This is a genomic window from Enterococcus sp. AZ171, assembly GCF_051714005.1.
Lineage (GTDB): Bacteria > Bacillota > Bacilli > Lactobacillales > Enterococcaceae > Enterococcus_B > Enterococcus_B pernyi.
Genome location: NZ_JBIORA010000001.1, coordinates 403,473 through 461,143 on the forward strand (window position 1 = coordinate 403,473; position 57,671 = coordinate 461,143).

Genomic DNA, 57,671 nt, shown 5'->3' on the forward strand with positions numbered 1-57,671 from the left:
TGGTTTTTTAAATGTATTCAATCAATGCTTCCTATTTTTTTTTGATAAATGGTATACTCGTTTTATTGTTTTTAGATATTTTCTAGAAAATTTACAAAAATAACGATAAACGCTCTTTCACGAGCGGAGAGAAAATAGGAGTGGAAAGAATGAAAGCATATATGCAACGAATGGGTCGCTCATTGATGTTGCCAGTAGCAGTCTTACCAGCGGCTTCTTTACTGGTTGGTCTTGCGAATTGGTTCGTAGGAGTAGGCATCAGTAATGCGGGAACGACCTTCTTAATGAATGCGGGGCTAGCGATTCTTAACCATCTTGCCTTATTGTTTGCGGTGGGTTTGGCATTGGGAATGTCAAAAGACAAAGATGGATCAGCTGCTTTGGCAGGATTGGTCGCTTACTTGATCCCTCAAACCGTTTTATCTGCGGATTCAGTACAAGGATTATTGCATCTGGGAGATCTCGCTGAAGTCAATCCGGCTTTCAATACAATGGATAACAATGTATTTGTTGGAATCGTGGCAGGATTAGTCGCTGCTGCGATGTATAATCGGTTTAGCCAAGTGAAATTACCTATGGCCTTATCATTTTTTAGTGGGAAACGCTTAGTTCCGATCATGTCTGCCTTGAGCATGTTGGTTATTTCTTCGATATTATTATTTATTTGGCCAACTGTTTATGATGTACTGGTTTCCTTTGGGAAGGGGATTTCTCAATTAGGGTTTGTCGGTGCAGGACTATACGGTTTCTTAAATCGTTTATTGATTCCAATAGGCTTACATCATGCACTGAATTCTGTTTTTTGGTTCGATGTGGCAGGTATCAATGATATTGGAAACTTTTTAGCTGGACAACAAGCGTTAGATAGTGGAAAAGCAATAATTGGGCAAACCGGTATGTATCAAGCTGGGTTTTTCCCAGTCATGATGTTCGGTTTACCTGCTGGGGCCTTTGCTATTTATCAAAGTGCACGTCCAGAAAAGAAAAAACAAGTCGCTTCTTTGATGCTAGCAGCCGGTTTTGCTGCGTTCTTTACAGGTGTGACTGAACCATTAGAATTTTCATTTATGTTTGTGGCGTGGCCGTTGTATGTTATCCATGCCATTTTTACAGGAATTTCATTAGCAATCAGTGCCTTTTTCCATTGGACAGCTGGTTTTGCTTTTAGCGCTGGTTTTGTGGATTACTTTTTGTCGTTGCAGAATCCAGTCGCCAATCAACCATTGATGTTGCTCGTTCAAGGAGTATTTTTTGCAGCTATCTATTATTTTGGCTTCCGCTTTGCCATCAACAAGTTCAATTTGATGACACCAGGAAGAGAAACAGAAATTGGCGAAGAGACACCTGATATTGCTACGGGAACTAATGAATTTAGCCAACTAGCTGCGGTGATCTATGATGCACTCGGTGGAAAAGAAAATGTAAAAGCAATCGATAATTGTACGACACGCTTGCGTCTACAGGTAAAAGACACAGCAAAAGTAAATCAAGAAGCGATTAAACAAACTGGTGTCCCAGGGGTAAAAGTAATTGATCAAACAAATATTCAAGTCATTGTAGGCACACAGGTCCAATTTGTAGCAGACGAAATGACGAAACTCCAACAAGGTAGTAAGGTAGCGCAAGAGACCGCTCAATCAATTTCTCACCAAGATGTGCCTGTTTCTGCTTCAAAGACAAGTAAGGAAACATTTGAACTCTATGCACCGGCGCTCGGTAAAATCATTCCGATCACTGAAGTCGGCGATCCTGTTTTTGCAGAAAAAATGTTGGGTGATGGCTATGCAGTCCTGCCGGAAGCAAAAGAAATATTTGCACCAATCAGTGGAACGATCACTAGTATATTTCCAACGAAACATGCACTGGGGATCGAAACAGATAATGGGCTTGAAGTGTTGGTGCATATGGGAATCAACACGGTTGATTTACAAGGAGAACCCTTCACACTTTATGTCAAACAAGCACAACGAGTGGAACGAGGTCAATTATTGGCAGTTGTTGACTTAGCGATGCTAGAAAAAGTAGGCAAACAAACAGATATGATCGTTGTATTTACAAATAGTGAGAAAGTTGAAAGTCTAACCATTGAAAAAAGACCGCTGGTTGAGGCGAATGAGGTGATTGGACAAGTCCAGTCATTGTGAAGCGTGTGTGAGTAAAAAACGAGTGGAGGCCCTAGAAATTTGGCGGGTCTTCACTCGTTTATTTGTTTTGATTTTATTAAACCAATCGAACAGCCGTCCCGCTACAAGTGACCATCAACATCCCATTATCTGAACCTAAGACTTCATAATCCATCTTCATCCCGATGATCGCATTTGCGCCAAGTGCTTCTGCGCGTTGCGCCATTTCAGCTAATGCTTCTTCTCTTGCTGTCAATAATTCCCCTTCATAACTTTTTGAGCGTCCGCCAAAAACGTTACGAATCCCTGCACCTAAATCTTTTAAGACGTTGATTCCCGTAATGACTTCACCAAAAACAATTCCCTCATAAGACTCAATGACTTGATGTTCTACGCTATTTGTTGTTGTAATGATCATTTTGATCACTCCTTTCTTTAAGGAAAGTATAGCAAATATCTCTTTTTAGTCCTATCTTTATCTTCACATAAATAAAAAAACTATCGTTCATTATATCGCATTATTTCCATTACCCATAGGAGTTGATATATACTTAATACAGTATAAAGAAAACCTTTACAAAAAGGGTGCTAAACTGAAGGAGGGGAATTCGTTGAAGAAAAGTATCTTATTGCTTTCTCATAGTAAGAAGGTCACAGACGGCATCAAAGAGATGATTGAACAAATGCAACAAACCGATGACGTAGAAGTATTATCACTTGGCGGAATCGAAGAGGGAGAACTCGGTTCTGATCCGATGAAGATCGTTGATGCCGTCAATCAATCAGCCGATTCAGCTGCTTATTTTGTCTTTGCTGATCTTGGTAGCGCAGTGATGAATTCAGAATTGGCAAAAGATTTATTGGAGGAAGCCCAACAAAAAAACTACTACTTGGTGGATGCCCCCTTAGTAGAAGGAGCCTTTGCAGCTGCTATTACAGCAGGGACAACCGACAATATCGAACAAATCATAGAAGAAGCACGACAAGCAGGGAAGAAAGGGTGGATGTAAATTGAAAAAAATCATGAACGAACCTGGGGATATCGTAGAAGAAATGCTAGAAGGGATCGTAAAGAGTTATCCAGAGCTAGTACATCGTGTAGAAGATTCTCGTGTAATTGCGAAAAATCAGTTGAACGAACAAGTCGGGTTAGTTTCTGGAGGTGGTAGTGGACATGAACCAGCTCACGCAGGTTTTGTTGGAGATGGTATGTTAAGTGCAGCAGTTTTGGGGGATGTTTTTACCTCACCGACACCTGATCAAATCCAACTAGCGATCAAAGAAGCGGACCAAGGACAAGGTGTGTTATTGATCATCAAAAACTATACTGGAGATATATTGAATTTTGAAATGGCAAAAGAGTTAGCTGCTATGGATGAAATTGACGTCGAAGAAGTAGTGGTCGATGATGACATCGCGGTAGAAAACAGCACGTATACGGCAGGGAAGCGTGGCGTAGCGGGGACTATTCTTGTCCATAAGATTTTAGGAGATGCTGCCAAAAATGGCGCGAGCTTGACTCGACTGAAGGAATTAGGAGAGCGAGTGGTTGCTGCGACCAAAACAATTGGTGTCGCATTACGGGCTGCGACTGTCCCAGAAGTAGGGAAGCCTGGCTTTGACCTAAATGAAGACGAAATCGAATACGGTGTAGGGATTCATGGCGAACCAGGTTATCGTCGAGAAAAACTGCAACCCTCTAAATTGTTAGCGAAAGAGTTAGTCACGAAAATTTTGAGTGAATATACTGAAAAACCAAAAGAAGTCGGTGTCTTAGTGAATGGGATGGGTGGTACACCATTGATGGAACAATTTGTATTCATGAATGATGTGTTGACGTTGTTGAATGAAGAACAGGTGGATGTTACTTTCCATAAAGTCGGTGATTTGATGACTTCATTGGATATGCAGGGACTATCATTAACAATGGTTGACTTAACAGAAACCACTTGGAAAGAAGCTTTAACAAGTCACGTAGAAACGATTGCATGGTAAAGGATGATGAAAAAATGAAGTTGACGGTAAAAGAGATCCAAGCTTGGCTTAACCGCTTTGCTGAAGAGATCAAAGAGAAAAAAGCGTACCTAAGTGATTTAGATACCCCCATTGGCGATGGGGATCATGGGAATAATATGGGAAGAGGTGTGACAGCCTATGAAGCAGCTTTTCAACAGGAGGCACCTGACACTATCAGTGATACCTTCAAGATGTTTTCTATGGCAATGATTTCCAAAGTAGGAGGCGCCTCGGGTCCTCTTTACGGTTCTGCGTTTATGAATTTGATGAAAGCAACAAAAGGAGTAGAGCAGATCGATTCACAAGAACAATTAGGTGAGTTCATCCGTGAAGGAGCGAACGGCATCCAAGCAAGAGGAAAAGCGGAACAAGAAGATAAAACCATGTTAGATGTTTGGTTCCCTGTAGCTGAAGCACTAACCGCAGGGAATCTTACGAAAGAAGTAATTGAGCAGGCAAAAGAACACACAGCAGGATTAGTCGCGAAAAAAGGACGTGCTTCTTATTTAGGTGAACGTTCAATCGGACATATTGATCCTGGTGCGGCATCTAGTGCCATCTTGTTTACTACGTTATTAGAAATAATCGACGAAATATAAAAAAAGTTGGATAGAAGGATCTAACCTCGATAAATCAGGCGCCATCCACAGTGGTTTTAACCTTATGTGGATGACGCCTTTTTTAAAACCATTATTTTTTGGTCCGTCCTTTATCCTGTTTAAGGTGAGACAAGTGGTTGTTTGTTAGATATTCCCAATGCCACCGCCCAATTCTGGACGATTGATTTCATCAACCACTGAGACTGTTACCGTTTTTTCGACTCTTGGATCTTCTGTTACGCCAAATGTCACGGCAAATTCGCCAGTTTTGTTTGCTTCAATCGAGGAATGCTTCACGTAAACATTTGCCTTTTGCCCAAGGAGAGTCACGGCATTTGCGCCGGTTGCTTGGATCAGTGAGAGGTCATCCGTTTGACCTAACTGGACAGTTGCATCGAATGCTTGCAAAAAGAATCTGGAAGGAACGTAGTTATCCGAAGTGACGGTAAGATTGACAGTTTTAGTAAATAAACTTGAGTCTCCTTTGAGACCGAATGTAACAGTGTAATTTCCTGGCTCAAACTTGATTGTGGAGTGTTTGATTTCTACAGGCAAGGAATGTCCTAAAATATCAGTTGCCTTGGCATCAGTCATGATGATCAACGTTTGTTCGTCCAATTGGTCGATCGAGACAGTAGCATCCGATGCGTCGACAAAGTAAAGATTTTCTTGCTCGTTCCCTGCGTCATTAGTAACTGTGACTTGGACTGTCTTACGGATCTTTGGTTCTTCTTTGATCCCTAAAACGATTTGATACGTACCAGGGGTATCATTCACTACATTTGATTTCTTGATCACAACATCTACTGGAGAGCCGCCAGAAGTCAGCGCTTGCGCATTTGTTGCTTGAAGGATAGCTGCTTCATCTACTTGCCCCACCGGAACCGTTGCATCCTCAGCAGTTAATTTATAAATACCATAAGTCGGACAGTCTTCAAGTTTATCGACGACAGTGACTGTGATCTCTTTTTCTACTGAAGACATGATGGTCGTGCCGATCGTTGCTTGATAGATGCCTGGAGTGTCTTGTACATTGGCTGACTTGATGATCGGAGGGACTTCTACGCCAATTGAATTTGTGATGCGGGCATGAGAGGCTGTTAAAATATTCTCGTTAGACGTTTCGCCAACTTCCAATACAACATTTGACCCACTAATGGCAAAGGCGCCAATGAAGTCAGTTTCGCCAGCTGTTGGATGTATTTCCTCAGCGCCGACAGGTTGAGAGACATTCAAGCATGAGACTGCACATAAAATCGCACTAGCAGATAAAGCAATTTTCAAAATCATCGATTTCATTTTTATTCCTTCTTTCTAAAATAATTTTTAATACCTATAACAATATAACAGCTGTTTGAGTTATTAACGTAACGACAATTATGTAATTAAAGAAAAAATGGTGCGTGCAATAAGAAGAACATTTTTCAACAGATTGAGCAATGGAATCAATAAAGGCTTCTTCAATTCAATCGATTTCCGCTTAGTTCAAGATTAAAAAACGATGTTATTTTTTGTCGTTCGAATGATCAAGAAAAATTTTTTTGTTGACAAAAAAAACAGTGCGTTCTAAGATAGGAGATAGATGAATAAGGAATTAGACGATGAATAAAACGAAGTAGTGGATAAAGCCAATGTTTCAGAAAGCTAGTGGTTGCTGTGAACTAGTACATGCTTTAGCGCGAATTACATTTTAGGAGTCTATGGCATGAAGCCACGCGACAGCGTTAAATGTTAGAGAGATATGTTTGGAAAACAAACATATAATTTGGGTGGTACCGCGAATTTTCGTCCCTTGACTTGATTGTCAAGGGATTTTTTTGTTGTCTGCCCGGTAATAAATGACATGCTGGCAGGGACCTGCTTTCATAAAAAAAGATATGGAGGGAAATGTTATGAATATTATTGATGAATTAACTTGGCGTGATGCCATTAACCAACAAACCAACGAAGAAAGACTTCGCGAGCTTGTTGAAGAAAAGAGTATCTCGCTTTACTGTGGTGTCGATCCAACAGGAGATTCGATGCATATTGGGCATTTGATCCCTTTCATGATGATGAAAAGATTCCAATTAGCAGGGCATCATCCATACATCCTGATTGGTGGAGGAACTGGAACGATCGGTGATCCAAGTGGACGGACAAGCGAACGTGTTTTACAAACGATGGAACAAGTCCAACATAATGTGGATGCATTATCGAACCAAATGCGCAAACTTTTTGGGAAAGATGCCAATATTACATTTGTGAACAACTATGACTGGTTATCAAATATTTCTTTATTAGAATTTTTAAGAGACTACGGAAAAAACTTCAACATCAATACGATGTTAGCGAAAGATATCGTGGCAAGTCGTTTGGAAGTCGGAATTTCATTTACCGAATTTACTTACCAAATCTTGCAATCGATCGACTTCTTGCACTTACACAGAACATACGATGTGCAATTACAGATCGGTGGAGCTGACCAATGGGGAAACATCACTGCTGGTTTAGATCTGATTCGTAAATTGGAGGGACCAGAAGCGGAAGCCTTTGGGTTGACGATCCCATTAATGCTAAAAGCAGATGGAACAAAGTTCGGAAAAACTGCCGGTGGTGCAATCTGGCTAGACCCTGAAAAAACATCCCCTTACGAATTCTACCAATTCTGGTTGAATCAAGATGATCGGGATGTTGTGAAATACTTGAAATTCTTTACTTTCTTATCACAAGAAGAAATCAATGAATTAGCGAAAAAAGTGGAGACAGAACCTGAAAAACGTGAAGCACAACGCCGTTTGGCAGAAGAAGTGACACGTTTTGTCCACAGCGAAGAAGACTTACAAGAAGCGCAAAAAATCACAGCTGCATTGTTCTCTGGAAATATCAAAGAACTAAATGCGTCAGAAATCGAACAAGGCTTTGGAAACATGCCGAATGTAGAGATTTCAAGTACCCCTGAAAATATCGTGGAACTACTTGTTTCCACAAAAATCGAGCCATCAAAACGTCAAGCGCGTGAAGATGTGTCGAACGGAGCTATAAGTATTAACGGTGATCGCGTAACCGATTTAAATTTTGTCATTGATCCAGCTACAGAATTTGATGGTAAATTCGTAGTGATCAGAAAAGGGAAAAAACGCTACTTTTTGGCCAAAGTAGTTGATTAGAATTTAGTAATTTTTTACCTTGTAAAAGGTCTATTCCATTACAAAATTCCAATTTTTGAAACTTATCCTAATAGTTACGCCGGTTGTCGTTAATACAATCATGAGGAGAGAATTTACATTTGTAAATTCCCTCCTTTTTTTAATTTTTATCAATTGTACCAACAATTCAAACAATTAAAAACATTAAAATGAAATGAGAAAAATAGGAAAAGTGATATTTACAGAAATAAAAAACAGGTGTAATCTAAGCCTCGACAAAATTTAAAAAATTATTTTAGGAGGGTTTCTAAATGGAATCAAAGGTAAATGATTTAAATTTGAATGCACTATTCATTGGAGACAAAGCAGAGAATGGCCAAATCTATAAAGCTTTGTTAAATGAATTAGTGGACGAGCACTTAGGATGGCGTCAAAATTATATGCCACAAGATATGCCGATCATTACGCCGGAAGAAAAAAGCAGTGAAAGCTTCGCGCACACGATCAATAAAACAAAAGACGTGTTAGCTGAAATCTCTACGCGGATGCGTACACACTCTGTCCCATGGCATAATGCAGGTCGTTATTGGGGTCATATGAACTCTGAAACATTGATGCCATCATTATTAGCCTATAATTTTGCGATGCTATGGAATGGAAATAACGTCGCATATGAATCTTCTCCAGCAACAAGTCAAATGGAAGAAGAAGTCGGAATGGAATTTGCTACATTGATGGGGTACAAAAATGGCTGGGGCCATATCGTTGCAGATGGCTCATTAGCAAATTTAGAAGGTCTTTGGTATGCGCGCAACATCAAATCATTGCCACTTGCAATGAAAGAAGTGGCACCTGAATTGGTTTCAGGTCAAACAGATTGGGAATTGATGAATCTTTCAACTCGGGAAATCATTGATCTGTTAGATCAAGTGCCAGAAAAAATCGATGAGATCAAAGCACATTCTGCACGCAGTGGAAAACATCTTCAACAATTAGGTAAATGGTTAGTCCCACAAACAAAACACTATTCATGGTTGAAAGCAGCAGACATCATTGGTGTCGGACTAGATCAAGTGATTCCAGTGCCTGTGGATCACAACTACCGCATGGACATCAAGGAACTTGAAACAATCATTCGTGAATTGGCTGCTGAACAAACACCGGTTTTAGGTGTCGTTGGTGTCGTTGGTTCTACTGAAGAAGGGGCAATCGATGAAATCGATAAAATCGTTGAATTACGTCGCAAGCTAGAAAAAGAAGGCATTTATTTCTACCTACACGTAGATGCAGCTTATGGTGGTTACGGACGTGCGATCTTCCTTGATGAGAACAATGAATTCATCCCATTTGATCAATTAAAAGAAGTACACGCAAAACATCATGTCTTCACAGAAAATAAAGATTATCTTTTAGAAGAAGTACACCGTGCATATCAAGCAATTGAAGAAGCAGAATCAGTGACGATTGATCCACATAAAATGGGCTATGTTCCTTACTCTGCTGGAGGTATCGTGATCCAAGACATTCGTATGCGTGATGTGATCTCTTACTTTGCAACCTATGTATTTGAAAAAGGAGCAGATATCCCAGCATTGCTTGGTGCCTATATTTTGGAAGGATCAAAAGCCGGAGCAACTGCCGCAAGTGTTTGGGCAGCGCATCACGTACTACCGCTTAATGTGACTGGTTATGGTAAATTGATGGGAGCATCGATTGAAGGCGCACATCGTTTCTTCCACTTCTTGAACAATTTAACCTTCAAAGTGGGCGATAAAGAAATCGAAGTTCATCCATTGACTTATCCAGATTTCAATATGGTTGATTATGTATTCAAAGAAAAAGGGAATGACGATCTGATAGCGATGAATCAGTTGAACCATGATGTGTATGACTATTCTTCTTATGTCAAAGGAAGCATCTATGGCAATGAATTCTTGACATCTCATACAGACTTTGCAATTCCAGATTATGGCAATAGCCCACTTCAATTTGTAAAACAATTAGGATTTACAGAGGAAGAATGGGAACGTGCTGGAAAAGTCACAGTCTTACGTGCCAGTGTCATGACGCCGTATATGAATAAAGCAGAACATTTTGAAGAATATGCAGAAAAAATCAAAGCAGCGCTTCAAAGTAAATTAGAAAAAATCTATGCAGATCAGTTAGTGGCAAACGAAACAAAATAAACGTAAATATTATGATGAGTGAAGAGAAAGCAAGTAGAATGAGCGCTCATTTCTCGTTCGAAACGAATAAAGAATGAGCCTCCTTTCTCTTATCAAATCTTTCATGTTGGAGTGCCTTTGAAGCTTGATGATCCAAGCAAAAAATACTCAAAGCGCAAGTTGACCATACGTTTGCTTTTATTTGCTGTTAATGAAAAGTTTCAAAGACACGCCTATTTATTTCTTAATAAGGAGAGTGTCAAAATTGAGTAAAGCTCAAGTAAGTAAAATGGGGCTAGGGACATTCATTGGTTTGACCATGGCGCTATGTGCCACTGTTCGTAGTATCCCAACATTGTCAGCTGTTGGTTGGACATTGATTTTTTACACGATTTTTGCCGTCTTGTTTTTTGCTGGACCCATTTCAATGATTTCTGGTGAATTATCAACGATGCTGCCGCAAGAAGGAGGCCCGCAACTTTGGGTCAAAACAGCTCTAGGTAGTAAATGGGGATTTGTCGTTGCATGGTTGCTTTGGGTGCAAATGTTCCCAGGAATGGTCATGGTCGCTTCTACCTTAGGTCCATTGTTAGGGAATACGTTTGGGAACGCCGCTCTTGGCAACAATCACTACTTCGTTTTAGGGTGTATCTTGGTCATTTACTGGATCATCACCTTGCTCAACTTGAAGTTTGACATGGCGAAAGTTGGTGGGAATATTGGTGTTTGGTTGGGTGTTTATATTCCTGTGGTGATCATGTTTGTTTTGGGGATATTAGCGTTTTTCAAAGTGGGACTTGTTTCAAACGGCTATTTGGGGGATTTTTCATGGTCGAAAGCATTGCCTGATCTACAACACAGTGATTCATTGAAATATTTGGCGGGGATCACATTTATTTTTGTGGGAATCGAAATGAGCTCAGTGTATATGCCTCGTTTGAAAGATGCAACGAAGAACTATACTAAAGGGGTCTTTATTGCATTGATCGGACTAGTTTTATTGAATGTCATCAACGCCTTGTTTGTTGCAAATGTCGTACCAGAAGGAAGAATGGAATTGGCAAACATCACACAACCAGTATTGATCTATTGTGATATTTTAGGATTGCCAACGATCATCGGTAATATCTTCAGCTTTATGGTCTTTATTGGTGTGTTATTACAATTGTCTGCTTGGGTAACTGGACCTTCTAAAACGATCATCCAAGTAGCACGTGAAGGATTCTTGCCACCAAAATTTGGCTTCCATAAAGAAAATGAATATGGTGTTTCAAGAAATGTGGTATTGACGCAATCAGTAGTTATTTCCCTCTTTGCGTTACTTTATGGCGTCATGGATGATGTAAGTGCGGTCTTTCTTACATTGACGAATGCAACAACAGTGATTTATTGCATCGTATATCTCTTGATCGCCATATCTTTAGTGAAAATGAGAAATAGCCATCCAGAATTGCCTCGTCCTTATCGAATCGGTAAAAAAGGAAATGGCTTTGCGTGGCTGGTTAGCTGTATGCTGATGTTGGCAATTATCGCCGTTGTTGTTTCAACGTTAGGAACTTCAACATTAGCGGATGCATTGCTTGTTGCGGTCATCGCAATCGTGATGTTCGTTATTCCGCTGATCATCAATCGCGTGAAGAAAGCAACTTGGTTGACTGAAGTTGAAGCAGACTTAAAAGAATAGTGGGGGGACTCCCTCTTAGAGAATATAAAACAACGAGGTTGTGACAGAAGTGTTCAGCTCCGAGAAATAAGCGTGAAGGAGTTACTTCTGGAACACCGTTTATTCGGTTCTAGGGGATGCAAGATAACTCATATCCTGGGCTCGTTGTTTTTCTTAAAAAATCAAGAGCAAAAAATAGAGCCGTCTCAACTTTTGGCGAAGTAGACGTGCTCTAATGCTCTATCGATGCTATCTGCTTTGAACGGACTACATGGGGCATGTTAATGCATGCCTCTTTAACCACATTTTAAGAGATTTTTAGAAAGAATAGAAGAGATTTCTTTTTTTGCTTATTTCTAGTTAAATACAAATGTGGACTTATCGTTAGTGGATCAGTTGATTACTAGTAAAATAAATAGCAAAGTATCTTTTGTCCGAAGACAAGATGCTTTGCTATTTTTGTTTGATTTGCCTAGGAATGGATGCCCTATTCTTCTTTCAATGGAACGACCGTTTCGCGTTTGATCAAACGATGGGGGATCACTAAACGTACACCATTGCTAACTTCTTCATGGATCAGTTCTTGTAATTTTTGCATCGCGACTCGACCTAACTCAGAGATATCGATGTCGATACTTGTTAAGTAAGGATGCATCAATGTAGAAAAAATCGAGTTATTGAAGCTGATCATCGAAAGGGTTTCCGGGATGATATAGCCATACATTTGGGCGAGTTGCATCGTGCGTAAAGCAAAAATATCATCGATAACAACTAGCGCTGTCGCTTTAGCTTTTTTTAAGATCGTGTCAAAATCCAAGTAATCTTCAGCATGTTCCAAGGTCACACTTGGATGGGCGTTCAGTCCTGCTAACATCATCGCTTTTTGATAACCGAAATAGCGTTCAAAGTATAAACTTTCATGTGTTGTATTGGTCACGAAAAGAATATTTTTATGGCCATTATCGATCAAAAATTCGGTGGCTTGCTTTCCTAACAGTTGATTGTCGTTATCAATGTAGATGATTTCGTTCTCATGATGGTATGGTTGTCCGATCAGTGTGAACGGAATCTGTTGTTCATAAAGATAATCGATGACTGGATCGTCACTATCGGAGTAGACTAGGATAAAACCATCAACTTGTTTTTGTAAATGCATCCGCTGAACGTTCTCTAATAAGACGTCGAAACTTTTTGCGGTAGCAATGGCTGTTGTCACACCGTGATGTCGTGCTTCTTCGTTGATTGCTTCCATGATTTCTAAATAAAACGGGTTGCCAAGACGCTCTTTGGAATCGAGTGGTGGAAGAATGACACCTACAGCGCTTGATACACGTTTACCAAGATTTCTCGCTGTGATATTGGGGACATATCCTAGTTCATCCATGATTTTTCGTACTTTCTTTTTCGTTGTTTCGGAAATACTTGGATGGTCGTTGATCACGCGAGAAACAGTAGATGTCGCTACGCCTGCTTTTTTTGCAACATCTTTCACTGTAATTGCCATAAGTTAAATCACCTTTCTTTTTCATCGTCCATCGTCTTGTTGAAACCAAGTTAAATAAAACTGGTTAAGTGAATGTACTAAATTCATAAGTTGTTTGGCTGACACGTTCTTGTCCAGGGCGTAGCGTAATCGAGCCAAACTCCGGGAAATGAACGATATCTGGTATTTCTTGTGGTTCGATCGCTAAGCCAAAATGAGAATGCATGTTTTGACCGTTGATCTGTAAATCTGCATCGAACCCAGTTGTAGAAAATAATACCATACTTTTGTTCGTAGTTGCTATATTCATTTGGCGACTGGAAGCTTCTTCTGATAAAGTTAAGCTATTTTTGGTGAGTTTAGGCGTATTTAATAAAAAAACGTCATCAAGACCTGAAGGATACTTGGATAAAATCTCTGTCAGTGTATTTGGTTCTTGAAAATTGATGGGTAAGTCCGCTTTGTCTAGTGTTTCCCCTGTAGGTAATTTGTCATGATCCAAAAGTAACAAGCTATCTAATTGAATCTGGAGTTGATGGGAATCAATATCACGTTTTCCATTTCCAGATAGATTGAAATAGGCATGGTTTGTCGGGTTGCAAATCGTTTCTACTACACTGTTAGCTTTAGTGATCATCACTAGTCTATTTCCTTCTAATTGATAGGTCACAGTCGCGGTGATTGGTCCAGGATAACCTGAAAATGTATCTTTTAAATAAAAGACGACACCCACTGCTTGAGGTGATTTGAATACTTCTACCTCCCAAAACTGAAAGGACCAGCCGTTTGTTCCGCCGTGGATATGATGGTTGCCATTATTTTTTTCTAGTTGGTGAGGGCCCCATTCACCATTTCTGATCCTACCTGCCACTGGACCAACCGTTGCACCGAAAAAACTATAATCAGATAAAACATCTTGAAGATTGTCGTAAGAGAGTAAGATATTTTCCATTTGTCCAAATCTATCTGCTGTGAATATTTGATGCAAGCGAGCGCCATAATTGAGAAGAACGACTTCTAGCTCGTCGTTCTTCAATGTGATTTTTTTTAGATTTGTTTGTTTGATGGGGAGGACAGAGATGCTTGGTTCAGACATCTTTGCGCCAAACGTGTTGTAGATAGTCGAGTGTTAACGAAGACGTATCAGCGACGATCGGAATGTCCTCCCCAAGATCTTCCTTGCGTCCAACTCCTACAGGATAAGCACCACTTGCGATGATCGCTTGGATGCCTGCTTTTGCATCTTCAATACCTAAACAATCAGTCGCCTCGAATCCGATTTCTTTGGCTGCTAATAAAAAGATATCAGGGGCGGGTTTGCCACTTGCTACTTTGCTAGGATCAGCAATCGCATCAAAGTAATCTGTTAGTTGCATTTTATCTAGTAATAATGGTCCGTTTTTACTAGCAGAAGCCAAGGCGATCTTGATGCCAGCTTTCTTTAATTCTGTTAATAAAGGAACAATACCCGGAAATACGTCTGTTGGCGTGATTTCTTGGATCATTTCTAGATAATACTCATTTTTACGTTTAGCTAAAGCAGCGAATTCTTCGTTTGAAAAGTCATTTTCTTTCTTGCCATAAGCAAGAAGCAATGTTAATGAATCTTCTCGGCTGACTCCTTTTAATTGTTCGTTGAAATTTCGGTCGATTGAAATCCCGATTTCTTCACCAAGTTTTTTCCAGGCGCGATAATGGAATTCTGCTGTGTCGGTGATGACACCGTCTAAATCAAATAGGACACCTTTAAACATGTGCATCGTCCTTTCTTAATGGAATCGTCAATTGATCTGTTAGCTCTTGTGCTTGTCCATACACAGTCAATTCCAGTGCCTCACCATTCAGTAATGTAAAGGTGACTTGTTCATCAGAAACAGCGATGAAAATCAAGCGACCGCGGTAATTGATATGGAAAGAATAGGCATTCCATGTGTTTGGTAAAAATGGTGCAAAAGATAATTCGCCATGGGCGGTTTTCATTTGTGCAAAACCTTGAACGATCGCTAGCCAACTACCTGTCATTGACGTGATGTGCAAACCATCTTCCGTATCATTGTTATAGTTATCCAAATCTAAGCGAGCAGTACGTTGGTACATTTCGACCGCTTTTTCTTCCAAGCCAAGTTCAGCAGCTAAAATCGCGTGGATACTTGGAGAAAGAGAAGATTCGTGAACGGTCATCGGCTCATAGAAATCAAAGTTCCGCTGTTTTTCTTCTTTGGTAAATTCTTCATTGAAAAAATAGATGCCTTGTAACACATCCGCTTGTTTAATGAAGCAAGAACGCAAGATCTTATCCCAAGACCATTTTTGGTTCAATGGCAATTCGCTAAGTGGTAAATCCGAAACTGGCATCAAATCTTTGTCTAGGAATGTATCATGTTGGACAAAAATTCCTTGTTCCTCATCGATCGGGTAGTACATGTTTTCGACAATATCTGCCCATTTTGCTAATTCTTCTTCGCTGATTTCAATTGTTGTTTCTTCTTTGAACGCTAAATAATTTTCACGAGTATAACGAAGGACCCAAGCAGCAATCGTGTTCGTGTACCAATTGTTATTGATATTGTTTTCGTATTCATTTGGACCAGTCACGCCGTGGATCATATACTTGTTTTGACGTTTGGAGTAATGGACACGATCCGCCCAGAAACGAGCAATCTCAGCCAATACTTCAAGTCCTTCATTTTTCAGATAAGAGGTATCGCCGGTATAATTTGTATAATTGTAGATCGCGTAAGCAATCGCACCGTTACGATGGATCTCTTCAAAGGTGATTTCCCACTCATTGTGGCACTCGACACCTGTAAAGGTCACCATTGGATAAAGCGCGCCTTTCAATCCTTGTTGTTGGGCATTGTGGATGGCTTGTGGTAACTGATTGTGACGGTATTTCAATAAATTTTTTGTGACTTCTGGGTCAGCTAATGCTAGATATAATGGCACGGCGTAAGCTTCTGTGTCCCAGTATGTCGCACCACCGTATTTTTCGCCAGTGAAGCCTTTTGGTCCAATGTTCAACCGTTCGTCTTCTCCGTAATAAGTAGAGAACAATTGGAAAAGATTGAAACGGATGCCTTGTTGCGCTTCATCGTCGCCTTCGATCACTACGTCAGCCAATTCCCAACGTTTTGCCCAAGCAGTCGTTTGTTCTTTTTTGGCTTCATCATAATGAGTAGTTAACTGATCAAATTCATCCATAAGTGTTGCCACTTGTTGTGCTTCAGGGATATCACGACTTGTCAAAATCAAGACTTCTTTATCCACGACCACAGGATCATTTGGTGTTAAATCATACGAGAATACACCTTGTAACGCTAATGTTTGTTCTTCAAATATGGGTGTTGTTTCTTTGCCGTTGATAAAATGACGCATGCCTGCAGTGACGGTGAATTGCTCAATGTCAAATGCATTAGGAATGGTTTTCGTTGTCAAATAACCGATTGAGTCTTTTGTGCCACGGTCGGTCTGATTCCAGAAATGCTCATCGTAGTTACTATCTTCATTTTGGACATTTCCATCCAGTTTCGAAACAAATTTTACAGTGGCAGAGCCGGCGATCAATTCAACCTTTACACGAATATAAGCCGCTTCGCTTTTAACAATACTCAAGAAACGTTCAAATGAGAAACGGACTTTATTTGTAGCTGTCGTAATCGTAAACTGACGAGACAAGACCCCGTTTCTCATATCTAATTCCCAAGAGAAATTTTCTGGATCTAGTGAAGCTAAGTCAATCAATTGGTCGTTGATGTAAATATCCATTGCAATAAAGTTGACTGCATTGATGACTTTTCCAAAGTATTCAGGATAGCCGTTTTTCCACCAACCTACACGAGTTTTGTCAGGGTACCAGATACCGGCTAAATAAGTGCCTTGGTGATGATCGCCAGAGTACGTTTCTTCGAAGTTTCCACGCATTCCCATGTAGCCGTTCCCAATACTTGTCAATGACTCTTGTAAACGTAAGTTTTCTTTATCTAATGTTGTCGTGCTGATTTTCCAAGGGTCGATCTGGAATAAGCGTTTGATTTGTTTCATGATTCTCCTCCTAAATGTTTCATTTCTTAGGTTTATAATAAACGCAACCGGTTGCGTCAGTCAATAGTAAACTGATAAATACTCAATCTTTTTTATTGGCGAACACTTCGCAAGAGGATAGAAAGCATCATTGCCCTAATATTTCTTTATAGTTCTTATTATATTAGCTGTATCATACTTTTGGATAAAAAATAAATAAAATAAAAATAAAGCATTTACAAAAAAAGGAATTACCTCTATAATACGGATTAACGAAACCGATTGCGTAAAGGAGAGATAGAAATTGAAGAAAATGTTTAGTTTTGATTTTTGGCAGAAATTTGGAAAGGCTTTAATGGTCGTTGTAGCAGTTATGCCAGCTGCTGGTTTAATGATCAGTATCGGGAAATCGATCCCATTGATCAACCCGAACATGGCAGCACTTGTCACTACGGGTGGCGTTCTTGAAAGTATTGGTTGGGCAATTATTGGGAACTTGCATTTATTATTTGCATTAGCGATAGGTGGTAGTTGGGCAAAAGAACGAGCAGGTGGTGCATTCGCTGCCGGAATCTCGTTTGTTTTGATCAATCGGATCACAGGAGCAATCTTCGGGGTCACAACAGAGATGTTAGCAAACGAAGACGCCTTCACACATACGTTGTTCGGTACACGAATCATGGTGAAAGGATTCTTTACGAGTGTCTTAGAAGCTCCTGCATTGAACATGGGGGTATTCGTAGGGATCATCGCTGGGTTCGTCGGTGCGATGGCTTATAACAAATACTATAACTACCGTAAATTACCAGATGCACTTTCTTTCTTTAATGGGAAACGATTTGTTCCTTTTGTAGTGATTCTTTGGTCAACGATCGTAGCTCTTATTTTGGCAGCAGTTTGGCCAGCTATTCAAGCAGGAATCAACAACTTTGGTTTATGGATTGCACAATCGCAAGATAGCGCACCAATTTTAGCACCATTTTTATATGGAACATTAGAACGGTTATTACTACCTTTTGGTTTACACCACATGTTGACGATTCCAATCAACTATACGCAATTAGGTGGAACATATGAGATTTTATCTGGCGCACAAGCCGGTACACAAGTATTTGGTCAAGATCCACTATGGTTAGCTTGGGCAACTGACTTAGTGAACCTGCGAGGTGCAGGAGACATGGCACAGTATGAATTCGTCTTGAACAATTGGACACCGGCACGTTTCAAAGTCGGTCAAATGATTGGTTCTTCTGGTATTTTGATGGGGATGGCGCTTGCGATGTATCGCAATGTCGATCCAGACAAAAAAGCAAAATACAAATCCATGTATTTCTCAGCTGCTTTAGCTGTCTTTTTAACAGGGGTAACAGAACCACTAGAATTTATGTTTATGTTTGCGGCAGTTCCACTGTATGCAATCTATGCAGTGATCCAAGGAGCAGCTTTTGCGATGGCGGATATCTTACCGTTGCGTGTCCACTCCTTCGGGAATATCGAATTATTGACGCGAACACCATTAGGGATCAAAGCAGGACTTGGCGGCGATTTGATCAACTTCGTCATCTGTGTCATTCTCTTTGGCGTAGTCACTTATTTCTTAGCAAACTTCTTGATCAAGAAATTCAACTTTGCGACACCAGGACGTAACGGGAACTATGATAGTGACAGTGAAGAAACAACCACTGGCACGACAACAGGAGCGGCGGATCAACAAATTATCCAAATCATCCATTTATTAGGTGGAAAAGAAAATATCAAAGACGTGGATGCTTGTATGACGCGTTTACGTGTAACAGTGGCAGATCGAGGTAGAGTTGGTTCAGAAGACGCGTGGAAACGTGCTGGCGCAATGGGCTTGATCGTCAAAGACAATGGTGTCCAAGCAGTTTATGGGCCAAAAGCAGATGTGTTAAAATCAGATATTGAAGATTTGTTGCAATCAGGCGCAGATATTCCTGAACCACAAATCAAAGAAGTCGTGATGGAAAAAGAAACAGCGACAGCAGCATTAGGGATCGAAAAAGAATTGTACGCAGTAGCCAAAGGAGAAGTGATTGCTTTAGCAGCGGTCAATGATCCAGTATTCTCACAAAAAATGATGGGTGACGGTTTTGCAGTCATTCCTGAAACAGATACGATCACTGCTCCAGTAGCGGGTAAAATCGTTAGCGTATTCCCAACGAAACACGCCATCGGGATGGAAACAGCTGAAGGCGCAGAAGTACTGATCCACATGGGAATCGATACTGTCCAAATGGCGCAACCCGCATTTGAAGTATCTGTGAAAGAAGGACAAGAAGTCACACCAGGCATGCCGATTGCACGCATGGATCTTGCAAAAGTCAAAGAACAAGGAAAAGATACAACGATCATGGTTGTTTTCACGGATGATAAAGTGAAAGAAATTGCGATCACTACACTTGGTTCTGTTGAAATGGGTACAGAAATCGGAAAAATCAAGCTATAATAAATAAAAGAAGTGATCAGAGATTGTGACGAAAAAGCGAGACGATTGAGGAGAGATTTCTTCAATAATCAGCGCTGACGTAACAGTCTCTGATTTTTATGTAAAAATAGAAAAGAGGTTCCAAAAAAATGAAAATAATGACGTTGAATACACATAGTTGGTTGGAAGAAGAACCAGTAACTAAACTACAAGACCTTGCAGACAAGATTTTAACTGAGCGCTATGATGTCATTGCTTTGCAAGAGGTCAATCAACTGATTGAAACAAAGATCGTAAATGAACAAGAGCTAGTCGGTTTTTGTCCAGTAACGAATCAGACCCCAATCCACAAAGATAATTTCGCTTATTGCTTGATCCGACGACTGGCAGAAGCAGGAGAATCCTATTTTTGGAGTTGGGAAATGAGTCATATTGGTTATGACAAGTATGAAGAAGGAAACGCTATTTTATCAAAGGCTCCTTTGGATAGTCGGGCATACATAGTGTCTGAAACAAAAGAAAAAGAAAACTACCGTACCCGCATGGTCCTTGTTGCCAAAACAGTTATTGACAATCAATCAATCGTTGTCGCAAGCTGTCATTTCTCTTGGTGGTCAGATATAGAAACGGGCTTTGCCTACGAGTGGCAATTCTTACAGAAAGAACTCCTAACTTATCAAATACCTTGCTTGTTGATGGGTGATTTTAATAATCCAGTAGGTGAGGAAGGGTATCGCTTAGTTAATGAAGATAACCAATTGAACATCAAAGATTCATATGTTTTAGCCGAACAAAAATCTGAAGAAGCCACGATCGAGAAAAAAATCGATGGCTGGGAAAACAATACAGAAGCACTGCGAATCGACTATATTTTCGTTCCGACTGAGAGTAAAGTCAGTACGTATACGCGCGTCTTTGATGGGACGAATGGCCCGGTCGTTAGTGATCATTTTGGAGTGTCTGTAGAAATGGATCTATAAGATAGGTGCTTTTTGCCGTAGTTGGATTCACTCAAATAAGTTTGATGAGGAGAAAGATTGGATTGATCAAGATAAAGCGAACGAATAAGAGCTGACAAGTCATAGGATTTTTCATACCCACTTACTTACGTTTCATATAACGATTAACCAAGAGAATGTCTGCTGAGAAAGGATAAATTATCTACTCTCAAATTTTTAAGAATAAGCGAGGCTATGACAGTCAATCTGTCATAGCCTCGCTTATTCTTATACATATATGATAGATGTTACGTATAATCTAAAAAAATGATAGCCTAGCTGATTTTCACATTTTTTTCTTTTCTAAAATTAAACTTTTGTGAAAGATAGATGCCTAAAAAGGATAGCCAACCGGCAATAGTCGCAGCAACAACGAAGTAGAAATAGACGGGAAGGTCGTAATAGAGAATGATCTCGTTGATGCCATTATGCTGTTTGACGATCGGTGTACCGATATCGGTCAATTCAAAATCCGTCAATTTCTGTCCATTTTGCATCAAGACGGTTCGATCATACACGATAACTGGCACATGAACAGTCGGTTCACCGGTATTTTTCCATTTGATACTCAACCGACCATCAGGATGTGATTTGATGAATGTTGTTTCATTTTCCAGGATTTCTTCATTGTATCGATCGTATTTATTTGCCTTTGTTTGTTTATAGATCGGCAAATAATCTGGCGTAGTTTTCTGGAAAACAAATAAACTTTTGGACATATCACGACTGTAGAAAGTTTTTCTTGCTTCATCAGGTGTATCGAACAAATACGTATGACGACTGACGAAGGTTTCATCTTCCCATTTATTGAGGTGACGGTATAAGTTTTGGATGGTCTGAGCAGAACTGATCAGGATCAGTAAGGTCGCAGCTATCCGTAACCAGGTTTTGTTTTCCCAACGATTGGCGACGATTGCAAAGTAAAGTAAGAAAAGCAAGGTAAATGGGACAAAGAAACGAAATGGAAACTGAATCAAGCTAATAAATGGCACTTCGTTTTCAACTAATGTATTCCAAGGGATCAGGCTGGTTGAAAGTAAGAAGAACACAACACTTGTGCGTAACAAAAGTTTTGGAAACAGTTCTTCTCTTTTTCGGAACAATAAGAAACATAAAAATCCAGCAAATAAAACGACAGGTAGGATTTTCGGATAATTCAACCAGTAACTTCCCTCAAGATTGATTGATTTCTCTGTCATGCGTCGATTGACGAAAGGTGGAAGAATCTCATTCCCACTGTAAACCATCGCCATACCTACCCAGATGTTTGCCGTTAGGATAAAGTAAAGCAAAATTGATTTCCCTAATTGTAAAAGAGCTTTTCCCTTGTTGGTTTGTGTGAAGAAATAATACCCATAAAAAGGAATATACATCAATACTAGCATCACAGAAGATAGCAGATGGATCTGCGTCATCAATGCAATCGCTGCAGTTACTTTAAGTACAGGGAATTTTTTATGCACGATGAAATCAACGAGCGGGATCATACATAAAGGATAAAATACTGTTCCCCAGCTCGTAAAACCTTGATTAACAGCCCAATATTGGATCGAATAGGTCGTCATGAACAGGACTGAAACCGGTACACTTACCCATTCACGTACTTTTACATAACGCAACAAAGTCAACATGGACCAACCTGCGATAAGGAAGAGGATAAAATTCGATAAAATCTGGTAATGATACCAACTTCTAGCAACGAGTACGATCAACCCTTGAAAGTATGAGAATAAGGGACCGTAGATTGCATTGACGATCCGACCGCTTTGTTGAAAGCCATACATCGATGGGAAGTAGTGTAAGTCTCCGTGAATAATTTGTTGGGCTGCATCATAAAAACGATTGTAATGAAATGGCGCATCAGCCCCGATGATCAATTTGTGTGATAATATATTTGGCAATACGAAAATAATTGCGAAAATAAAAATCAAAAAATATGGTCTATATTTTTTCAACTGTTTGGCTCCTTTTCATATAATAACTAAACTTATCATAAAGGTTAATGAAAAGAGAGGCAAGGAATTAGAAAAAAATTGAAAATAACATGAAATTATTTATGTAAATCATAAAGAAATCAATTGGAAAAGTTAAATGACCACATTTATTTACAATAAAATAAAGGGTAGAAACAAAAGCCTCCGTTTATAATGATCAAAAAGCCACTGGTCTTCATCAATTGAAGGAGTGGCTTTTGATTTTATACGAGTGAGGTAGAGTGATTATTTATTGATACGACGGTAGTTTTCATCGAAGTAACGACCTTCACGAATGTCTTTTGGCATTCCTTCATAAGGTTCTTCGCTAATTACATCTTCATTATCAACACCCGCATCACCCATATAAGTAATTGTCGCAAATTCTGGAACGACTAGTTTTGGATATGTTTCATATTTTTCACGAGCAGCTTCCATTTCCGCAATATGTTCGTTTTGGAAAGTGACAGTGATCTCTGGATGTTCTTCGACCCATTTAGGGAAGAAAATCGTGCCATGGAGTTTTTTCTCATTTGGCATAAAGTCTAAAGCAACGTCTGTACCAGTTGGTTCAGTCCAAGTGATTTTAAAAACACCATCTGTTAATTTTACAATATCTGCTTCTTGATCTTTGACCCAACGCCCTTTGACCATTCCGCCATGAATACGATAGTCAACGGTGTGGTCATTTTTTGCATACCATTCATATTCCCAACCATTATCATACGTATAGATAAAGTGAGTTCCAATAAAATCTTCTAAGTTTTTGAATTGTTTCATGTAAAACATCTCCCTTTAAATTAAAACATGTAATAATTTACATGTTTTTGATTACGTGATTATGATAGAATGATTTTGAGAGAATGTCAAGGAGGAAATTTTGATGGCTAGAAAAAATACATTACGCTATATATTACTGGGATTACTGAGCAAAAAAAATCAAACGGGGTATGAATTGAATCAAGCATTCAAAAATGAAATCGGTGAATTCTGGCAGGCAAAGCATAGTCAGATCTATCCTGAACTGGCCAAAATGGAAGAACTAGGAATCATCAAACATGAAGTAGGAATCACTGGAGTCAAGCTAGAAAAGAAAATTTATCAGCTGACTGAAGAAGGGCGTGTTTTGTTAAACGAATGGATCCATACCTCGCCAAATGAACTTCCAGTCAATCGAGACGAATTTGTCTTGAAACTTTATTTTGTGAAAGATATCAATGATCCAACATGGATTGAGATTCTTGAACAGCAAAAGGAGCTTCATGAAGAAAAAAGACAGCATTTATTCGCCCGACAACAAGTGATTTTCCCGACAGAAAAAGACCAACATGAAAATTATGGCCATTATCTGATCTTGTCTCACGCAATCAATCGAGAAACCGAATATATCAATTGGTTGACACAAGTATTGGAACAAGAAATAAGAAAATAAATGGAAAGTTTATGACAAACAACTTAAAAAGGCGACAACCACAAAAATTTGAAAAACAATTTTCGTGGATGGCGCCTTATTTCTCGAGGCTGAACACTTCTGTCTAGACCTCGTGGTGGCTTTTTTATTTAACTGTAGCAAGTCGGCTACAAGTTCTAATGGAGTAAAAAAAAAACTGCGATCTTTTCTTATTTTTCCAGTACTTTTTTAGGATCGATCGTTTCATCTGCTGGAAGGATCTTATAAGATAGTTCATCCGTTTCTTCGTCATGAATAATACATAGCTGTTCCAGATCATTGAAGTCGCCAATTAAAAGGAGTGTATAACGTTCATCAATCAATTGGATGTCTTTGATGGACTTTGAGAAAACTTTTCGGACATGGTGCATTTTGTTTAAACGTTCCTGAGCTTTTTCAGCGGCTTTGGTCAACGTGTACCCTTCATCTAAAAATTTCTTGATGATCTCAACTTTGACCACTGTCGGTAATCGGTATTTTCTTGAACAATTCGCGTCAGCAGTAACGGATTGGATAAAGCCTTTTTGTTCCCAGTATCTCAATTGTCGTGGTGAAACTCCGACGATCTCACTCAATTCACTAATGCCTACTAATAAATGGTCATTTTCCAATAATTGTTTAAGTGAAGCTCCCACCATTCGTCACACTCCTTTGTTGGTCGTTCCCTTAATTATACTTTTGTTGACTATCATGTCAAGTAGGTTGACAAAAGTTAAAAATAGGAATAAAGTATCTTAGTGGTTTCAGAAAACATTCAGAAAGAAGGAGAAATATGAGTAAGAATCAACCCGTAGATATTTACGGAAAACCATATAATCGTACACTATTAGTTGTCGTGTTATTGATTGGGACATTTTGTACGGTCTTGAATCAGACCTTATTGACAACTGCTTTTCCAGCATTGATGAAAGCTTTTGATATTTCAGCTTCTGATGTGCAATGGTTGACAACAGGCTTTTTACTAGTGAACGGGATCATGATTCCGATTACTGCTTGGTTGATCAATAAATTTAGTTCTAGAAAATTATATCTGTCAGCTATGACGATTTTTTTGATTGGAACGATTACCTGTTTTACTGCTCCTAACTTTAGTACGCTACTGATTGGACGTTTGATCCAAGCGTGTGGTGTAGGGGTATCTATGCCATTATTGCAAAATATCATGCTATCGATCTTCCCACCAGAAAAAAGAGGTTCTGCTATGGGAATGTCTGGGATCGTTATCGGATTAGCCCCAGCATTAGGCCCAACACTATCTGGTTATATCATTGATAACTATCATTGGCGCGATTTATTTGGAATGGTTATTCCCATCGTCGTTCTTGTTTTAGTACTTGCGTTCTTTTTGATGAAGAGTGTGATTCCTTTATCCAATCCAAGTATCGATATTTTCTCTGCCATTCTTTCAACAATTGGATTTGGTAGTTTGCTATACGGATTTTCAAGCGTAGGAGACGCCGGTTGGGGAAGTACGAAAGTAATCAGCTTCTTGATCGTTGGTGTGATTTTCATCGCCGCATTTGCTTGGCGTCAATTACATTTAGAACATCCATTCTTAGAGTTGCGCGTTTTTAAATCACCAACCTTTACGATTGCAGCGATTTTAGCTGGCGTAACGAATATGGCGATGGTCGGTGCGGAAATGGTTGTGCCATTGTATATTCAAAATATTCGTGGAGAATCGGCATTCCACTCTGGCTTGATGTTGCTTCCTGGTGCATTGATCATGGGTGCCATGATGCCGATCACTGGTGCGATTTTTGATAAACACGGGGCAAAACGTCTTGCGATTGTTGGGATGTTCATCCTAACAGCAGCTACAGCACCTTTTGCCTTCTTGACTGAAACGACACCTGTTTTGTATATCGTCATTCTTTATGCGATCCGAATGTTTGGGATCTCGATGGTCATGATGCCGGTGACAACATCAGGAATGAATGCTTTACCTAACAACTTGATCAGCCACGGAACAGCAGTGAACAATACCTTCCGCCAAATTGCAAGTTCAATCGGAACTGCGATTTTGATCAGTGTGTTGACAAATGTTACGAAAGACAATCTACCAACGGATGCTGTGTTGAAAAGTACACCTTTAGCCTATAAAGATCAAGCAATCAACGCGACTTTATCTGGTTACCATGCAGCCTTCTTTGTCGCAATCATATTCGGCTTGATCGGCTTTGCGATTGCTTTCTTCTTAAAAAGAAAAGAACCAGTAGTGGTGGAAGTGGGGGATAACGCATGATTATTTTCGTATTGATTGCCAGTGTCATTGCTTTTGCTTTGACGAATGTGTTTGCCAAAAAAATGTGGCAAACACTTCTTTCACTCGTCTTTGGCTTACTGTTTGTTCTCTCGTTAGGACTGATCGTAGAAAATATCACGAATCATTTTGGGATGGAAGAAGTGACAGAAACAAAAACGACTCCGCTCGTTTCCAGTGCGGATCAGTCAGATGTAAATATGTTGCTTTATCAGTCACTAGGAGATGGGACAGAAAAAGTCTACTTATATCGAACAGATGACAAGCAAAAAGAACCAAAAGCTACTGGCACAAAAAATGAAACAAATAAGGTTCAACAAACGGATGGCAAAGCAGAAAAAGTCAGTGAAACAACTTATTGGGTTTATAAAAATGACCAATACAAATTCTGGTTCAACTTAGCGGATAATAACCATGAATATGAACGCCGGGTCAATACGTTCAAACTTCCGAATGATTGGATCGAATTAAGTACTGACCAAGCTTCTGAGTTGGCAAAACGTGTCGAAGAACAAAAAAGCACGATGGAAGCCGATGCACAAAAATTTGTCAAAGAAGGCTTGATGAAAGCCATTGCCCAAAATCCAGCGATGTCTCAAGAAGAACAACAACAAGTATCAAAAGACTTAGCGACAGCTTATCAAAAACAAGCATTGGCAAAATTAATCGCAGAAGTGAAGAAGTAAATAGTTTAATAATATGATAAAAATAGTGGATGAAGTATTCGACAACATACTTTATCCACTATTTTTTTATGTAAGTAGGAATGAAGAAAAATTAGATTTTTACGTATTTAGAGAGTAGAGGATAGAAAGTTCGTAAAAGAAAGGAGGAATGACTTATGATTTCAACAAAAACAAGAAAACAAGGGAATTCCCTTGTGATTACACTTCCTGCAAAGTTAGGCATAAAAGAAGGTGAAGAATTTAATATTATAAAAAAAGAAAATGGCACGGTTGCTTTAATTCCAAAAGTTGAAGATTTTTTTTGAATCTGCTAAAGAAGGCGAATTTTATTTACCAGAATTAGGGGTTGATTATATGCCACATGGAGGAGAACTAGATGAGCTATAAGCCACGTCAACGAGATATCGTTCTTTTTTACTTTGAACCGTCAAAAGGTTATGAAGTTAAGAAGAGACGACCGGCTTTAATTATGAGTAAGGATGCGTACAATTTAGCAACGAATTTAATTATCGTATGCCCAATTACTACAAGTGATAAAAATAGACCATTTCTTGTGCCTATTCAAAGCGATAAGTTCAAGCTAGATGAAGTAAAGAGAAGCAAAGTAAATACGCTTCAAGTATTCTCTCTTGACTATACCGAAAAAGCTAAAAGAAATGTTAAATACATTGATACATTAGAGGAAGAAGCTTTTTTTGATATTGCACAAAGATTTCTTAAAAATTTTTCTTTCCCTATTTAGAGATCGGGTGGTTGAGAATCAATTTATCTTAGGAAGAATCAACTTATTTCATTTGATATGTAGATATATAGGCCATTTTTAGAAACCGCGAGCTACATAGTACGAACAAAAGAATAAAGCAAAAACACAGTTGGTTTTGACAAGTGATATCAAAACCAACTGTGTTTTTTTCTATTATATTTTACTATTCTGCTCTTAAAGCAATCGCTGCATCTTTCTTCGCTGCCATACGAGCTGGGATGTGTCCGCCTAACATCGTTAAGATCGTTGATACAACAATCAAAATCAAGGCGTGTACAGGATTTAGTTGAGCAACATTTTCTAAATCAGTCATATTGTACAAGAGACTATTGATTGGGAAAGTCGCTAGCCAAGCAATCAAGACCCCTAGTAAACCAGAAGAAATCCCTAAGATACAAGTCTCTGCATCGAATACCCGCGTGATATCTTTCTTACGCGCACCTAATGCTTTCAAGACACCGATTTCCTTCGTCCGTTCGATTACAGAAGTATAAGTGATGATGCTGATCATGATCATACTTGTTATAAGTGAAATACCAGCAAAAGCAATCAGGACATACGTGATGGCATCCATCAATCCACCAGTCAATTCGGTCATTGTTCCAGCTAAATCAGAATAGATGATTTTATCTTCATCTGATTTTCCTTTGTTGAATTCATCTAAATAGTTTAGAATCTCTTCTTTATCGCCAAAATTATTTGGATAGATCATGATGCTTGAAGGTAAGCTGTCTCCACCTAAATAGCTGATCAGCGTTTGTTTTGCTGAGTCATCTACTTTTTCGGTCGTCAATACGTTCATATCGCTGTCTTTTTGCGCTTGAACGATTTCAGAATTTTTGTTTTCATTGACGATTTCTGTTGTCAATTGGTCGCTGTAAGCAATACCCGGAGATAACAGATTCATCGTAGAAGAAGATTTGACCCGTAGAATACCAGAAATCTTAACCTCTCTGGAGGCATCTTCGTACATCGCTTGGTAATCCGTATTAGGAATGAAGTTTCCTGTCGGTAATTTTGTATAGTACGTATCATTGTTCACTAATTTGAAAGTTGTTCCGACGATCTTGTCAAAATCAAGCGTTTCGCCGTCTTTCACATCAAAGCCTAAATTTTTCAACGCATTGATGTTGGTATTGTTATTACCATCCACGATCAATACGACATCATTTGCAGAGGTCGGATAACTACCAGAAAGTAATGAGTAATTTGATTCTAAGAAATTGTCTTTTTGGTCGTCTAGTTGTGTTGGGAAACTAGAAACACCTACGCCAGTCATGGAAGACATCGCACTTGAGAAGGACAGTGATTCAGTATCTGGGTTTTGATTCGAAAAGCTAACAGGCTGTACTTTGCCGTCAACATCTCTTAATAAATTGATACCAGTCGTGCGGGTAAAACCAATATTATTACTTAAATCAGGATCGATACTCGTTACATAATCAACATATTCTTGGTCAATATTATTCTTATGTTGTGCACGGTCTTCATCGCTGATTTTTGCGGTAACAGTTTTTGTATCTGGATATTCGGCTGTGTTGGAACTCAAGCCATCCGATTCAGAAGGAGGACTAGTGGTGACTTTGGAAATCGTAATTGGAAAACGAGCCATCGTTTCTGACTGTGTTTGATCAATTTGTTTTTGGAATCCTGTAGATAGGGCTAATACGATCGCAATCCCAATAATCCCGATACTTGAAGCAAAGGAAGTCAAAAATGTCCGGCCTTTTTTTGTGCGAATATTATTGAAAGATAATTTTAATGCGGTCCAAAAGCTCATCTTTGTCCGACGTAGATTAAATTGATCATCTTTTGGACGTTCGATATGTGGATTAGAATCAGAAACGATTTTTCCATCTGAGAACTCAATGATCCGATCGGCATATTCATGTGCCAACTCAGGGTTATGTGTGACCATGATCACTAGTTTCTCATTGGATAGTTCTTCAATCAACTTCATGATTTGGACACTTGTTTCTGTGTCTAAAGCACCGGTTGGCTCATCACATAAAAGGATGTCAGGGTCATTGGCTAAAGCACGTGCAATTGCGACACGTTGCATTTGTCCACCAGATAATTGATTGGGTTTTTTGTGCATGTGGTCGGTCAATCCAACACGACGCAATGATTCCTCCGCTTTTTTCCGTTTTTCATCTTTAGAGACACCACTTAATGTCATGCCAAGTTCAACATTTTCAATGATTCCTAAATGCCCGATCAAGTTATAACTTTGGAAAACAAAACCGATGGAATTATTACGATAAGCATCCCAATCGCTGTCTTTAAAATCTTTTGTGGACTTCCCGTTGATGACCATATCGCCAGAGTCATAATTATCCAAGCCGCCGATCACGTTCAACATGGTTGTTTTACCAGATCCACTTGGGCCTAAAATGGCTACAAATTCTTTTTTTCTAAAAGCGACGGATACGCCGTCTAATGCTTTTGTCGTTGTTTCACCAACTTTATAATATTTCTTTATCTCTTTTAATTGTAACATTGTCACCCTTCTTTCCGTTTGAAATATTCGTTATACTAATAATTATAACAGAACAACGAACGTAGTATAATGAATGAATGTTAACTGAATATGAACAATCAGAAAAAAAACTGAAATTTTTCAAATAATTACATGAGGAGAAATGATGAATCGAATATTACTAGTAGAAGATGATGAGCGTTTGCAACAACTTTATCAATCCGTTTTAGAACGCGCTGGTTTTTTGGTTTTCGCAGTCGCAAATGGGACCGAAGCTTTGAAGCAATTAGAGAGTACTCAAGTGGATGTGATCATCACAGATATTATGATGCCTGTGATGGATGGGTATGAACTGTTGGAAACTTTACGAAGCAGTCGCGTAGAAACACCTGTGTTGATCATCACAGCGAAAGCAGATTTTGAAGATAAAAAGAAGGGGTTTCAACTGGGAACGGATGACTATATGACGAAACCAGTAGATGTCAATGAAATGGTGTTGCGGGTAGAGGCCTTGTTACGGCGAGCGAAAATCAATCATAGCCATCAATTGAACATTGGACAAACTAGCTTGAACCAAGAAACATATGAAGTGATCAAGCAGGATCAAGCCATCTTACTTCCACAAAAAGAATTTCAATTATTGTACAAACTACTTTCTTATCCAAATAAGATTTTTACACGACAACAATTAATGGATGATATATGGGGGTTGGATACCAATACGGAAGAACGGACGATTGATGTGCATATCAAACGATTACGCACGCGTTTTATTGAAAATGATGATTTTCAGATCATAACAGTTCGTGGCTTAGGCTATAAGGCGGTGATTTGATGCGTAAAAAAATCTTTTCACAATTATGGATTTATTTTGCTTGCATTGTGTTTATTTCCATTTTAGTTACTTTGTTGTGTTTCTTAGGTTTTATTTTCTTGCTGTCACACAAAACAGTCCCTGCTTCAGAGCAACAAGCGACATGGTTTCCTTTAGTCGTTTTTGCAGGATTTAGTATGATGGTGGGCACAGGGATCTCGATCTTTGTCGGTCGGCGGATCTTGCTGCCGATCAGTGATTTACGAACCAATATGAGCAAAGTAGCAACTGGCGATTTTTCGATTCGGATGGATGAGCAACAAAAAGTCGAAGAGGTGCAGCAACTATATAAAGATTTCAACGTGATGGTCCAAGAATTGAGTAGTATCGAAACGTTACGAAATGACTTTGTTTCCAATGTTTCTCATGAATTTAAGACGCCTCTTGCCACGATCCAAGGATACGTCCAGTTATTGCAGGCGCCTAACATTTCAGAAGAAGAAAAGCAGGTTTTCTTGCAACGGATCATTGAGAGCATCACTCAGCTTTCGCAATTGACAGAGAACACACTGAAATTGAATAAATTAGAAAATCAGCGAATCAAATTAGAAAAGCGCCCTTTTCGTTTAGATGAACAGATTCGTGAAGTGATTGTTTTTTTACAACCTAAATGGGAGCAAGAACACCTTCAACTGGAAATCGATCTGGAAAGTGTCAACTTTGTCGGTAATGAAGAATTTCTATATCAAGTCTGGCTGAATCTCATGGACAATGCCATCAAGTACAATCAACCACAAGGGAAAATCAAGATTCGCCTAACACAAAATGCCACTCAAGTAATCGTTGAAGTGACAGATTCTGGCGTGGGAATGGATCAAGAAACACAAGCACGACTCTTTGAGAAATTTTATCAAGGGGAATCCAGCCGTCAATTTTCTGGGAACGGGCTGGGCTTATCACTAGTCAAAAAAATCGTTGAGTTGCATCATGGAAAAATCAGTTATAACAGTATCTCAAAAGTAGGTACGACTGTCATCATTCAATTAGACAAAGAAAACACGTTGCTAACTTATCCGGTGGAATAAGATCCAGGGAAATGAACAGTTAATGATCTATAGGAGCAATAAACCAACAAAAACAAAGAAAAAAACGCCACTTCTGATTTAATCGTTCTAAGGTGTATTTTTCAAGTAATATAAAGATGGAAAAGTGTACGAAGTCATGTCGTACATAAGAGAGTATTCGTATATTTTTCTAATAACCGTTATTGGAGGAATGATAGAAAATGAAAAAACAAGTAGTTTTATTGCTCGGACTTTTGACGTTAAGTGTTGGACTGAGCGGAGCCAATCCCATAGCCATTGCAGAGGAAACAACTCATTCTCATGGTACTCCCACAGTATTATTGAAACAGGATTCGGTCTTAAGTACACTTGTGGCAAGTTCAAGTGCAGAGGATGAAAAACAAACCGATCGTGGTATCGGTTATTATTGGAAATGCCATACATGCGGGTATAATAGTGAGTGGCATCTATTTGCTAGTACAGCTGTTTCTGCTGCCAATAAACATGCACAGCAATACAATCATGTCACCTCTGTTTATCCAAATTAGCAACTGACTATTTTAGAATGGAGTGGAACAAAAGATGAATGAAACGTGGTTGAGTAGGAATAAAAAAGAAGTGATCCGTTTCTCTCTTGCCGTTTTTCTAGGTTTTGTATTAAGTTTTATCGTGTTTGCTTTGTTGTAGGTAAGAGAATAATAAGAAAGTATTCAAAAGGAACAAAGACCAGAAATAATTACGGTCTTTGTTCCTTTTTTGTAAGCAGAATTTTAATGATACTTAGCGTTGTTTTCGCGAATATTGAAGTAATTAGTGAGTATGATTGTGAATTTTACTTGCAAACAATATTATACTTGATATAATATTGGTAAATATAAAATATTGCAAACTATAAAGAAGGTGAAGTAATGCATATCCAAGTCCCAACAGTTTTACTCGATGGTACGGTTTTAGCAGCTTTAAGCAGAGAAGACATGTACGGTTACGCATTAACGAAGATCGTCCAAGAAAGTTTATCTGTCAGTGAATCAACGATGTATCCTGTTTTACGCAGATTAAAAAAAGAAGAATACTTAGAAACATACGACGAACCATTCGAAGGTAGAAATCGCCGATATTACCGCTTAACTCCGAAAGGACGTCAACATTTAGAAGAAATCATTGATAAATGGATCGTGTTTCGAGATTCCTTAAACCGATTACTGGAGGAGAATACGAATGAATGAATATTTAGATGATGTGTTGGACGAACTTCAAGAAATACCTGAAGATGATCGCTTTGATATTATTCAGTATTATGAAGAATACTTCTTGGATTCTGGCAAAACAGTAGAAGAAGTCGTGGATGAATATGGCTCACCAAAGCAATTTGCCCTGAAACTGAAAATCAATTATTACTCGGAACAAGACGACGATGAATCAGAATACAGCCAAAGTCCTAAACGGAAAATCCGTTTGATTTGGATGATCGTCATTGGGTTGTGTGCATCACCTTTATTGATTCCTTTAGCATTAGCGTTTATTCTAGCGATTTTTGGTATTCTGCTTGGCTTAATTGGCGTGATCATTGGAATCTATGTCGTATGTATCAGTATTTTAGGAGCAGGTTTATTTTCGATCATTTCAGGTGTTGCTGTCTTGCAACAATCGATTGCTAGTGGGCTGTTCTTTGTAGGACTAGGGTTACTTGCCACAGGAGGTGCTGTCTTCTTTGCACCATTACTGTTAAAAGGAACTAAATGGTTATTCCAAATGATGATGAACTTTGTCAAGTGGGTAGGACGCCGGTTTATTACGAAACGAGCGATCCATACGACGAATAGTGGGGTGTAAAAAATGAAATTAAAATATATCTTGGGGATAGGTTTAGGACTGATGATCATCGGTGGCTTGACGGCAGGATTAAGTTATGCCTCTGGTGCCCAAACGAGTCTGACTTGGGAAGGTGGTCCAAGAATAATAGAAATGACTCGTGAAACAAAAGATTTTTCGTCTGAAAAAATTGAAAAAATCGTTGTACGAGCAGATCACCAAAATATCATGATCCAACGAGGCGTGAACTTTGAGGTTGAAACGTCTCATGACAAAACGCAAAAACCAAAAATCAATCTGGAAGATCACACATTGGATATTTCAGCTGATGGTCAAACACCGGCAGTGATGATCAATATGACAGACACACGTTCGATGTTGAAGATCACGATCCCTAAAACCATTTTCTTAAAAGAATTAGTGATTGAAGGGAAAAACAATGAATTGTTTTTAGATGAATTCAGTAGTAAGAAAATCAACTTGAATTTAGCAAATACTTGGACGTCGATCAATGAAGTAAGTGGGGAACTTCTTACTGTTGAAAATCAAATGGGCTCACTAGATTTACAGGAGTTTTCGATAGATAAAGTCAAATTAGCTACAAGTGATGGCAGTATCATTTTTAACGATAACGAAAAATCAATCAAAGGCGAAGTCACACTTCATAATAGTAGTATTGATTTTTATAACAACCAAGAGCAAGGATTAGCTGTGACATTAGAAGGGGATTCTTATATCAACAAAAATTATGAATCTTTGACAACCAAGACGTACAATCAAGGAAACAAAGATCTCAAAGTAACTGCTCATAATAGTCAAGTGAACTTGACGAATGAAGATTATGACGAGCCTCCGATGGATGATGAAGATTACGGCGAGTATGATTAATCGTTGAACAGTCAAGACTGTCTTTTTCTAAATAACGAATAAATAGTTGAAGAAGCGTATAATTCTTTATAGAATAAGGAATTATACGCTTTTTTATTTATTTTACATGAAATATCATCGCCTATCATTCAATAATATAGTAGAATAAGGAAAGGGAAAAACGTACATATATGGGGAAAATAGGGTGAATATTGAATGAAAACAGAGGAAATCAAGCGGGAAGAATTGAAAAGTGAATTAGGGAAATTGCATCATTTTTTAACAGAACTGAGTACCAAGTATTATGATACAGACAAAGAAAGGGTAACGATCCGATATCCAAATAATTCCGAAGGTCGACAACTTGAACAAGTGTACAACGAAATGTTCAAACATCTACTGAAAGTGAAAAAAGAATTAGATTATTATTCACTGCCAATCATCGATACGGGTATTTTAAAATACGATCAAACAAGTGAGCGATTTGTCTTCAAGTCGGTTCGTGAGAATCTTGAATTATCCGCCGGTATGGACCTAGAGATCTTAGTAGAAGACTATTTTACTGAAACAAAACAGTGGGTCCGTACACGATTAGAATATTTGCCAGAAGCATCAGGTGGCGTACACGAAAACGGTTGGTATATCACGGAAGACAAAGAATTGGAACTAGAAGGAGCCATGGCAAGGATTCGTAAAAAAACAGAATAGAACCAAGAAAATTAGGAGTGAGTAAATGAAAGAAAAAAAGGCTTTCACTATCAATGGCTATATAGGGCTATTTATTATTCTTCTAATGTTTGTCGTAGGAATCTTATTATTTTTCATAGGGGTTGCTCGATTTTTAGTTGGATTTTCAATTGTTGGGATTTTCTTGTGGTTGCTCGTTTTCTTAGCAATCAGCGGACTGACAGTAGTCAGCCCCAACCAAGCAAAGGCAATCGTCTTTTTTGGGCAATACATCGGAACGATTCGTGAGAGCGGTTTTTTCTTAACGATTCCTTTTGCACAAAAAATCAACTTGTCGTTAAAAGTTCGAAACTTCAATAGTTCGCTGTTGAAGGTCAATGACTTAGATGGAAATCCAATCGAGATTTCCGCTGTCGTCGTTTTTAAAGTAGTAGATACAGCTAAGGCGCTTTTTGATGTAGCAAACTATCATCAATTTGTTGAAATCCAAAGTGAAACCGCCATTCGTCATATCGCCAGTCAATATCCATATGATACATTCAACGAGGATGATCTTACTTTACGTGGAAATACCACTGCGATTTCAGATGAATTGGCAAAGGAATTACAAGAACGTTTATCGGTGGCGGGGGTCGAAGTTTTAGAGACGAGATTGAATCACTTGGCTTATGCAACAGAAATTGCCAGCGCGATGTTACAACGGCAACAAGCCAAAGCCATTTTATCTGCCCGTCAAACCATTGTTGAAGGCGCAGTGACGATGACACAAATGGCTCTGGAACAAATCGAAGCAGGTCAGGATATCACCTTTACCGATGATCGAAAGATCCAGTTGATCAACAATCTACTTGTATCGATCATTACTGATAAAGGCACACAACCAGTGATCAATACAGGTAATAATAAAGAAAAATAGCTGAATGAGGAAAGCATTCGTCAGTGGAATGCTTTCTCCAACGAATATCGGTTTGAATCAATAAAAAGGAATTTGGAGTGGCTTACACCTCCAGATTCTTTTTTTTTATGGGACATATGACAATAATGAAAGAGTTTTGATAGTAAAAAGAAAGGAATTTTCACGGATACTTGACTATACTTAATTTATCAGAACAGGAAAGAAGGAGTCACAATGAAAAAATTATTGATTGGGTTGGGAGCATTTATCATCATCGCTTTTGGTGGCTACCGTTTAGCAGATCATTTGATCATGGGTGGTGAAAGCTACTATGTTCAAATCACAACGGATGGTGAGAAACAGGTGGATCACGCTGACGGTGGACAAGAAATCATCAGTTATCGTTATGAACTACCTGGGTTTAATAAAGAAGGTAAAGAAAAAACAATGGACTTCAATGGTTTTCAAGAACGACCATTAAGAAAAGATGCATTTTTGAAAGTGACTTGGAATAAAAATAAAGGCGTGACGTCTTATGAGGAAGTACAGGCAAAAGACATTCCATCAGCAGCACAAGAAAAATTAAGTAAAGGAACGGTCAATAATGGATAAAATCGTAGAAATCAAGAACGTAACAAAAGTTTACGGAAAAAGTAATGAGAAACAGACACAAGCATTGAACGGTATCAGTTTTAGTGTGGAAAAAGGCGAATTCATTGGTATCATGGGGGCTTCTGGATCAGGTAAATCAACCTTATTGAATATCTTATCAACATTAGATAAACCAACAAGTGGCACGATCCATATCAACCAAGCAGATGTCACGAAGTTGAAAGGAAATCAGTTAGCCGATTTTCGAGCAAAAGAAATCGGCTTTATCTTCCAAGATTTCAATCTTTTAGAGAACTTGACTGCACAAGAAAATATTGCAGTTCCGCTTTCTTTACAAGGCGTGAAACCAAAAGAAATCAAGAAAAAAGTCAATGCGGTGGCTGAACGCTTATCAATCAGTCACATATTAGACAGCTACCCCGCAAAAATCTCAGGTGGACAAAAACAACGGGTAGCAGCAGCCCGGGCACTAGTTACGCAACCAACGATTCTATTAGGGGATGAACCAACTGGTGCGTTGGATTCAAAAAGTGCGAAAGACCTATTAGATACGATGGAAGAATTGAATACAAATGATAAGGTTTCGATTCTGTTGGTGACACATGATGCTTTTTCAGCAAGTTACTGTCAACGAATCTTATTTATTAAAGATGGCGTGATCCATCAGGAAGTTAAACGCGGAGAACAAAGTCGTTCAGACTTTTATCGTCAAATATTAACGATTCTAGGTAATCTAGAACAGTAAGGGGGAAACTGAACATGCTTTGGAAATTATCACTTACTGGGATCAAGAGTCGGTTAAGAGACTATATTGTTCTATTTTCCGGTTTAGTCATGGCTTCAGCCATCTTTTATATGTTCGAGTCAATGGCCAGCAACACCGATTTTTTGAACAATAATTCCACTTTAGCGATGACAGTCTTTATCTTTCGCTTTGGGTCGGTATTATTGGGGATCATCACATTTGTTTACATTCTTTATGCCAACTCATTTTTGATGACGATGCGACAAAAAGATTATGCGATGTTTATGATGCTAGGAGCAAAAGGCCGGAAAATTGCCCAAATGATTTTCTCTGAGACCTTGATAGTAGGAACAGTCGCTACTTTGGTTGGTTCAGCGCTAGGTATTGGTTTAACAAGCGTCGTCCATCGACTATTAGTTGCCCAGTTAAATATTAAAATTACTCATTTTACACCGTTCAATATGAATGGATTATTGATTACTTTGCTGTTTTTCATCGTACTATTCTTATTAGCAGCGTTTGTCAATGCATTCTCGATTGTCAAAAAACCAATTTTGACTTTACTACGTGCGGATCAAACACCTGCGCAGATGAAACAACATAAATTCTTGTTTTTCCTTGAAGTAGTTTTAGGAATCATTTTTATCGGTGTCGGTTATTATATGATGGCAAATATCGGAACCTATCAGTTGATGGGAATCGCCGTCGCGTTAGTTACAATCGTTTTAGGAACGTACTTTATTTTCCATTCGGTCATCATTTTCTTCCTTAAACTATTGAAGAAAACAGAAAATCTTTCGATGAAAAAACTGAACAACTTTACGTTATCACAGTTAAGCTTCCGTATTCGTGAATACACACAAATGCTTTCAATGGTTGCGATGTTACTCGCATTAGCTTTAGGTGCATTAACAGTCGGTCTAGGCTTTAAAAACCAGATCACTCAGTTGACGAATGAAGTATCGAATTATGATCTAGTATTGAATCAATCAGAATTGATCGATCAATCTAAAGTGGCGAAACTTTCACCAACGATCAACGCGGTCTATCAACATAAAGAAGACGAAAAAACAGTGTACTATAACTATAGTGAGTTTGAACAAAATCCATTTTTGATCATGGAAAATCAAACACCTAACACTGGGGAAAGAAACGTCAAAACGAAAAAAGTAACCGCAGAAGAATTAGCGACAAACTTAAACTATCAAGATGAGTTGCGCTATTACGAATTGCCAGAACAACGAGAAAAAGAAATCAAATTACTGCCAGCAGAAGAATTTGCTCAATTAAATCTTCCACAAACCAGTATGCAACTGATCCAAGCAAAAGATTTCCATGAGAGTATTGAACAAATTGGTGATCTGGTAGCAGAAAACAATAAAAATAATGAATCATTAAAAGATGGAATGTTTAGTTTCACGCAAAAATATGATGCGTACCAAATGATCAATGGTATGTTCTCAGGCTTTGAATTCATGGGCTTCTTTTTAGGGATCGCCTTCTTGACAATGTTAGCAAGTTGCTTGATGTTCAAGATCCTCTCAGGTAGCAAGAGTGATGTCGTTCGTTACGAGATGCTCGGTAAGATCGGTGCTCGTCAAGCATTGTTAAAACAATCGATTCGTCGAGAAATCGGTATTCTCTTCTTAGCACCAGGGATTCTAGGAGCCATCCATGTATTATTTGGACTTCAAATGTTTACTGTTTTGATGGATGATCCATATCACAACTTATGGATACCATTTACAATATTCTTTGTTCTCTACTTTATCTACTATGTTGTAACTACTTGGCTGTACACAGGCATCGTTTTGAACAAAAAAGAATAAGTTGAGCTTGATAAAGAGCGAGAAGATGGTTTGTAGAAAAAACTCCTTCTCGCTTTTTCTGTTGCCTTCGATAAAATTTGCTTGAAGCATGATCAAATAGAGAAAAGATTACTGGATACGATGGAAGGATATCGGTTATGAGTGAACTGGCTAGATTTTTCAAAGATGGGCAACTGCAATAAATCCCTAGAAAAGAAAAAAATAAACGTTTGATCTTTGATCATCTTTATTCAAAGTTTGAATTTGATAAAGATTACTTAGAGAGGGAAGTCAACGCTATTCTAAAAAGTATTTATCTGGATCATGCGATATTACGGCCCTACCTCGGCGATTACCGTTACCTTGATCGAGTAAAGGACGGTTCGATCAAAAGGCAGTGAGAGAGACAGAACCCAATACATAAAAAGCGCATCTCTTTAAAAGCCAAATTGGCACGAAAGAGATGCGTTTTTTAGGAACTTTTATTTGTTTGTTTTTGCCAAGCATCATATTTCAACAAAAAATATTCGATCACGAAAAAAAGTGTTGAAGTTGTTTCAAAAGGTGTAAGGATATCTTCTTGATCTTGTAGTTCTGGATTCAAGAAGAAAATCGTTTCATCACAAAGTTTTGAGACAGTTGAGTTCCTAAGTTTTGTGATACCAATTGTCTGGATATTTCGTTGCTTCAGTTGCTTCGCTAATTTGACGACTTCAGAAGACTCACCATTTAGCGTGATCAACAGAACTAAGTCTTCTGGCTGAATGATTTGGTAAAACTGTTTGTTGATCGAAACGGCACCGAAGTCATAGAGTATCAATCCGTTGTGTACGAAAAGCAATTTCATATAACTTGAAACTAGCGTTTGTATATCACCTGATCCATAGATGAAAATCCGATTCGCATTAGCCATCATTGTACATAGATCAGTGAAATCTTTTTTCTTGAGGTTCTCAATTGTTTGGATATGATTTTCCAAGATTTCCTCCTCAAACTCGGATAGACGCACATTTTCCTGTGTAAGTTCATTTTTTAGATGATATTTGAATTCTGAGAAACCATCAAACCCTAATTTTTGGCAAAACCGCATGATTGTTGTGCGAGAAACGTTGCATTGTTTCGCCAGTTCGTTAATAGACATTGTTAAAGAATTTTTTTTGTGATTTGTGATATAGGACCAGATAAGAAAATCATTTTCAGTCAACCTTGACTGAAACGTCGTAATTCGGTCTTGTAACATCTATTTTCATCATTGCCAAAAATCTATAAATCGTTAGAACTCATCATTAAAGTTTTCAGAACCATGTTTCTACTACGCTTGTTTGGTCATCTGTGAATATGGATCTGACGAATAGTGGTTATTTTTTTGATGGATCGATTGAATGTTCGATTCTAATTTATAGATATTACAGGTTTTGACAAATCAGTTTCCCCCTTTTTCATTTGATATTTTTGAGAGAGTTCACGCTGTAATCGACGGAAACGTTTCTCAATCTTGTTAGTTTTATTGCTATTTTCATAGACCTTGCAAGGTAATACAACTGCTAAATCTTTGTTACCTAACTCAATAACCAATTCTTTATCAGTCAATTGTTGTTTGGTAGACTGCCTTCACTCACCCTTTGGTTTACTTGGAGGATTTTCCAATTACGTGTGTCCTTCTTGTTCTCACCTCACTATTAAGATACGCCTTCATGTACCGTTTATTTGATTAACTACTACCGGACCTCTGGTTTTATTCTCGAAGATAGGATGTGACGATTCACAAATTTTGTGACAAAAACCTTTTTCCTGTGAGGAGTTTTTAAATCATCTTAAAGTGTTTCAGGAATCCATTTTAATAGTAAACTAAGAATCGGTAAAGCGCTTACTAAAAAATATGAAGGACTAAAAAACTATGATGAAAAAAATTCAAAGATTTGGTGGAGCAATGTTAGCACCTGTCATGCTATTTTCTTTTTTTGGTATCGTTATTGGTTTTTCTTTACTTCTTTCCAATCAAACGATCATGGGAGATATTGCTGCGCCTGATACACTCTGGTATAAGTTCTGGAATGTTGTAGCAGCCGGTGGCTGGACACCATTTTTTCAATTACCGCTTTTATTTGTGGTCGGATTACCAATCAGTTTAGCTAAAAAATATGCAGCTCGAGCAACGATGGAAGCATTAGTGACCTATATTGCTTTCAATTATTTCGTCAATGCAATTTTAACGTTATGGCCAAATACTTTCGCCGTGGATCTATCTCAAGGAACAGCCGTTGGTTCTGGGTTAACATCGATTGCTGGAATCATTACTTTAGATACGGGCATGATCGGAGCATTGTTGATCTCAGGTATCGTGGTTTATTTGCATAATCGCTTTTATGAAAAAGAATTACCAGAGATGTTGACGATTTTTAGTGGTTCTGTTTTCGTTACGATGATCGCTTTTTTTGTCATGATTCCTCTAGCACTTTTGATGTGTGTCGTATGGCCTATCATCCAAGAAGGAATGAGAAGCATGCAAGGATTTTTTATCAATTCAGGAAATTTTGGTGTATTCTTCTATCAATTTTTACAGAAAATCCTTATTCCAACTGGCTTACATCATTTTGTGTACGCCCCATTTGCTTATGATAGTGCGGTAGTTGAAGGCGGGATGGCTGCTTATTGGGCATCAAATATCGGCGAATTCCAAACAAGTGCACTTTCGCTTAAAGAACTTTATCCTTTTGGGGGTTTTTCTTTATCGGGTATGTCAAAAGTATTTGGAACAGCCGGCTTAAGCTTAGCCATTATTCAAGCCGCTCATCCAGAGAAAAAGAAGAAAGTTATTGCATTGATCGCCCCAGCTGCATTAACTGCGATTTTGACGGGAATCACTGAACCTATTGAGTTTACGTTCTTATTTGTTGCTCCAGCTTTATGGGGTGTCCATGCGCTATTAGATGCGTCCATTGCTACGGTTTCTTACGCTTTCGGCGTCGTTGGTGATTTTGGTGGTGGATTGATCAATTGGTTAGGATTAAATTGGTTGCCTCTTTGGAATTTTCATGGTTCGACCTACCTCACCCAAATCATGATCGGACTTACATTTACTGCGATCTGGTTCTTAGTATTTACCTTCATGATCAAAAAATTCAATTTAAAAACTCCAGGACGTGAAGAGGATGTATCAGAGATACAACTTTATTCAAAAGCTGATTACGAAAACAAAAAGAAGACACAACAAGATGAACAAGAGAAAAACCTACCTAAACATGCTAGACAAGCACAAGCCTATCTAGTGTTAGTAGGTGGAAAAGAGAATGTACTGGATGTGACGAATTGTGCCACACGGTTACGACTTACCGTGAAAGATACAAGTAAAGTAGCCAGTCCTATTGATTTTCAGGAAGCTGGGGCTTCAGGACTTGTCAATCCTGGAAATGGTGGTATCCAAATCATTGTTGGGTTAACTGTTCCAAGAGTGAGAGAATCATTTGAAGAATTGATCGTAAAATAAGAGGAGGATAATTATGAATAAGAAAAAAAGTTCAATCTTGATCGCCGGTGGAGGGAGCACATATACACCTTCATTAGTGATGATGTTAATAGAAGACCGAGAACGATTTCCAGTCAGAAAAATTAAATTTTATGATAATGATGAACAAAGGCAAGCAGTTATAGCAAAAGCATGCGCGATCATCCTCGCAGAACGAGCGCCAGAAATCGAATTTGATTATTCAACAGATCCTAAAGAGGCTTTTACAGATGTTGATATCGTCATGGCACAACTAAGAGTTGGAAAATATGCCATGAGGGAACAAGATGAAAAAATTCCATTTAAGCATAATGTTGTAGGTCAAGAAACATGCGGACCAGGGGGACTTGCTTATGGGTTGCGCTCGATCGGGCCAGTCTTAGAACTAGTCGACTATATGGAAAAGTATTCACCGGATGCTTGGTTATTGAATTATTCTAATCCAGCAGCAGTGGTCGCAGAAGCAACAAGAAGGTTTCGTCCCAATTCAAAAATCATCAATATTTGTGACATGCCCGTTTGTTTAGAAGATATCATGGCTCGAGTGATTGGGCTACGGGATCGAAAAGATTTTGAAACGTCTTATTTTGGCTTGAATCACTTTGGTTGGTGGACAAGTATCAAAGACCATGACGGTAATGACTTGCTGCCGAAAATAAGCACCCATGTAAAAAAATATGGCTATACAGAACAAACACAACAAGGCCAACACAAAGAAACAAGCTGGTTGGAAACCATGTTAGCAGCCAAAGAGTTACATGAAATTGAGCCGACCTTTTTATCCAATACGTATCTAAAATATTATTTGATGGCTGATGAAACGGTTGCTCATGCCGATAAACAGTATACAAGAGCGAATGAAATCATTGATGGACGGGAGAAAATCGTTTTTGAAGAATGCCAGCGGATTATTAATAACCAAACAGCTAAAGACACGCTTTTTGTCTCTAATGAGCATGCCTCATTTATTACAGATCTAGCTTGCGCGTTGACATTCAATACAAAAGAGCGCATGATTCTGATCGTTGAGAATAATGGTGCCATCTCTAATTTCAATCACGATGCGATGGTCGAATTGCCTTGTATCGTAGGGAAAGACGGTTATGAAGTACTATCGATTGGTGAGATCCCTACTTTCCAAAAAGGTTTAATGGAACAGCAAATTGCATCTGAGAAGTTAGCAGTCGATGCTTGGGGACAAAAATCATATCAAAAATTATGGCAAGCCTTCATCATGAACAAAACGATACCTAGTGCAAAAGTAGCGAAGGAGATCCTTGATGAAATGATTGAAGTCAATGCTCCTTATTGGCCGGAGCTTCACTAGGTATCACTTATAAAAATGAAAGGGGTCGGCTGGAGGAGATTCTTCAGCCGATCATTTTGAAAGTAGATATGGCAGTAAAGAATAAATTTCAACTCGTCTATTTTTTTCAGTATGCGTTGATGGCTACTTTGATGACACAGATCGTGCCGTTTTTGACCGAACAAGGCTATGATGCGGTCCAGAGAGGCTGGTTTTTGGCTTCTTACAGTGTGACCACGATGATCTTCCAAATCTTTATTGGCTATTATTCTGACCGAAGCAAGCAGATAAAAAAAGTTGCCATGGTAGTTTCTGTACTATTCGTATGCTTTGCAATCACTTTTTATATGTTAGGAAAAGATATCTTGCTAATGCATCTGATCGTACTGGCTATTGCAGGAGGGCTATCCAATACAGGAGCAACCGTCCTAGATAATTGGGTGTTATCAGAGTCAGAGATGCGAAACAACCTTGCGTCGATCAAAGCAATAGGTTCTTTAGGTTGGAGTGTGATGAGTGTATGTATTCCGGTATTCATTTTTAATAATAATTATCAGTGGCTGCTCGTTCCTTTTCTCTTTTTTCTAATCAGTTATTTGTACATCGCAAAAACAGTGCCTCAAACACCTCACGATACAAAGGAACCTAAAGAACAAAAAAACGAGGGATTTAATCTTTCGGATATGTATCAGCTGTGCAAGAATGGGGAGTTTTTATGTTATACGTTCCTATTTTTTCTTTTATATTTAACGATCGTCGCCAATAATACGATCGTGATTGACAAGTTACTCTTAATGGATAGTGGAAATACGTTCGTGGGATTAAAGTGGGCGATTCAAGCTTTCTGTGAAATCCCGGCGTATCTTTTATTGAATCATTCGGTGACAAAATGGAAAAATGAGCGATTGATTTTTATTTCTGGTTTCTTTTTGGTCCTGCAATTTTTGATTTATGCAACTTCACGAACGCCGTTAGTATTGCTTGCTGCCAGTTTCTTGCAGTTTTTTACTGTTCCAGCTTTTACTATCGGTAGTCGAATGATTATCAGTGAGATTACCCCTAAAAATATCTTTTCTTCAGGGCAACTTCTATCTATAAGTGTTTATATGGGGCTTTCTTCCTTCATTTCTCCATTACTTGGCGGTGTCCTGGCGCAACAGTTATCATTGAACCAAGCACTTTATTTTTTTAGTCTGCTGCCAATCTTCGCTTTTATTTGTTATTACTGTTACAGGAAGTATCAAAGAAATAAATGAAAAATCTGAACAGATGTGTACAAAAAAAGTGGGGGATGCAATACTTTTTTTGTATATAAAATAAAGGAGAGGAATACTTATGGATAAAAAAGTGCAAGTCTCAGCTAAAATGACATCTAAAAAACAAATCACTGTCCCTAAGAGTGTGCGCCAAACATTAGGCTTGAAAGAGAATCAGAAAGTTATTTTTGAATTCACGCCTGAAGATGAACTTAAAGGGACTAGTGAAAAAACAATTATGGCTTATGAAGACTTTTGGAACAATGAGTTGGTTGTGATGGAAGAACATGCGAGTGATGATACAGAAATCGTTGATTTTGGAGAGGATGTAGGCGAGGAGAAAATCGAATGGTAAAACAAGGGGATATTATTTTTATAGATTTGGTTCCAACAAAAGAGAACGGACTAGCAAAAAAAAACGACCGTGTGTCATCATTAGCAATGACAACTATAACAAGATTTTCAATGCCGTTTTAGCCATGCCAATCAGTAGTGCAACAAAATATTTACAGGAAAAATATCAACGCTCAGGTGCATTTCAAACAATTTTTGATACAGCGATGTATACAATCAAAGGAACGATATTATGTCAAGATATCCGAAGCATCGATTGATCTTAACGCAGTAATCTTCAAATGGCTGATCAAATTGATCCTCAAAAGAAAGAAAGGTTATCAGAGATTGCCAAATATTTTTTCTAACCAATAATGTAACTTTCCAGCGCCCATTTAGGTGGAGTAAGATACATAAAAAGAACCAGAACTCAGAAGTATTCCATCAACTTCTGAGTTTTGGTTCTTTGATAGAGTGTCCATTTTTGCTATCTCAAGAATTGTTTCATCCGAAAGACACGATCAAGGTTCAAGCGACTAGCAAGTGGCTGATCGGTTTCTCTGACCGTTACAGAAAGTTTCTGTGGGATCTCTCTCACTGAAAAATGATGCCATAGGTCCCAGAAAGAAGCAAATCTTAATTCTGATAGATATAGAAGTGAAGGGTTTCTTTGATTGAATAACGAAATGGTCATTCTAGATGAAGTAGACGAAGAATTTCGCCAACGAGTAGGAACGACAAAGGAATCCATTCGCTCATTTGTTTCAGAATCCTGTTTTTCTTGTTCTTTTGGTTCGTCGTATTGCGTCAAGTCATAGGCTTCAATGATGGCATTCAATTTCCTAGAATATTGTCGATCTGTCGCATAGCGCCCTTCTAAATACTTCGTTGCTTCTCGGTAATCTTTAGTCTCAGATTTCCACGTTGGTTTATAAAAATCAGCATTATGAGATAAGCCGTTTTTGATCAAATCTGCGTAGTCTTTTAAGCTTTCTTTGTAAGAGGGGTATTTACGAAATGCTGCACGGATTTGATAGTTTTGCCCAGCTGCCGTTTGTTCCAATGTGTTGAAGGAAATACTACTCCCTTTATAAGCGCCCTTGATCCCAAAAAGATTATAGTTCGGTGAACGAGAAAGCAAGCTGTTGCCAGAACCACTTTCTAGAATAGCTTGTGCCATCATAACAGAAGCATAAATATTTTCTTCTTGCCCAATTTCTCGAGCATCTTCAGCGATTTTTTCAACAAACTGATCTGTTGTTTGATTTTGTGCGAAATGGAATGAATCGTTGATCCCATCTAAAATCGGTGAACTAGCTAACGAATTTGTCGCTCGTGGTAAACCAGCTATATTGACACGTAAGGCAAAGTCGGGTCTGTAATCCTTGATGGAAGTGATCAGCACATGGTCACCCGGTTGAGGGGCATGGATGTAATTCCCATTACCAATATAAATACCTACATGATGGGTAGTACCCGAAGCAGGTCCCCAAAAAACTAGATCGCCTGGTTGAGCATTCTCGACAGGGATTTGTGTACCCGCATATTGTTGTTCCCCTGTCCAACCTCCAATCGAATGGCCAGTTACTTTTTTATAAATGTAATAAGTCAAACCAGAACAATCGAAAGTCGTAGGACCTTTGGCACCCCAAACATATGGTTTTCCCAGCTGGCGATATGCTTCTTTTACAAGTGCTTGTTGGGTGCTTGTTGTGTTGGCCGGTAAAATTGCTTCGATTGGTGTTTTTACAACAAAATCAGATGATTCTGAAGCTGGGTTTTCAATTCGATCGGGCGTCTGAGGCCGATTAGTGTTTGTTGTCTGGTTTGAAGATGAGCCATTATTGTTTGTTGATCCTGTAGAACCACTTGTATTCCCATTATTATTTGAAGAACTTGGTGGTCGTGAAGGATTTGTCGTATTTCCTGTAGTTGAATTTCCGTTGTTGTTGCCATTATTTCCCGAATTGCCAGTATTGCCATTATTACCACTATCCGGAATATCTGGAGTAACTGGCGTTGGCTCAGAAGAATCCGCCGTTTCTTCTTCTGGAGAGGTTGGTTCAGAAGGGGAAGTTGACGACTCAAATTTTGCGGAGATCGTTAAATCAGTCACGCCGACTGTAAAAATTTGTTTGGTATAGTCGATTTCTTGCGCACCTTCGATTTTGACAGAAACTAATTGTTCATTCGTTTCAGGTGTGATCATATATGTAACTTTGGTTCCTTCTTTTAAGTCTTTGACTTTGCCAGACTTAGAAATCTCTAGAAAATCTTCTTCTGTGTACTCTCTTGTTTTGATCTCAGATTTTTCTTTCTCTTCATCAACGATCTTCAATTTGATTTTTTCACGTAAATTCCGAGCAATCGATAGCGTCCGAGTGGCTGTTTCGGTCGATTCTTCCGTTGATTCCTCTGGATTATCGGAAGAATCTGTTGAAGAACTTGATAGCGTGGAATCATTAGTACTTGAATCGGTCGTAGCTGAAGGTGACTCCGCAACGATCGTGCTTTCGGATGTCTGTGTTCGCCTGATTGTAGCAAATGCAGGCTGTGTAGATAACAAAGTTGGAGCAATCAGCCAAGATGCTGCAAGTAGGCGTATTGCTGTTTTTTTCTTCATAACGAAATACTCCTTTTCTTTTTCCACAGTTGCACTAATAAAGTTGCATCTGTTCTGTCAGTTGCTTGATTTCGTGAATATATTCAATCATGATTCACGAATAAAAAACAAATAAACATTGGACAAAAGTATTAAGTAGCTATTCATTTCGTTTGAACATTCATTGTTTGATGTACCCTATTTCATTTGTGGGGGCACAAATTTTGGGGGAAATGAGTACACTTACTATAAGTTTACCAAAGATTTATCAATTCTTCAAAACATTTCGTTAAATAACGAACGTAAAAAAAGCCTTGGTTGCTGGCTTTTTATGGAAGAAATAAAAATATAAAATAACGCATTATTTAAAAAAACAATGATAACAGGTTCAGTCATCATTGATTCGCAACAAATATTCGTGTTATTGAGGGGCGGAGAGATCGATCGATTGAGTTGAGGAACGTTGGATCAACTCTACGGGCAATAAAAGTTCTTCCCATGATTTATCAGGGTGTTGGATGCGTTCTAAGAGTAAACGAGCAGTCGCTTTACCTAACTCTAAAATGGGTTGAGCAATGGTCGTTAATTTAGGCTTCATGTATTCACACATATCAATATTATCATAGCCAATGATGCTATAATCTTCGGGAATGAGTTTATCATGCTCCGCTAATCCGCGATATACACCAAAAGCTAGTTCGTCATTCAATGCGAAAATCGCTGTAGTAGCAGAGGAAAGTAAATCAGGAACGATTTCATAGCCCCCTTTTTTTGAAAAGTGAGTAGGGAACCAATGAATCTGTTTCTCAGAATGATCCACATGTTTACACGCTGCTAAGAAACCATCTATCCGATTTTGGACATTTTGAGGTGTCTGTTGTGGATAGACTAAAGCAACTTCCTGATGACCTAAGCCTAGTAGATGCTCACCGGCTAAGTACCCACCTTGATAATCATCTGTTAAGACCGCATCACTAGAACCTTCTGCTTTTTTCTGATCTAATACGATAAATGGTTTCCCTTGTTTCTTCAAAGAAACTTGAAGGGCTTTCGTTGAGACAGCCGAAGAGGCAATAATAAACCCGTCGACACCACGTTGCGTCAACTCAAGTAAATAATCCGTTTCTTTTTGATGATCAAAATCTGCATTGCATAGAATCGTGACAAAATTTTGTTGGTAAAGATAGTCTTCGATCCCTTGCATCAACGTATTGAAAAAAGGATTGGTGATATCAGGGACAAGAACACCGATGGTTTTTGTTTTCTTTGTGATCATTTGACGTGCAATGTAATCGGGTTGGTAACCTAATTCGTCTCTTGCTTTTACTACTTTTTTGACCGTATCTGGATGGAATTTTGCTTCATTGCCATTCAAGATCAGTGAGACAGTTGCGATGGATACGCCTGAATGTTTCGCAACGTCTTTGATCGTCACTTTTTTCTTTGCCATTGCTATACTCCTATCTCTTTCTTAGTGTCATTTTCCCATGAATACGTAAAGAAGTAAATGATGATTCTGTGATATTTGTCATCTTGCACACCCTAGAACCGAATAAAAGGTATTCCAGAAGTAAAACTTCAATAATAAAATAAGTCAAAAAAATCAAAAAATGAAAAAGCCATTTTAGCTTTTCCACTCTTATTACTCAGTACTAATCGCTTCTCTCACGACCTCTTGTAAACGGTGTTCAAGGAACAACACTTCGGACATAAGACAAAAAATAAAAAATGAAAGAACCATTTTCTATTTTTCTTTCTTATGCCACTGTGCTGAACGTGCCTTTCACGACCTCTTTTGAAAAGGTTTTTTTCACAACCTTTCATTTCAGTGTTAAAATATAAGAGATTTACCAAATAGATAAATAAACGGGAGAATGAAGGTGGAAGTTTTATGAAATATGTAGAAGTAAAAAATGAATTTAAGCGTTACCAGATGGGCGAAACAACGATTACAGCGAATGACGATATTTCATTCTCCATTGAAAAAGGAGAATTAGTGATTATTCTTGGGCCTAGTGGAGCAGGGAAATCAACGGTATTGAATATTTTAGGTGGGATGGATACACCGGATGAGGGACAGATCATTATTGATGAAACAGATATTGCTCAATTCAATGACAAACAATTAACGGCTTATCGCCGGACAGATGTTGGCTTTGTTTTTCAATTTTATAATCTTGTTCCTAACTTAACTGCAAAAGAAAATGTTGAATTGGCAACAGAAGTTTCGCCAAATGCGTTAGATCCTGTAGAAGTTTTGACACAAGTTGGGCTTGCGCACCGGTTGAATAATTTCCCATCACAATTATCAGGGGGCGAACAACAACGTGTGTCGATTGCACGAGCGCTTGCGAAAAACCCAAAATTATTACTTTGTGATGAACCAACTGGCGCATTGGATTTTGAAACAGGAAAACAAGTATTGAAATTGTTGCAAAATGCTAGTCGTGAACATGGCAATACCGTTTTGATCATTACACATAACTCGGCTTTAGCACCAATCGCTGACCGAGTAATCCATATCAACGATGCAAAAGTCCGTGCAGTCGAATTGAATGAACAGCCTTCATCTATCGATGAACTTGTTTGGTAAGGAGGTTTGCCATGAAAAATAGAACTTACCTCAAAGCAGGATTTCGTGAAATACGCCAATCAAAAGGCCGCTTTATCGCGATTATATTGATCATTTTACTCGGCACGCTCTTATATGTAGGCGTCAAGACAGCTGGTCCTGTGATGCAAAAAACGATGGATGAATATGTCAGGGCAGGTAAACTCTCTGATCTACAGATCGTTTCGACAGCAGGATTGACGAAAGAAGATGTTGCAGAAGCAGAAAAACTCTCAGATGTAACCGTTGAAACGGGCAAACAACTATATTACGCGAATGCCAATAAAAATGAAGTTGTCCAAGTATTCTCTTACGCTCCAGATATGAAACAAAATCAGTTGACGGTGATCGATGGTCGCTTGCCACAATCGGATGATGAACTTGTACTAGATGAGAAGGCAAAAAATCAAGGATACAGCATCGGTGACACCTACACGATTGAATCAGATGACTTGAAAGAGACGGCGTACAAGATTACAGGTTTTGTCCGCTCGCCGTTATTCATCAATAATTTAGAACGAGGTTTTGCAAATGTAGGGAACGGGAGTATTGATTACTTTGCCTATGTCCCACAAGATAATTTTAAAACAGATATCCAATCCGTATTATATCTCGACTTTGCAAATGTCGACGATTTAAATACGTACAGTGAAGAATACCAAGAAGAGATGGAAAAAAACATCGAAAAGCTGGAAGGGTTGTTTGAAGAGCGACCGCAGCAACGTTTAGAACAGCTGAAGCAAGAGGGCAAGGATGCTTTAGCCCCTGCAAAACAAGAAATCGCAGCCGGAAAATCACAAGTGGCTGATGCGAAAAGTCAATTAGAAGCAGCGAGAACGCAGATTGATCAACAACGTCAAGTCTTGGAGCAGTTACCTGAACCGCAGCGAACACCGGCATTGAGTGCTTTAGCGGAACAAGAAAGTCAATTATCAGAACAAGAAGCACAATTGACAACAAAAGAAGCGGAGCTAACAGAGGCCGAAGCGTCTATTGCGGAGAATGAAGAAAAAATCAATGAATTAGCCAAGCCAACTTATCTTTTCCAAGAACGATCGGAAAATGTCGGCTTTCAGGAATTTGGCGATCTAGCTGAACGCATCGCAGCCATCGCAAATGTCTTTCCAGTCTTTTTCTTCTTTATTGCAGCATTGATCACTTTTACCACGATGACACGGATGGTAGAAGAAAATAGACGAGAAATCGGTACATTGAAAGCCTTAGGATACAGTAAATTGGAGATTGCCAAAAAATATGCCATTTATGCTTGTCTCGCTTCAGGTATCGGAATCATTTTAGGAACGATATTAGGAACCAATCTTTTGCCACGGATCATTTTTGAGCTTTCAAACGAACGTTATGATATTGGCAGTGCGGTGATTTTCTATGATTGGCCACCAATCATCCAAGCAGCTATTGCGTTCTTCATTGCTGCTTTTGGTGCAGCGATGTTAGTTCTATTCAAAGATCTACGCGAACGACCAGCTGCTTTGTTACAGCCTAAAGCACCGAAACCAGGGAAAAGAATTCTTTTAGAATACATTACTCCTCTTTGGTCACGTTTAAGCTTCAACCAAAAAATCAGTTATCGTAATCTTTTCCGTTATAAATCACGGATGTTCATGGCAATCATCGGAATTGCCGGTTGTGCAGGATTGATGGTCGCAGGAGTTGGGCTAAAGGATTCGCTTAGCTCGGTTTCTGCCAAACAGTTTGGACCAATCATTGATTATCAAGCGATCGTAACGACCAATCAAACTGATGAAACGAGTCAAAAAGAAATCAATGATGCAATGGATGATCAAGCGAAGATCACTGATCGTTTAGCGGTTGATTCGCAAACGATTGAACTACGTAAAAAAGGCCAAGCATCACAAAGTTTGACATTGATGGTACCAGAAAATGAACAAGCATTAGAAACGTTCATCCATCTGAAAACAACGGACGATCAATCGGTAGAACTACCAGATCATGGGCTTGCGATTACACGTAAAGCGGCCGAATTATTCGATTTATCTGTCGGTGATACGGTGGAAATGTATGATGACGATCAACAAAAATTACATGGAACGGTGGCAGTCATTTTGCAAAATTATTTGGGTAATTTTGTCTATATGAGTCCAACGTACTATGAAGAGATTTCTGGACAGCCAATGACAACCAATGCGTATCTACTCAAAACAGAAAAGATGTCGAAAGAAGAAGAGGATACACTCTCAGAAGAATTATTGAAAACGGGGGCGGTTACTAATACCTCTTTTATTTCGACACAGATCAAGAACCAAGAAGAATCTCTTTCAAATTTAGATGCAGTGGTCATCATTTTCGTCGTTCTATCTGGTTTATTGGCGTTTATCGTTTTATACAATTTAACGAATATCAATATCTCTGAACGAGTACGTGAACTTTCTACGATCAAAGTATTAGGCTTTTTTGATAAAGAAGTCACGATGTACATCGTTCGAGAAAATATCATCTTTACTTTATTAGGGATTTTTGGAGGATTTGGGATCGGTTATGTGCTGACCGACTTTATCTTACGCCAAGCTTCAATGGAATCAGTGATTTTCCCGTTAGTTATTACCTGGGTTGCTTATACACTATCCGCTGCTTTGACGATTCTATTCACGGTGATCGTGATGATCGTCACTCATTTCAAATTGAAGCATATTGATATGATCGATGCATTGAAATCAAATGAATAACGAGTGGGGGGACTAAGATGAGTATTACTGTGAATATCCTATATAGCGGTAAAGAAGGCAATGCAAAAGCATTTGCCCAAGAAATGACAGAGCGAGGAATCGTCGAACGCATTCGTGCGCAAGAAGGAAATGAACGTTATGAGTATTTTATTCCTTTAGAAGATGCTGAATCGATCTTATTGGTGGATCGCTGGACAAATCAAGAAGCAATCGATCGTCACCACAAATCAGAGATGATGGTGGAGATTGATGAATTACGAAAAAAATATCAGTTGAAGATGAAGGTCCAACGTTTCATCGATGAACCAACAGAATAGATCAAACGATAGTTCTGATCCGTTTATTGCTTATTCTTGAAAAAGAAGATCGCAATAAACGGTTTTTTTGTTGAAAAATAGAGGAGAATAGATAAAGAGAGCCTCGGGGCAAAGCAAAAAAAGGATAAACGGTAAATTTCCCCGTTTATCCCTAGGATTATTCAGTTGGATGAGTTGAATTAGCTGTATCAGTAGTGTTCTTAAAGCGAATAAAGCTACGGATCATCTCCCTAATGATCGTATACGTCGGCAATACGAGGATCATTCCTAATAAGCCAAACAAGTTCCCAGCGACAAGTAAAAGAAAAACAGTCGCAATTGGATGGATATGAATCATCTTATTCATCACTAGAGGAGACACCAAGTAAGATTCACCAAATTGAATCAAGGTGATGAAAGCTACTAAGAGTAAGGCTGTTTTAACGTCTTGACTTAATGCGTACAGTAAAGCCGGTGCAGCACCAATAAACGGACCAAAATAAGGAATGATATCCATCAATCCACAAATCAAGGCAAGTAATAACGCATTTGGCAAGCCTAATACTTTAAAAACAAGATAACTCCCCACACCTACATACGTGCAGACTAAAAGCTTGCCACTAATATAGGTCGAAGCTGCTAAATGGAAATCATGGCACCAATCTCTGACTAACTGATGGAATTTCTTAGGCGTGTAGCGTGTCAATATAGCTGGAATCCTGTCGCCATCTTTGAACATATAAATCAGTAAGAGTGGAATCGTAAAGAGAATGATCGCAGAGCGCGAAACGATTTCGAATACATTGACTAAACTTGAAGTGGCACCTGAAACAAATTGTAAAACAAAACGTGTCAATTGGTTCAATTCCAGTGTATCAATAAATGGGAGCAAGCGTTCTTCTAATAAGGAACCATCTAGATTCTCTGCCAAAACATAAAGAATTTGAGGAACCTGACCGATAAATTTACTGATTTCCAAAATAATGATCGGTAAAATCACTTGTACGGTCAAATACACAGTTAACAAAATCAGTAGCATCATCAGTGTGACCGCAAGCGTTCTTGATTTTATATATTTGAGGAGTTGATTGTATATTGGAAGAAAAATATAAAATACGAAAACTGAAATCAAGATTGGCAAGAAGATACTTGCCATGATCGCTTCGAGTGGCCTGAAAATAAAAGTGATCTTAGAAAAAATAAAAATAGTGATTCCTGTCAAGCTAAGTAAAACAAGTGTTGCAAATAATTTGGAACGTTTTAAAAAAGTCATAGTAGAGATCCTCCGCTTTTTGGCTTTTTATCGTTTAGGGTATGTATGAAAAAAGCATGTTACTTGAAGACTGTTCAATCGATTTTAGATGCTACAAGCTGATTTATATCACGACCCTATACTTAAATATAACATAACTAAAAGAATTTATTTTCTTGAAAAAGGAATTTGTAAAAAAATAAATAGTTAAATGAATTGAGCGCGGCGTGAATGATCGATTTAACGTAAAATATTTGCTGGGAAAATGATGGCACACATTTCCTAGCGTCATTGATTTACAAACGCTTACGTTTCATATATAATTGGATTATCAACTTGTATATATAAGTTAAAAAACAGCTGGAGGTACAGGCTTATGGCGTTTACAGAAAAAGTGATTTATCAGATTTATCCCAAGTCATATCGTGACACGAATGGTGATGGGATTGGTGATTTACCAGGAGTCAAAGAAAAATTACCTTATTTAAATGAATTGGGCATTGATATGATTTGGTTGAACCCCTTTTACCCAAGCCCGCAAAAAGACAATGGGTATGATATCTCTGATTATCAAGCAATCGATCCATTATTCGGTACGATGGCTGATTTTGAAGAGCTAGTCGCTGAAGCAAAAAAATATCAGATCGACATCATGCTAGATATGGTATTGAACCATGTCTCTATTGAACATGAATGGTTCCAAAAAGCATTAGCTGGAGATAAGTATTATCAAGATTTCTTTATTTTAAGAGATGAACCAACAGATTGGGTATCAAAATTCGGTGGAAACGCTTGGGCGCCATTCGGCGAAACAGGGAAGTACTATTTACACTTGTATGATAAAACGCAAGCTGATTTGAATTGGCGTAATGAAGCAGTCCAACAAGAATTATTCAAAGTTGTTCGTTTTTGGATGGATAAAGGTGTCAAAGGGTTCCGTTTTGATGTAATCAACGTGATCGGAAAAGACGAGGAACTGAAAAACAACGCGGAAAATGAAGGGAAAGCCGAGTACACAGATAAACCAATTACTCATACGTATTTACAACGCTTAAATAAAGAAACGTTTGGCCAAGACCCTGAAATCATAACGGTAGGAGAAATGAGTTCAACGACTATCGAAAACTGTCTTTTATATACGTCACCTGAACGAAATGAATTGTCAATGGTATTTAATTTCCACCATTTGAAAGTCGATTATGAAAATGGCAATAAATGGACAACTCCGCCATTTGATTTTGAAGAGTTAAAGCGTTTGTTCCATACTTGGGGAGAAGAAATGAGCGCAGGAAATGGCTGGAATGCACTATTTTTGAATAACCATGACCAACCACGTGCCTTAAATCGTTTTGTCGATGTCGAACAGTACCGTAAACAAGGGGCAGAGATGTTGGCCACGATGATCCATTTAAATCGAGGTACTCCGTATATCTATATGGGAGAAGAAATCGGGATGATCGATCCTGACTTCGATTCGATTTCTGACTACCGGGACATTGAAAGCTTAAACGCATATAACCTGTTACAAGAACAAGGATTCACGCCAGAAGAAGCCTTTCGACGAATTAAAGCAAAGTCACGAGATAACTCACGCACACCGATGCAGTGGACAGATGAACCACAAGCTGGCTTCACGTCAGGGACACCTTGGTTACCTTTAGCATCGAAGCACCAAACAATTAATGTAGCAAACGAGCAAAAGCAAGAACAGTCGATTTTTGCCTATTACCAAAGACTGATCCAACTAAGAAAAACATATCCAGTGATTGCTAATGGTGACTACAAAGCCTATGCACCTGAGCATCCACAAGTCTATGGTTATCTTAGACAAACCGATCATCAAAAATTATTAGTTCTGACCAATTTTTACGCGAAAGAAACGTCGGTGGAATTACCGGAAGAATTTGTAGGTGCGGAAGTATTGATCAGTAACTACCCAACGACAGTTGAAAAAGAAATGAAGTTACAGCCTTATCAAGCAGTCGCACTATTAGTGCAAGGAAAGTAGAGACTGTGACAAACGAATAGTTTGAAAAATAAGCAGCAAAAGCATGAATAGCTTTTGCTGCTTATTTATGGGATTTGCTTATCTCTGAAATGTTGCTCGATGAATACCGTATAGTTTTTTTAAGATAGGAGTGGACTCATGTCTCACGCCTATCCTTTTTTGTTACTTAAAGTAATCCTTCTCTGAAAAATCAGCTTTTTGATAAACTCCTTGATCCCCATAAAACTTATTGTAACGC

Annotated in this window: 50 protein-coding genes, 2 pseudogenes and 1 other annotated feature (1 of these 53 only partly in view); of the genes and pseudogenes, 36 read left to right on the plus strand and 16 right to left on the minus strand. The window is 38.6% G+C overall.

Going from position 1 to position 57,671, the window contains the following annotated elements:
* Nucleotides 1-149 precede the first annotated feature (149 nt).
* The gene (gene nagE / locus IGJ49_RS01935) at nucleotides 150-2,144 is read left to right on the plus strand and encodes an N-acetylglucosamine-specific PTS transporter subunit IIBC (RefSeq protein WP_438722240.1); all 1,995 of its coding nucleotides are present in this window, start codon (nucleotides 150-152) and stop codon (nucleotides 2,142-2,144) included.
* Nucleotides 2,145-2,220: 76 nt separating this feature from the next.
* On the opposite strand, the gene IGJ49_RS01940 is transcribed toward nagE, so the two are convergent.
* On the minus strand, nucleotides 2,221-2,541 hold the full coding sequence (locus IGJ49_RS01940; protein WP_010736398.1) for a heavy metal-binding domain-containing protein: 321 nt from the start codon (nucleotides 2,539-2,541) through the stop codon (nucleotides 2,221-2,223).
* Between the two features lie 193 nt (nucleotides 2,542-2,734).
* Here IGJ49_RS01940 and dhaM point away from each other — a divergent pair, with 193 nt between their 5' ends.
* From dhaM to dhaL, 3 genes are read left to right on the plus strand one after another with little or no spacing between them, the layout of a single operon-like run.
* Nucleotides 2,735-3,133, plus strand: a complete 399-nt coding sequence (dhaM, locus tag IGJ49_RS01945; RefSeq protein ID WP_010736397.1) for a dihydroxyacetone kinase phosphoryl donor subunit DhaM — start codon at nucleotides 2,735-2,737, stop codon at nucleotides 3,131-3,133.
* A 1-nt stretch (nucleotide 3,134) separates the two neighbouring features.
* Complete coding sequence (gene dhaK, locus IGJ49_RS01950; protein WP_375152060.1) at nucleotides 3,135-4,118, plus strand: dihydroxyacetone kinase subunit DhaK; 984 nt, start codon at nucleotides 3,135-3,137, stop codon at nucleotides 4,116-4,118.
* Between the two features lie 14 nt (nucleotides 4,119-4,132).
* The gene (gene dhaL, locus IGJ49_RS01955; RefSeq protein WP_010736395.1) at nucleotides 4,133-4,738 is read left to right on the plus strand and encodes a dihydroxyacetone kinase subunit DhaL; all 606 of its coding nucleotides are present in this window, start codon (nucleotides 4,133-4,135) and stop codon (nucleotides 4,736-4,738) included.
* 144 nt (nucleotides 4,739-4,882) lie between these two features.
* Here dhaL and IGJ49_RS01960 read toward each other — a convergent pair whose 3' ends face one another.
* On the minus strand, nucleotides 4,883-6,037 hold the full coding sequence (locus IGJ49_RS01960; RefSeq protein WP_438722241.1) for a hypothetical protein: 1,155 nt from the start codon (nucleotides 6,035-6,037) through the stop codon (nucleotides 4,883-4,885).
* A gap of 293 nt (nucleotides 6,038-6,330) precedes the next feature.
* Nucleotides 6,331-6,534 (plus strand) — a binding site (T-box leader).
* Between the two features lie 96 nt (nucleotides 6,535-6,630).
* Here IGJ49_RS01960 and tyrS point away from each other — a divergent pair.
* The 3 genes from tyrS (at nucleotide 6,631) to tyrP (ending at nucleotide 11,715) form a co-directional block, all read left to right on the plus strand.
* Complete coding sequence (gene tyrS, locus IGJ49_RS01965; RefSeq protein WP_010736393.1) at nucleotides 6,631-7,887, plus strand: tyrosine--tRNA ligase; 1,257 nt, start codon at nucleotides 6,631-6,633, stop codon at nucleotides 7,885-7,887.
* A 290-nt stretch (nucleotides 7,888-8,177) separates the two neighbouring features.
* A complete protein-coding gene (gene tdc / locus IGJ49_RS01970; RefSeq protein WP_438722242.1) occupies nucleotides 8,178-10,052 on the plus strand; it encodes a tyrosine decarboxylase in 1,875 nt (624 codons plus the stop codon).
* A 244-nt stretch (nucleotides 10,053-10,296) separates the two neighbouring features.
* Complete coding sequence (gene tyrP / locus IGJ49_RS01975; RefSeq protein ID WP_062805731.1) at nucleotides 10,297-11,715, plus strand: tyrosine-tyramine antiporter; 1,419 nt, start codon at nucleotides 10,297-10,299, stop codon at nucleotides 11,713-11,715.
* A gap of 466 nt (nucleotides 11,716-12,181) precedes the next feature.
* On the opposite strand, the gene IGJ49_RS01980 is transcribed toward tyrP, so the two are convergent.
* The 4 genes from IGJ49_RS01980 to IGJ49_RS01995 form a co-directional block, all read right to left on the minus strand.
* A complete protein-coding gene (locus tag IGJ49_RS01980) occupies nucleotides 12,182-13,198 on the minus strand; it encodes a LacI family DNA-binding transcriptional regulator (RefSeq protein ID WP_438722243.1) in 1,017 nt (338 codons plus the stop codon).
* A gap of 64 nt (nucleotides 13,199-13,262) precedes the next feature.
* Complete coding sequence (locus tag IGJ49_RS01985; protein ID WP_438722244.1) at nucleotides 13,263-14,273, minus strand: aldose epimerase family protein; 1,011 nt, start codon at nucleotides 14,271-14,273, stop codon at nucleotides 13,263-13,265.
* A complete protein-coding gene (gene pgmB / locus IGJ49_RS01990) occupies nucleotides 14,266-14,931 on the minus strand; it encodes a beta-phosphoglucomutase (protein ID WP_010736387.1) in 666 nt (221 codons plus the stop codon). The genes IGJ49_RS01985 and pgmB overlap by 8 nt, the downstream gene beginning before the upstream one ends.
* Nucleotides 14,924-17,218 carry a glycoside hydrolase family 65 protein gene (locus tag IGJ49_RS01995; protein ID WP_438722245.1) on the minus strand — a complete coding sequence of 765 codons (2,295 nt, stop codon included), beginning with the start codon at nucleotides 17,216-17,218 and terminating at the stop codon, nucleotides 14,924-14,926. The genes pgmB and IGJ49_RS01995 overlap by 8 nt, the downstream gene beginning before the upstream one ends.
* Nucleotides 17,219-17,501: 283 nt before the next feature.
* Between IGJ49_RS01995 and IGJ49_RS02000 the strand changes: the two genes are divergently transcribed.
* Both IGJ49_RS02000 and IGJ49_RS02005 read left to right on the plus strand, forming a co-directional pair.
* Entirely contained in the window at nucleotides 17,502-19,664 is a 2,163-nt protein-coding gene (locus tag IGJ49_RS02000) for a PTS transporter subunit IIBC (RefSeq protein WP_071866599.1), read from the plus strand.
* Nucleotides 19,665-19,792: 128 nt separating this feature from the next.
* Nucleotides 19,793-20,623, plus strand: a complete 831-nt coding sequence (locus IGJ49_RS02005; RefSeq protein WP_438722246.1) for an endonuclease/exonuclease/phosphatase family protein — start codon at nucleotides 19,793-19,795, stop codon at nucleotides 20,621-20,623.
* A 293-nt stretch (nucleotides 20,624-20,916) separates the two neighbouring features.
* Here the strand turns inward: IGJ49_RS02005 and IGJ49_RS02010 are convergent, their stop codons facing one another.
* Nucleotides 20,917-22,596, minus strand: coding sequence for a hypothetical protein (locus IGJ49_RS02010; protein WP_438722247.1), 1,680 nt, complete (start codon nucleotides 22,594-22,596; stop codon nucleotides 20,917-20,919).
* Nucleotides 22,597-22,860: 264 nt separating this feature from the next.
* A complete protein-coding gene (locus IGJ49_RS02015) occupies nucleotides 22,861-23,394 on the minus strand; it encodes a phenolic acid decarboxylase (RefSeq protein WP_023519065.1) in 534 nt (177 codons plus the stop codon).
* 103 nt (nucleotides 23,395-23,497) lie between these two features.
* Here IGJ49_RS02015 and IGJ49_RS02020 point away from each other — a divergent pair, with 103 nt between their 5' ends.
* Complete coding sequence (locus IGJ49_RS02020; RefSeq protein WP_010736381.1) at nucleotides 23,498-24,046, plus strand: PadR family transcriptional regulator; 549 nt, start codon at nucleotides 23,498-23,500, stop codon at nucleotides 24,044-24,046.
* 188 nt (nucleotides 24,047-24,234) lie between these two features.
* Here the strand turns inward: IGJ49_RS02020 and IGJ49_RS02025 are convergent, their stop codons facing one another.
* Entirely contained in the window at nucleotides 24,235-24,702 is a 468-nt protein-coding gene (locus IGJ49_RS02025) for a MerR family transcriptional regulator (RefSeq protein WP_010736380.1), read from the minus strand.
* 134 nt (nucleotides 24,703-24,836) lie between these two features.
* On the opposite strand from IGJ49_RS02025, the gene IGJ49_RS02030 reads away from it, so the two are divergent.
* The 4 genes and pseudogenes from IGJ49_RS02030 to IGJ49_RS02045 all read left to right on the plus strand — a co-directional run bounded on the left by IGJ49_RS02030 (nucleotide 24,837) and on the right by IGJ49_RS02045 (nucleotide 27,755).
* Nucleotides 24,837-26,309, plus strand: a complete 1,473-nt coding sequence (locus IGJ49_RS02030) for an MDR family MFS transporter (protein ID WP_019723916.1) — start codon at nucleotides 24,837-24,839, stop codon at nucleotides 26,307-26,309.
* Nucleotides 26,306-27,013, plus strand: a complete 708-nt coding sequence (locus IGJ49_RS02035) for a DUF4811 domain-containing protein (protein WP_023519066.1) — start codon at nucleotides 26,306-26,308, stop codon at nucleotides 27,011-27,013. Before IGJ49_RS02030 ends, IGJ49_RS02035 begins: the two co-directional genes overlap by 4 nt.
* A 155-nt stretch (nucleotides 27,014-27,168) precedes the next feature.
* Nucleotides 27,169-27,400, plus strand: a pseudogene (gene mazE / locus IGJ49_RS02040) (type II toxin-antitoxin system PemI/MazE family antitoxin).
* A complete protein-coding gene (locus IGJ49_RS02045; RefSeq protein WP_010736376.1) occupies nucleotides 27,390-27,755 on the plus strand; it encodes a type II toxin-antitoxin system PemK/MazF family toxin in 366 nt (121 codons plus the stop codon). The pseudogene mazE and the gene IGJ49_RS02045 overlap by 11 nt, the downstream one beginning before the upstream one ends.
* A 184-nt stretch (nucleotides 27,756-27,939) precedes the next feature.
* Here IGJ49_RS02045 and IGJ49_RS02050 read toward each other — a convergent pair whose 3' ends face one another.
* Nucleotides 27,940-30,276, minus strand: coding sequence for an ABC transporter ATP-binding protein/permease (locus IGJ49_RS02050; protein ID WP_438722248.1), 2,337 nt, complete (start codon nucleotides 30,274-30,276; stop codon nucleotides 27,940-27,942).
* A gap of 145 nt (nucleotides 30,277-30,421) precedes the next feature.
* Between IGJ49_RS02050 and IGJ49_RS02055 the strand changes: the two genes are divergently transcribed.
* From IGJ49_RS02055 to IGJ49_RS02110, 12 genes are all read left to right on the plus strand, one after another.
* Nucleotides 30,422-31,090 (plus strand): response regulator transcription factor, encoded by a 669-nt coding sequence (locus IGJ49_RS02055; RefSeq protein WP_010736374.1) that lies wholly within the window; start codon nucleotides 30,422-30,424, stop codon nucleotides 31,088-31,090.
* Nucleotides 31,090-32,154 carry a HAMP domain-containing sensor histidine kinase gene (locus IGJ49_RS02060; protein ID WP_438722249.1) on the plus strand — a complete coding sequence of 355 codons (1,065 nt, stop codon included), beginning with the start codon at nucleotides 31,090-31,092 and terminating at the stop codon, nucleotides 32,152-32,154. The genes IGJ49_RS02055 and IGJ49_RS02060 overlap by 1 nt, the downstream gene beginning before the upstream one ends.
* 200 nt (nucleotides 32,155-32,354) lie before the next feature.
* Nucleotides 32,355-32,681, plus strand: a complete 327-nt coding sequence (locus tag IGJ49_RS02065; protein ID WP_062805720.1) for a hypothetical protein — start codon at nucleotides 32,355-32,357, stop codon at nucleotides 32,679-32,681.
* Between the two features lie 360 nt (nucleotides 32,682-33,041).
* On the plus strand, nucleotides 33,042-33,359 hold the full coding sequence (locus IGJ49_RS02070) for a PadR family transcriptional regulator (RefSeq protein WP_010736371.1): 318 nt from the start codon (nucleotides 33,042-33,044) through the stop codon (nucleotides 33,357-33,359).
* Nucleotides 33,352-33,966: a DUF1700 domain-containing protein gene (locus tag IGJ49_RS02075; RefSeq protein WP_010736370.1), complete on the plus strand. Its 615-nt coding sequence runs from the start codon at nucleotides 33,352-33,354 to the stop codon at nucleotides 33,964-33,966. Before IGJ49_RS02070 ends, IGJ49_RS02075 begins: the two co-directional genes overlap by 8 nt.
* Nucleotides 33,967-33,969: 3 nt before the next feature.
* Nucleotides 33,970-34,833 (plus strand): DUF4097 family beta strand repeat-containing protein, encoded by an 864-nt coding sequence (locus tag IGJ49_RS02080; protein ID WP_023519070.1) that lies wholly within the window; start codon nucleotides 33,970-33,972, stop codon nucleotides 34,831-34,833.
* Nucleotides 34,834-35,028: 195 nt separating this feature from the next.
* Nucleotides 35,029-35,520: a DUF5348 domain-containing protein gene (locus IGJ49_RS02085; RefSeq protein WP_438722250.1), complete on the plus strand. Its 492-nt coding sequence runs from the start codon at nucleotides 35,029-35,031 to the stop codon at nucleotides 35,518-35,520.
* A 25-nt stretch (nucleotides 35,521-35,545) separates the two neighbouring features.
* Nucleotides 35,546-36,415, plus strand: a complete 870-nt coding sequence (locus tag IGJ49_RS02090) for an SPFH domain-containing protein (protein ID WP_023519071.1) — start codon at nucleotides 35,546-35,548, stop codon at nucleotides 36,413-36,415.
* A 213-nt stretch (nucleotides 36,416-36,628) separates the two neighbouring features.
* Nucleotides 36,629-37,006, plus strand: coding sequence for a YxeA family protein (locus IGJ49_RS02095; protein WP_019722992.1), 378 nt, complete (start codon nucleotides 36,629-36,631; stop codon nucleotides 37,004-37,006).
* On the plus strand, nucleotides 36,999-37,751 hold the full coding sequence (locus IGJ49_RS02100) for an ABC transporter ATP-binding protein (RefSeq protein WP_023519072.1): 753 nt from the start codon (nucleotides 36,999-37,001) through the stop codon (nucleotides 37,749-37,751). Before IGJ49_RS02095 ends, IGJ49_RS02100 begins: the two co-directional genes overlap by 8 nt.
* Before the next feature lie 14 nt (nucleotides 37,752-37,765).
* Nucleotides 37,766-39,580 carry an FtsX-like permease family protein gene (locus tag IGJ49_RS02105; RefSeq protein ID WP_349520943.1) on the plus strand — a complete coding sequence of 605 codons (1,815 nt, stop codon included), beginning with the start codon at nucleotides 37,766-37,768 and terminating at the stop codon, nucleotides 39,578-39,580.
* Between the two features lie 209 nt (nucleotides 39,581-39,789).
* The gene (locus IGJ49_RS02110; protein WP_349520945.1) at nucleotides 39,790-39,960 is read left to right on the plus strand and encodes a DUF2087 domain-containing protein; all 171 of its coding nucleotides are present in this window, start codon (nucleotides 39,790-39,792) and stop codon (nucleotides 39,958-39,960) included.
* A 71-nt stretch (nucleotides 39,961-40,031) separates the two neighbouring features.
* Here IGJ49_RS02110 and IGJ49_RS02115 read toward each other — a convergent pair whose 3' ends face one another.
* Together IGJ49_RS02115 and IGJ49_RS02120 are read right to left on the minus strand one after the other, a co-directional pair.
* Complete coding sequence (locus IGJ49_RS02115) at nucleotides 40,032-40,538, minus strand: MurR/RpiR family transcriptional regulator (RefSeq protein WP_438723956.1); 507 nt, start codon at nucleotides 40,536-40,538, stop codon at nucleotides 40,032-40,034.
* Between the two features lie 48 nt (nucleotides 40,539-40,586).
* Nucleotides 40,587-40,799 (minus strand): annotated as a pseudogene (locus tag IGJ49_RS02120) (MurR/RpiR family transcriptional regulator); the annotation flags it as partial.
* 657 nt (nucleotides 40,800-41,456) lie between these two features.
* On the opposite strand from IGJ49_RS02120, the gene IGJ49_RS02125 reads away from it, so the two are divergent.
* From IGJ49_RS02125 to IGJ49_RS02150, 6 genes are all read left to right on the plus strand, one after another.
* Nucleotides 41,457-43,046, plus strand: a complete 1,590-nt coding sequence (locus tag IGJ49_RS02125; protein WP_349520947.1) for an alpha-glucoside-specific PTS transporter subunit IIBC — start codon at nucleotides 41,457-41,459, stop codon at nucleotides 43,044-43,046.
* Between the two features lie 13 nt (nucleotides 43,047-43,059).
* A complete protein-coding gene (locus tag IGJ49_RS02130) occupies nucleotides 43,060-44,391 on the plus strand; it encodes a 6-phospho-alpha-glucosidase (protein ID WP_349520949.1) in 1,332 nt (443 codons plus the stop codon).
* Between the two features lie 68 nt (nucleotides 44,392-44,459).
* Nucleotides 44,460-45,626, plus strand: a complete 1,167-nt coding sequence (locus IGJ49_RS02135) for an MFS transporter (protein WP_153829902.1) — start codon at nucleotides 44,460-44,462, stop codon at nucleotides 45,624-45,626.
* A gap of 79 nt (nucleotides 45,627-45,705) precedes the next feature.
* Complete coding sequence (locus IGJ49_RS02140) at nucleotides 45,706-45,981, plus strand: AbrB/MazE/SpoVT family DNA-binding domain-containing protein (protein WP_349520951.1); 276 nt, start codon at nucleotides 45,706-45,708, stop codon at nucleotides 45,979-45,981.
* The gene (locus tag IGJ49_RS02145) at nucleotides 45,975-46,103 is read left to right on the plus strand and encodes a hypothetical protein (RefSeq protein ID WP_010736358.1); all 129 of its coding nucleotides are present in this window, start codon (nucleotides 45,975-45,977) and stop codon (nucleotides 46,101-46,103) included. The genes IGJ49_RS02140 and IGJ49_RS02145 overlap by 7 nt, the downstream gene beginning before the upstream one ends.
* On the plus strand, nucleotides 46,061-46,240 hold the full coding sequence (locus IGJ49_RS02150) for a hypothetical protein (protein WP_438723958.1): 180 nt from the start codon (nucleotides 46,061-46,063) through the stop codon (nucleotides 46,238-46,240). The genes IGJ49_RS02145 and IGJ49_RS02150 overlap by 43 nt, the downstream gene beginning before the upstream one ends.
* Nucleotides 46,241-46,446: 206 nt before the next feature.
* Here the strand turns inward: IGJ49_RS02150 and IGJ49_RS02155 are convergent, their stop codons facing one another.
* Nucleotides 46,447-48,582, minus strand: a complete 2,136-nt coding sequence (locus IGJ49_RS02155; RefSeq protein WP_438722251.1) for a glucosaminidase domain-containing protein — start codon at nucleotides 48,580-48,582, stop codon at nucleotides 46,447-46,449.
* 400 nt (nucleotides 48,583-48,982) lie between these two features.
* On the minus strand, nucleotides 48,983-50,011 hold the full coding sequence (gene rbsR / locus IGJ49_RS02160) for a ribose utilization transcriptional repressor RbsR (protein WP_023519081.1): 1,029 nt from the start codon (nucleotides 50,009-50,011) through the stop codon (nucleotides 48,983-48,985).
* 441 nt (nucleotides 50,012-50,452) lie between these two features.
* On the opposite strand from rbsR, the gene IGJ49_RS02165 reads away from it, so the two are divergent.
* From IGJ49_RS02165 to IGJ49_RS02175, 3 genes are read left to right on the plus strand one after another with little or no spacing between them, the layout of a single operon-like run.
* Entirely contained in the window at nucleotides 50,453-51,154 is a 702-nt protein-coding gene (locus IGJ49_RS02165; RefSeq protein WP_010736355.1) for an ABC transporter ATP-binding protein, read from the plus strand.
* Between the two features lie 11 nt (nucleotides 51,155-51,165).
* Nucleotides 51,166-53,877, plus strand: a complete 2,712-nt coding sequence (locus tag IGJ49_RS02170) for an ABC transporter permease (protein WP_010736354.1) — start codon at nucleotides 51,166-51,168, stop codon at nucleotides 53,875-53,877.
* Nucleotides 53,878-53,894: 17 nt separating this feature from the next.
* Complete coding sequence (locus IGJ49_RS02175; protein ID WP_438722252.1) at nucleotides 53,895-54,194, plus strand: antibiotic biosynthesis monooxygenase family protein; 300 nt, start codon at nucleotides 53,895-53,897, stop codon at nucleotides 54,192-54,194.
* Between the two features lie 157 nt (nucleotides 54,195-54,351).
* Here IGJ49_RS02175 and IGJ49_RS02180 read toward each other — a convergent pair whose 3' ends face one another.
* The gene (locus IGJ49_RS02180; RefSeq protein WP_019723357.1) at nucleotides 54,352-55,446 is read right to left on the minus strand and encodes an AI-2E family transporter; all 1,095 of its coding nucleotides are present in this window, start codon (nucleotides 55,444-55,446) and stop codon (nucleotides 54,352-54,354) included.
* A gap of 355 nt (nucleotides 55,447-55,801) precedes the next feature.
* Between IGJ49_RS02180 and treC the strand changes: the two genes are divergently transcribed.
* Nucleotides 55,802-57,433 (plus strand): alpha,alpha-phosphotrehalase, encoded by a 1,632-nt coding sequence (gene treC, locus IGJ49_RS02185; protein WP_023519084.1) that lies wholly within the window; start codon nucleotides 55,802-55,804, stop codon nucleotides 57,431-57,433.
* Nucleotides 57,434-57,595: 162 nt separating this feature from the next.
* On the opposite strand, the gene IGJ49_RS02190 is transcribed toward treC, so the two are convergent.
* On the minus strand, nucleotides 57,596-57,671 hold the 3' end of the coding sequence (locus IGJ49_RS02190) for an AI-2E family transporter (protein ID WP_010736350.1). The gene runs 1,106 nt beyond the window's last position; the window shows 76 of its 1,182 coding nt (coding positions 1,107-1,182); its start codon lies beyond the right edge, outside the window; it ends in the stop codon at nucleotides 57,596-57,598.

Bases quoted from the DNA above. Each gene is read 5' to 3' on its own strand.
- IGJ49_RS01980 (WP_438722243.1), bottom strand. From the start codon at position 13,198: ATGGCAATTACAGTGAAAGATGTTGCAAAAAAAGCAGGCGTAGCGACA.
- IGJ49_RS02130 (WP_349520949.1), top strand. From the start codon at position 43,060: ATGAATAAGAAAAAAAGTTCAATCTTGATCGCCGGTGGAGGGAGCACA.
- IGJ49_RS02060 (WP_438722249.1), top strand. From the start codon at position 31,090: ATGCGTAAAAAAATCTTTTCACAATTATGGATTTATTTTGCTTGCATT.
- IGJ49_RS02015 (WP_023519065.1), bottom strand. From the start codon at position 23,394: ATGAAACAATTCAAAAACTTAGAAGATTTTATTGGAACTCACTTTATC.
- IGJ49_RS02140 (WP_349520951.1), top strand. From the start codon at position 45,706: ATGGATAAAAAAGTGCAAGTCTCAGCTAAAATGACATCTAAAAAACAA.
- IGJ49_RS02090 (WP_023519071.1), top strand. From the start codon at position 35,546: ATGAAAGAAAAAAAGGCTTTCACTATCAATGGCTATATAGGGCTATTT.
- dhaL (WP_010736395.1), top strand. From the start codon at position 4,133: ATGAAGTTGACGGTAAAAGAGATCCAAGCTTGGCTTAACCGCTTTGCT.
- IGJ49_RS02145 (WP_010736358.1), top strand. From the start codon at position 45,975: ATGGTAAAACAAGGGGATATTATTTTTATAGATTTGGTTCCAACAAAA.
- IGJ49_RS02170 (WP_010736354.1), top strand. From the start codon at position 51,166: ATGAAAAATAGAACTTACCTCAAAGCAGGATTTCGTGAAATACGCCAA.
- IGJ49_RS01960 (WP_438722241.1), bottom strand. From the start codon at position 6,037: ATGAAATCGATGATTTTGAAAATTGCTTTATCTGCTAGTGCGATTTTA.
- tdc (WP_438722242.1), top strand. From the start codon at position 8,178: ATGGAATCAAAGGTAAATGATTTAAATTTGAATGCACTATTCATTGGA.
- IGJ49_RS02155 (WP_438722251.1), bottom strand. From the start codon at position 48,582: ATGAAGAAAAAAACAGCAATACGCCTACTTGCAGCATCTTGGCTGATT.
- IGJ49_RS02035 (WP_023519066.1), top strand. From the start codon at position 26,306: ATGATTATTTTCGTATTGATTGCCAGTGTCATTGCTTTTGCTTTGACG.
- IGJ49_RS02065 (WP_062805720.1), top strand. From the start codon at position 32,355: ATGAAAAAACAAGTAGTTTTATTGCTCGGACTTTTGACGTTAAGTGTT.
- IGJ49_RS02105 (WP_349520943.1), top strand. From the start codon at position 37,766: ATGCTTTGGAAATTATCACTTACTGGGATCAAGAGTCGGTTAAGAGAC.
- pgmB (WP_010736387.1), bottom strand. From the start codon at position 14,931: ATGTTTAAAGGTGTCCTATTTGATTTAGACGGTGTCATCACCGACACA.
- IGJ49_RS01995 (WP_438722245.1), bottom strand. From the start codon at position 17,218: ATGAAACAAATCAAACGCTTATTCCAGATCGACCCTTGGAAAATCAGC.
- nagE (WP_438722240.1), top strand. From the start codon at position 150: ATGAAAGCATATATGCAACGAATGGGTCGCTCATTGATGTTGCCAGTA.
- IGJ49_RS02025 (WP_010736380.1), bottom strand. From the start codon at position 24,702: ATGGTGGGAGCTTCACTTAAACAATTATTGGAAAATGACCATTTATTA.
- IGJ49_RS02020 (WP_010736381.1), top strand. From the start codon at position 23,498: ATGGCTAGAAAAAATACATTACGCTATATATTACTGGGATTACTGAGC.
- IGJ49_RS02005 (WP_438722246.1), top strand. From the start codon at position 19,793: ATGAAAATAATGACGTTGAATACACATAGTTGGTTGGAAGAAGAACCA.
- IGJ49_RS02100 (WP_023519072.1), top strand. From the start codon at position 36,999: ATGGATAAAATCGTAGAAATCAAGAACGTAACAAAAGTTTACGGAAAA.
- IGJ49_RS02070 (WP_010736371.1), top strand. From the start codon at position 33,042: ATGCATATCCAAGTCCCAACAGTTTTACTCGATGGTACGGTTTTAGCA.
- IGJ49_RS02125 (WP_349520947.1), top strand. From the start codon at position 41,457: ATGATGAAAAAAATTCAAAGATTTGGTGGAGCAATGTTAGCACCTGTC.
- tyrS (WP_010736393.1), top strand. From the start codon at position 6,631: ATGAATATTATTGATGAATTAACTTGGCGTGATGCCATTAACCAACAA.
- IGJ49_RS02165 (WP_010736355.1), top strand. From the start codon at position 50,453: ATGAAATATGTAGAAGTAAAAAATGAATTTAAGCGTTACCAGATGGGC.
- IGJ49_RS01985 (WP_438722244.1), bottom strand. From the start codon at position 14,273: ATGTCTGAACCAAGCATCTCTGTCCTCCCCATCAAACAAACAAATCTA.
- IGJ49_RS02080 (WP_023519070.1), top strand. From the start codon at position 33,970: ATGAAATTAAAATATATCTTGGGGATAGGTTTAGGACTGATGATCATC.
- IGJ49_RS02055 (WP_010736374.1), top strand. From the start codon at position 30,422: ATGAATCGAATATTACTAGTAGAAGATGATGAGCGTTTGCAACAACTT.
- IGJ49_RS02175 (WP_438722252.1), top strand. From the start codon at position 53,895: ATGAGTATTACTGTGAATATCCTATATAGCGGTAAAGAAGGCAATGCA.
- IGJ49_RS02095 (WP_019722992.1), top strand. From the start codon at position 36,629: ATGAAAAAATTATTGATTGGGTTGGGAGCATTTATCATCATCGCTTTT.
- IGJ49_RS01940 (WP_010736398.1), bottom strand. From the start codon at position 2,541: ATGATCATTACAACAACAAATAGCGTAGAACATCAAGTCATTGAGTCT.
- IGJ49_RS02050 (WP_438722248.1), bottom strand. From the start codon at position 30,276: ATGTTACAATTAAAAGAGATAAAGAAATATTATAAAGTTGGTGAAACA.
- rbsR (WP_023519081.1), bottom strand. From the start codon at position 50,011: ATGGCAAAGAAAAAAGTGACGATCAAAGACGTTGCGAAACATTCAGGC.
- IGJ49_RS02045 (WP_010736376.1), top strand. From the start codon at position 27,390: ATGAGCTATAAGCCACGTCAACGAGATATCGTTCTTTTTTACTTTGAA.
- IGJ49_RS02180 (WP_019723357.1), bottom strand. From the start codon at position 55,446: ATGACTTTTTTAAAACGTTCCAAATTATTTGCAACACTTGTTTTACTT.
- IGJ49_RS02030 (WP_019723916.1), top strand. From the start codon at position 24,837: ATGAGTAAGAATCAACCCGTAGATATTTACGGAAAACCATATAATCGT.
- IGJ49_RS02075 (WP_010736370.1), top strand. From the start codon at position 33,352: ATGAATGAATATTTAGATGATGTGTTGGACGAACTTCAAGAAATACCT.
- IGJ49_RS02135 (WP_153829902.1), top strand. From the start codon at position 44,460: ATGGCAGTAAAGAATAAATTTCAACTCGTCTATTTTTTTCAGTATGCG.
- IGJ49_RS02085 (WP_438722250.1), top strand. From the start codon at position 35,029: ATGAAAACAGAGGAAATCAAGCGGGAAGAATTGAAAAGTGAATTAGGG.
- treC (WP_023519084.1), top strand. From the start codon at position 55,802: ATGGCGTTTACAGAAAAAGTGATTTATCAGATTTATCCCAAGTCATAT.